47 protein-coding genes are annotated in these 57671 nt (G+C 71.3%); 21 read left to right on the forward strand and 26 right to left on the reverse strand.

What is annotated here, in order from left to right; genetic code table 11:
* Window positions 1-304 precede the first annotated feature (304 nt).
* From ACZ43N_RS24895 to ACZ43N_RS24925, 7 genes are all read left to right on the forward strand, one after another.
* Window positions 305-964 carry a LuxR C-terminal-related transcriptional regulator gene (locus ACZ43N_RS24895; RefSeq protein WP_468100695.1) on the forward strand — a complete coding sequence of 220 codons (660 nt, stop codon included), beginning with the start codon at window positions 305-307 and terminating at the stop codon, window positions 962-964.
* A gap of 557 nt (window positions 965-1521) precedes the next feature.
* Window positions 1522-3459 carry a 2-oxoacid:acceptor oxidoreductase subunit alpha gene (locus ACZ43N_RS24900; RefSeq protein WP_468100458.1) on the forward strand — a complete coding sequence of 646 codons (1938 nt, stop codon included), beginning with the start codon at window positions 1522-1524 and terminating at the stop codon, window positions 3457-3459.
* Entirely contained in the window at window positions 3452-4552 is a 1101-nt protein-coding gene (locus ACZ43N_RS24905) for a 2-oxoacid:ferredoxin oxidoreductase subunit beta (RefSeq protein WP_468100459.1), read from the forward strand. The genes ACZ43N_RS24900 and ACZ43N_RS24905 overlap by 8 nt, the downstream gene beginning before the upstream one ends.
* Before the next feature lie 154 nt (window positions 4553-4706).
* Complete coding sequence (locus ACZ43N_RS24910) at window positions 4707-5561, forward strand: NAD(P)H-binding protein (protein WP_468100460.1); 855 nt, start codon at window positions 4707-4709, stop codon at window positions 5559-5561.
* A 128-nt stretch (window positions 5562-5689) separates the two neighbouring features.
* The gene (rarD, locus tag ACZ43N_RS24915; RefSeq protein WP_468100461.1) at window positions 5690-6700 is read left to right on the forward strand and encodes an EamA family transporter RarD; all 1011 of its coding nucleotides are present in this window, start codon (window positions 5690-5692) and stop codon (window positions 6698-6700) included.
* Window positions 6701-6882: 182 nt separating this feature from the next.
* Window positions 6883-7050, forward strand: a complete 168-nt coding sequence (locus ACZ43N_RS24920; RefSeq protein ID WP_468100462.1) for a hypothetical protein — start codon at window positions 6883-6885, stop codon at window positions 7048-7050.
* A gap of 408 nt (window positions 7051-7458) precedes the next feature.
* On the forward strand, window positions 7459-8412 hold the full coding sequence (locus ACZ43N_RS24925) for a M28 family metallopeptidase (protein ID WP_468100464.1): 954 nt from the start codon (window positions 7459-7461) through the stop codon (window positions 8410-8412).
* A 51-nt stretch (window positions 8413-8463) separates the two neighbouring features.
* Here ACZ43N_RS24925 and ACZ43N_RS24930 read toward each other — a convergent pair whose 3' ends face one another.
* Genes ACZ43N_RS24930 through ACZ43N_RS24945 form a run of 4 tightly spaced genes read right to left on the reverse strand, consistent with a single transcriptional unit; the run spans window position 8464 to window position 13663 of the window.
* On the reverse strand, window positions 8464-9237 hold the full coding sequence (locus ACZ43N_RS24930) for a hypothetical protein (protein WP_468100466.1): 774 nt from the start codon (window positions 9235-9237) through the stop codon (window positions 8464-8466).
* Entirely contained in the window at window positions 9227-11743 is a 2517-nt protein-coding gene (locus tag ACZ43N_RS24935) for a hypothetical protein (RefSeq protein ID WP_468100468.1), read from the reverse strand. Before ACZ43N_RS24935 ends, ACZ43N_RS24930 begins: the two co-directional genes overlap by 11 nt.
* Window positions 11744-11750: 7 nt before the next feature.
* Entirely contained in the window at window positions 11751-12572 is an 822-nt protein-coding gene (locus tag ACZ43N_RS24940; RefSeq protein WP_468100470.1) for a hypothetical protein, read from the reverse strand.
* A 53-nt stretch (window positions 12573-12625) separates the two neighbouring features.
* Entirely contained in the window at window positions 12626-13663 is a 1038-nt protein-coding gene (locus ACZ43N_RS24945; protein ID WP_468100471.1) for a peptidoglycan DD-metalloendopeptidase family protein, read from the reverse strand.
* Window positions 13664-14255: 592 nt separating this feature from the next.
* Here ACZ43N_RS24945 and ACZ43N_RS24950 point away from each other — a divergent pair.
* The 12 genes from ACZ43N_RS24950 to ACZ43N_RS25005 all read left to right on the forward strand — a co-directional run bounded on the left by ACZ43N_RS24950 (window position 14256) and on the right by ACZ43N_RS25005 (window position 26986).
* Window positions 14256-14780: a DUF6668 family protein gene (locus tag ACZ43N_RS24950; RefSeq protein WP_468100473.1), complete on the forward strand. Its 525-nt coding sequence runs from the start codon at window positions 14256-14258 to the stop codon at window positions 14778-14780.
* Window positions 14777-15037 carry a hypothetical protein gene (locus tag ACZ43N_RS24955; RefSeq protein ID WP_468100474.1) on the forward strand — a complete coding sequence of 87 codons (261 nt, stop codon included), beginning with the start codon at window positions 14777-14779 and terminating at the stop codon, window positions 15035-15037. Before ACZ43N_RS24950 ends, ACZ43N_RS24955 begins: the two co-directional genes overlap by 4 nt.
* A gap of 440 nt (window positions 15038-15477) precedes the next feature.
* Window positions 15478-15777, forward strand: a complete 300-nt coding sequence (locus ACZ43N_RS24960; protein ID WP_055521280.1) for a hypothetical protein — start codon at window positions 15478-15480, stop codon at window positions 15775-15777.
* Window positions 15778-15811: 34 nt separating this feature from the next.
* Window positions 15812-16594 carry a DUF8175 domain-containg protein gene (locus ACZ43N_RS24965; RefSeq protein WP_468100476.1) on the forward strand — a complete coding sequence of 261 codons (783 nt, stop codon included), beginning with the start codon at window positions 15812-15814 and terminating at the stop codon, window positions 16592-16594.
* Window position 16595: 1 nt separating this feature from the next.
* Entirely contained in the window at window positions 16596-17774 is a 1179-nt protein-coding gene (locus ACZ43N_RS24970; protein ID WP_468100477.1) for a hypothetical protein, read from the forward strand.
* Between the two features lie 156 nt (window positions 17775-17930).
* The gene (locus ACZ43N_RS24975; RefSeq protein WP_468100478.1) at window positions 17931-19424 is read left to right on the forward strand and encodes an SCO6880 family protein; all 1494 of its coding nucleotides are present in this window, start codon (window positions 17931-17933) and stop codon (window positions 19422-19424) included.
* Complete coding sequence (locus tag ACZ43N_RS24980) at window positions 19421-20914, forward strand: ATP/GTP-binding protein (RefSeq protein WP_468100479.1); 1494 nt, start codon at window positions 19421-19423, stop codon at window positions 20912-20914. The genes ACZ43N_RS24975 and ACZ43N_RS24980 overlap by 4 nt, the downstream gene beginning before the upstream one ends.
* 290 nt (window positions 20915-21204) lie before the next feature.
* A complete protein-coding gene (locus ACZ43N_RS24985) occupies window positions 21205-22956 on the forward strand; it encodes a type IV secretory system conjugative DNA transfer family protein (RefSeq protein WP_468100480.1) in 1752 nt (583 codons plus the stop codon).
* A gap of 221 nt (window positions 22957-23177) precedes the next feature.
* On the forward strand, window positions 23178-23495 hold the full coding sequence (locus ACZ43N_RS24990; protein ID WP_468100697.1) for a DUF4913 domain-containing protein: 318 nt from the start codon (window positions 23178-23180) through the stop codon (window positions 23493-23495).
* Between the two features lie 145 nt (window positions 23496-23640).
* Complete coding sequence (locus tag ACZ43N_RS24995; RefSeq protein ID WP_468100482.1) at window positions 23641-24135, forward strand: hypothetical protein; 495 nt, start codon at window positions 23641-23643, stop codon at window positions 24133-24135.
* 7 nt (window positions 24136-24142) lie between these two features.
* The gene (locus ACZ43N_RS25000) at window positions 24143-25447 is read left to right on the forward strand and encodes a tetrahydrofolate dehydrogenase/cyclohydrolase catalytic domain-containing protein (protein WP_468100483.1); all 1305 of its coding nucleotides are present in this window, start codon (window positions 24143-24145) and stop codon (window positions 25445-25447) included.
* Between the two features lie 156 nt (window positions 25448-25603).
* The gene (locus tag ACZ43N_RS25005) at window positions 25604-26986 is read left to right on the forward strand and encodes an amidase (RefSeq protein WP_468100484.1); all 1383 of its coding nucleotides are present in this window, start codon (window positions 25604-25606) and stop codon (window positions 26984-26986) included.
* 54 nt (window positions 26987-27040) lie between these two features.
* On the opposite strand, the gene ACZ43N_RS25010 is transcribed toward ACZ43N_RS25005, so the two are convergent.
* The 4 genes from ACZ43N_RS25010 to ACZ43N_RS25025 all read right to left on the reverse strand — a co-directional run bounded on the left by ACZ43N_RS25010 (window position 27041) and on the right by ACZ43N_RS25025 (window position 31856).
* Entirely contained in the window at window positions 27041-27988 is a 948-nt protein-coding gene (locus ACZ43N_RS25010) for an ABC transporter permease (RefSeq protein ID WP_468100485.1), read from the reverse strand.
* Window positions 27975-28976, reverse strand: coding sequence for an ABC transporter ATP-binding protein (locus tag ACZ43N_RS25015; RefSeq protein ID WP_468100487.1), 1002 nt, complete (start codon window positions 28974-28976; stop codon window positions 27975-27977). Before ACZ43N_RS25015 ends, ACZ43N_RS25010 begins: the two co-directional genes overlap by 14 nt.
* Before the next feature lie 39 nt (window positions 28977-29015).
* On the reverse strand, window positions 29016-30323 hold the full coding sequence (locus tag ACZ43N_RS25020; RefSeq protein WP_468100488.1) for a LolA family protein: 1308 nt from the start codon (window positions 30321-30323) through the stop codon (window positions 29016-29018).
* A 522-nt stretch (window positions 30324-30845) separates the two neighbouring features.
* Entirely contained in the window at window positions 30846-31856 is a 1011-nt protein-coding gene (locus tag ACZ43N_RS25025; RefSeq protein WP_468100489.1) for a polyprenyl synthetase family protein, read from the reverse strand.
* Between the two features lie 1035 nt (window positions 31857-32891).
* Here ACZ43N_RS25025 and ACZ43N_RS25030 point away from each other — a divergent pair.
* Entirely contained in the window at window positions 32892-33677 is a 786-nt protein-coding gene (locus tag ACZ43N_RS25030) for a transglycosylase SLT domain-containing protein (protein WP_468100491.1), read from the forward strand.
* 64 nt (window positions 33678-33741) lie between these two features.
* Here the strand turns inward: ACZ43N_RS25030 and ACZ43N_RS25035 are convergent, their stop codons facing one another.
* The 3 genes from ACZ43N_RS25035 to ACZ43N_RS25045 form a co-directional block, all read right to left on the reverse strand.
* Entirely contained in the window at window positions 33742-34548 is an 807-nt protein-coding gene (locus ACZ43N_RS25035; RefSeq protein WP_468100493.1) for an HAD family hydrolase, read from the reverse strand.
* 227 nt (window positions 34549-34775) lie between these two features.
* A complete protein-coding gene (locus tag ACZ43N_RS25040) occupies window positions 34776-35978 on the reverse strand; it encodes an NAD(P)-binding domain-containing protein (protein WP_468100494.1) in 1203 nt (400 codons plus the stop codon).
* Window positions 35979-36021: 43 nt separating this feature from the next.
* A complete protein-coding gene (locus tag ACZ43N_RS25045) occupies window positions 36022-37386 on the reverse strand; it encodes a carboxylate--amine ligase (protein WP_468100496.1) in 1365 nt (454 codons plus the stop codon).
* 192 nt (window positions 37387-37578) lie between these two features.
* On the opposite strand from ACZ43N_RS25045, the gene fahA reads away from it, so the two are divergent.
* Window positions 37579-38799, forward strand: a complete 1221-nt coding sequence (gene fahA, locus ACZ43N_RS25050) for a fumarylacetoacetase (protein WP_468100498.1) — start codon at window positions 37579-37581, stop codon at window positions 38797-38799.
* 93 nt (window positions 38800-38892) lie between these two features.
* Here the strand turns inward: fahA and recQ are convergent, their stop codons facing one another.
* The 15 genes from recQ to ACZ43N_RS25125 form a co-directional block, all read right to left on the reverse strand.
* Entirely contained in the window at window positions 38893-41031 is a 2139-nt protein-coding gene (gene recQ / locus ACZ43N_RS25055; protein ID WP_468100499.1) for a DNA helicase RecQ, read from the reverse strand.
* Window positions 41032-41266: 235 nt separating this feature from the next.
* Entirely contained in the window at window positions 41267-42916 is a 1650-nt protein-coding gene (nuoN, locus tag ACZ43N_RS25060; RefSeq protein ID WP_468100501.1) for an NADH-quinone oxidoreductase subunit NuoN, read from the reverse strand.
* Window positions 42913-44484, reverse strand: coding sequence for an NADH-quinone oxidoreductase subunit M (locus ACZ43N_RS25065; RefSeq protein ID WP_468100503.1), 1572 nt, complete (start codon window positions 44482-44484; stop codon window positions 42913-42915). Before ACZ43N_RS25065 ends, nuoN begins: the two co-directional genes overlap by 4 nt.
* A gap of 5 nt (window positions 44485-44489) precedes the next feature.
* Window positions 44490-46436, reverse strand: coding sequence for an NADH-quinone oxidoreductase subunit L (gene nuoL, locus ACZ43N_RS25070; protein WP_468100504.1), 1947 nt, complete (start codon window positions 46434-46436; stop codon window positions 44490-44492).
* Window positions 46437-46451: 15 nt separating this feature from the next.
* Window positions 46452-46751 (reverse strand): NADH-quinone oxidoreductase subunit NuoK, encoded by a 300-nt coding sequence (gene nuoK, locus ACZ43N_RS25075; RefSeq protein ID WP_009310327.1) that lies wholly within the window; start codon window positions 46749-46751, stop codon window positions 46452-46454.
* The gene (locus ACZ43N_RS25080; protein ID WP_468100506.1) at window positions 46748-47590 is read right to left on the reverse strand and encodes an NADH-quinone oxidoreductase subunit J; all 843 of its coding nucleotides are present in this window, start codon (window positions 47588-47590) and stop codon (window positions 46748-46750) included. Before ACZ43N_RS25080 ends, nuoK begins: the two co-directional genes overlap by 4 nt.
* Window positions 47587-48228: an NADH-quinone oxidoreductase subunit NuoI gene (gene nuoI / locus ACZ43N_RS25085; RefSeq protein ID WP_468100507.1), complete on the reverse strand. Its 642-nt coding sequence runs from the start codon at window positions 48226-48228 to the stop codon at window positions 47587-47589. The genes ACZ43N_RS25080 and nuoI overlap by 4 nt, the downstream gene beginning before the upstream one ends.
* A complete protein-coding gene (gene nuoH / locus ACZ43N_RS25090; RefSeq protein ID WP_468100509.1) occupies window positions 48221-49585 on the reverse strand; it encodes an NADH-quinone oxidoreductase subunit NuoH in 1365 nt (454 codons plus the stop codon). Before nuoH ends, nuoI begins: the two co-directional genes overlap by 8 nt.
* Complete coding sequence (locus ACZ43N_RS25095; protein ID WP_468100510.1) at window positions 49582-52110, reverse strand: NADH-quinone oxidoreductase subunit G; 2529 nt, start codon at window positions 52108-52110, stop codon at window positions 49582-49584. Before ACZ43N_RS25095 ends, nuoH begins: the two co-directional genes overlap by 4 nt.
* Window positions 52107-53462 (reverse strand): NADH-quinone oxidoreductase subunit NuoF, encoded by a 1356-nt coding sequence (nuoF, locus tag ACZ43N_RS25100; protein ID WP_468100511.1) that lies wholly within the window; start codon window positions 53460-53462, stop codon window positions 52107-52109. Before nuoF ends, ACZ43N_RS25095 begins: the two co-directional genes overlap by 4 nt.
* Window positions 53462-54292 carry an NADH-quinone oxidoreductase subunit NuoE gene (nuoE, locus tag ACZ43N_RS25105; RefSeq protein WP_468100698.1) on the reverse strand — a complete coding sequence of 277 codons (831 nt, stop codon included), beginning with the start codon at window positions 54290-54292 and terminating at the stop codon, window positions 53462-53464. The genes nuoF and nuoE overlap by 1 nt, the downstream gene beginning before the upstream one ends.
* Before the next feature lie 29 nt (window positions 54293-54321).
* On the reverse strand, window positions 54322-55662 hold the full coding sequence (locus ACZ43N_RS25110) for an NADH-quinone oxidoreductase subunit D (RefSeq protein WP_468100512.1): 1341 nt from the start codon (window positions 55660-55662) through the stop codon (window positions 54322-54324).
* The gene (locus ACZ43N_RS25115) at window positions 55659-56402 is read right to left on the reverse strand and encodes an NADH-quinone oxidoreductase subunit C (protein WP_468100513.1); all 744 of its coding nucleotides are present in this window, start codon (window positions 56400-56402) and stop codon (window positions 55659-55661) included. Before ACZ43N_RS25115 ends, ACZ43N_RS25110 begins: the two co-directional genes overlap by 4 nt.
* The gene (locus ACZ43N_RS25120; protein ID WP_003998928.1) at window positions 56399-56953 is read right to left on the reverse strand and encodes a NuoB/complex I 20 kDa subunit family protein; all 555 of its coding nucleotides are present in this window, start codon (window positions 56951-56953) and stop codon (window positions 56399-56401) included. Before ACZ43N_RS25120 ends, ACZ43N_RS25115 begins: the two co-directional genes overlap by 4 nt.
* Window positions 56954-56968: 15 nt before the next feature.
* Window positions 56969-57328 carry an NADH-quinone oxidoreductase subunit A gene (locus ACZ43N_RS25125; RefSeq protein WP_009310323.1) on the reverse strand — a complete coding sequence of 120 codons (360 nt, stop codon included), beginning with the start codon at window positions 57326-57328 and terminating at the stop codon, window positions 56969-56971.
* Between the last annotated feature and the right edge of the window lie 343 nt (window positions 57329-57671).

A 57671-nucleotide genomic window follows, 5' to 3' on the forward strand; every position in this document is an offset into this window, starting at 1 on the left:
CAACCGGGGAAACCGGGGCGCCACCTGGGTGGGGGTGCCCCCGGGGGCCCGGGCGGGGGGGGGGGGATGTTGGGGGGGGGGGGGGGAACAACAGAGGGCGCGCCAGGAGCGAGAACCCCCGACCCCGCTTCTTCGTGCCGCAGCGGCGGTAACCGGCCAAGAGTCGGCGGGGTTCGCACGCATCAGGGTGTCGGGGTGGCGTGGGGGGACGGGGATGCTGGGATGCTGGGGCGGTCGGGTGGTGGGTGGGCCAGGATGAGGGCCGGCTCCGGTGCTGTGGGGGGACGGGATCGTGGAGGACAAGGTGCGGGTGGTCATCGCCGAGGATTCGGTGCTGTTGCGGGAGGGGCTCACCCGGCTGTTGACCGACCGGGGGCACGACGTCGTCGCCGGGGTCGGGGACGGCAACGCTTTGATCAAGACGATCGGTGAGTTCGCGGCGCAGGGGGAGCTGCCCGATGTCGTCGTCGCCGATGTGCGGATGCCGCCGACCCATACCGACGAGGGCGTCCGGGCCGCCGTACAGCTGCGCAAGGAGCACCCGCAGCTGGGGGTGCTCGTGCTCTCGCAGTACGTGGAGGAGCGGTACGCCACCGAGCTGCTCGCCGGGTCCAGCCGGGGTGTCGGGTATCTGCTGAAGGACCGGGTGGCGGACGTGCGGGAGTTCGTCGACGCGGTGGTGCGGGTGGCGGGCGGAGGTACCGCGCTCGACCCCGAGGTGGTGGCCCAGTTGCTCGGGCGCAGCCGCAAGCAGGATGTGCTCGCGGGGCTCACGCCGAGGGAGCGCGAGGTGCTGGGGCTGATGGCGGAGGGGCGGACCAACTCCGCGATCGCCCGGCAGCTGGTGGTGAGTGACGGTGCCGTCGAGAAGCACGTCAGCAACATTTTCCTGAAGCTCGGGCTGTCGCCGAGCGACGGGGATCACCGGCGTGTGCTGGCCGTTCTCACCTATCTGAACTCCTGACCGGTCACCCGCATCACGCCTGACCGGTCACAGCCACCACGCCCGACCGGTCACAGCCACCACGCCCGACCAGTCACGAGCACCACGCGACCGGTCACAGACACCACGCAAACCGGTCACAGCCATCACGCCCGACAGTCACGAGCACCACACCCGACACGTCACAGCCATCACGCCCGACCGGTCACCCGGTTCCTCACCGATCCGGCCCATCGGCGAAGGGCCCCGTCCTCCACTCCGTCTCTACTCGCCGCCCTTACACTCGCCGCTCATCCCCTACCACCGCCGGTCACCCCCGGAACAGCAGCCGTCCGCCCCCTTCACCTCCGAAGCGCCCGTGCCGTCAGTACTAGAACCGTCACTTCCGGGGGAGCGTCTTCTGTGGCAGTTCAGCGGGTGTGCGGGGTGGGACGGGGCACGACCGGCGGTGACCGAAAAATGCGCGTCGAACAATCGAACGGTCGAGGGAAGGTCCGCAGCACCGACGTAGGGTTGGTCTCGGGAGGGCCGCTGGGGCGGTCGCTCCCGGACAGCCGCCTCAAGGGAGGTCAAGTTCAGTGACCAGCCAGGTCAGCAGCCCAGCGGAGCAGGCCGACGAGGCCGTTCTGGGAGAACTGGGGGAACAGCGCAAACCGACGGGGACCAAGGACGTCCGCCGCCTCGATCGGGTGATCATTCGGTTCGCGGGGGACTCCGGTGACGGTATGCAGCTCACGGGTGACCGTTTCACCTCCGAGACGGCCTCGTTCGGCAACGACCTGTCCACCCTGCCGAACTTCCCCGCCGAGATCCGCGCCCCCGCCGGAACCCTGCCCGGCGTGTCCAGCTTCCAGCTGCACTTCGCCGACCACGACATCCTCACCCCCGGCGACGCACCCAACGTCCTGGTCGCCATGAACCCCGCCGCCCTGAAAGCCAACATCGGCGACGTACCCCGCGGCGCGGAGATCATCGTCAACACCGACGAGTTCACCAAACGCGCGATGCAGAAGGTCGGCTACACCACCAGCCCCCTGGACGACGGCTCCCTGGACGGCTACAGCGTCCACCCCGTCCCGCTGACCACCCTCACCGTCGAGGCGCTCAAGGACTTCGACCTCACCCGCAAAGAGGCCGAACGCAGCAAGAACATGTTCGCCCTCGGCCTGCTGTCCTGGATGTACCACCGGCCCACCGAGGGCACCGAGAAGTTCCTCAAGACCAAGTTCGCCAAGAAACCCGACATCGCCGCGGCGAACATCGCCGCCTTCCGCGCGGGCTGGAACTTCGGCGAGACCACCGAGGACTTCGCCGTCTCCTACGAGGTCGCCCCCGCCGCCACCGCCTTCCCGCCCGGCGTCTACCGCAACATCTCCGGCAACCTCGCCCTGTCCTACGGGCTGATCGCCGCCTCCCGACAGGCCGACCTGCCCCTCTACCTCGGCTCCTACCCGATCACCCCGGCCTCCGACATCCTGCACGAGCTGAGCCGGCACAAGAACTTCGGCGTGCGCACCTTCCAGGCGGAAGACGAGATCGCCGGAATCGGCGCCGCCCTGGGCGCCGCCTTCGGCGGCTCCCTCGCCGTCACCACCACCTCCGGGCCCGGTGTGGCACTTAAATCCGAGACGATCGGGCTGGCGGTCTCCCTGGAGCTGCCGCTGCTCATCGTCGACATCCAGCGCGGCGGCCCCTCCACCGGCCTGCCCACCAAGACCGAACAGGCCGACCTGCTGCAGGCCATGTACGGCCGCAACGGCGAAGCCCCCGTCCCCGTCGTCGCCCCGCGCACCCCCGCCGACTGCTTCGACGCCGCCATCGACGCCGCCCGCATCGCGCTGACCTACCGCACCCCGGTGTTCCTGCTCTCCGACGGCTACCTCGCCAACGGCTCCGAACCCTGGCGCATCCCCGAACCCGACGAGCTGCCCGACCTGACCGTCCAGTTCGCCCAGGGCCCCAACCACACCCTCGACGACGGCACCGACGTCTTCTGGCCCTACAAACGCGACCCCCACACCCTCGCCCGGCCCTGGGCCGTCCCGGGCACACCGGGCCTGGAACACCGCATCGGCGGCATCGAGAAACAGGACGGCACCGGCAACATCTCCTACGACCCCGCCAACCACGACTTCATGGTCCGCACCCGGCAGGCCAAGGTCGACGGCATCGACGTCCCCGACCTCGAAGTCGACGACCCCGGCCAGGCCGACACGCTCGTCCTCGGCTGGGGATCCACCTACGGACCCATCACCGCCGCCGTCCGGCGTCTGCGGACAGCCGGCGAGTCCATCGCGCAGGCACACCTGCGGCACCTCAACCCCTTCCCGAGGAATCTGGGCGAGGTGCTGGAGCGTTACAACAAGGTGGTGATCCCCGAGATGAACCTCGGGCAGCTCGCCACGCTCATCCGGGCGAAGTACCTGGTCGACGCCCGCTCGTACAACCAGGTGAACGGCATGCCGTTCAAGGCGGAGCAGCTCGCCACGGCTCTCAAGGAGGCCATCGATGGCTGAGACGACGACCGGTGCGACCGGCTCGTCCGGGGAAGGCACGGGCACGATCGAGGCGCTCTCGCTCGTCCCCAAGGCCGAGGCAAAGCAGTCCATGAAGGACTTCAAGTCCGATCAGGAAGTGCGCTGGTGCCCCGGCTGCGGTGACTACGCGATCCTGGCAGCCGTCCAGGGCTTCATGCCCGAACTGGGCCTGGCCAAGGAGAACATCGTCTTCGTCTCCGGCATCGGCTGCTCCTCCCGCTTCCCGTACTACATGAACACCTACGGGATGCACTCGATCCACGGCCGCGCCCCCGCCATCGCCACCGGACTCGCCACCTCACGACGGGACCTGTCCGTCTGGGTCGTCACCGGCGACGGCGACGCCCTCTCCATCGGCGGCAACCACCTCATCCACGCCCTCCGCCGCAACGTCAACCTCAAGATCCTGCTCTTCAACAACCGGATCTACGGCCTCACCAAGGGCCAGTACTCCCCCACCAGCGAAGTCGGCAAGATCACCAAGTCGACGCCGATGGGGTCGCTGGACGCACCCTTCAACCCGGTCTCCCTGGCCATCGGCGCCGAGGCCTCCTTCGTCGCCCGCACCGTCGACTCCGACCGCAAACACCTCACCGACGTCCTGCGCCAGGCCGCCGCCCACCCCGGCACCGCCCTCGTCGAGATCTACCAGAACTGCAACATCTTCAACGACGGCGCCTTCGACGCCCTCAAGGACCGCCAACAGGCCCAGGAAGCCGTCATCCGCCTCGAACACGGCCGGCCCATCCGCTTCGGCACCGACGACACGCGGGGCGTCGTACGGGACGAGACGACCGGCGACCTCAAGGTCGTCACCGTCACCCCGGACAACGAGTCCCGCGTCCTCGTGCACGACGCGCACTCCCCCTCCCCCACCACCGCCTTCGCCCTCTCCCGGCTGGCCGACCCCGACACCCTCCACCACACCCCCATCGGCGTCTTCCGCTCCGTCGACCGGCCCGTCTACGACACCCAGATGGCCGACCAGCTCGACAACGCGATCGAGCAGTTCGGCAAGGGCGACCTGTCGGCGCTGCTCGCGGGCGGGGACACCTGGACGGTCGTCGGCTGAGCACCCGCACAGACCCCGCCGAGGCCCGGGCCGCACGCATGCCGTGCGGCCCGGGCCTCTTCGCTGGGGTACTTACTTGAAAGTGGGTACTTTCGAAGAGTTAGCGCACCCCCTAGGGTTAGTGGCGCACTCGCCCCCCTGGAGGAGTTTCATCATGAGCATCGTCGTCACCGGAGCGACCGGGAACCTCGGCAAGTTCGTCGTCGAGGGTCTGCTGGAGAAGGTTCCGGCCGAGCAGATCACGGCCGTCGTACGCAGCGAGGAGAAGGCCGCGGCGTTCGCGGCGCGCGGCGTGCGGATCGCCGTGGCCGACTACAACACCCCGGAGACCTTCGACGGCGTCATCTCCGCCGGTGACAAGGTCCTGCTGATCTCCGGCAGCGAGATCGGCAACGACCGCGTCGGGCAGCACACGATCGTCATCGACGCCGCCAAGGCCGCCGGTGCAGCGCTCCTCGCCTACACCAGCGGGCCGGGCACCCTGACGGCGGCGCTCGCGGACGACCACCGGGGCACCGAGGAGGTGCTGCTGGCCTCCGGTCTGCCGTACGTGCTGCTGCGCAACGGCTGGTACAACGAGAACTACACCGAGCAGCTCGGCCCCGTGCTGGAGTACAACGCCGTCACGCACGCCGCCGGTGAGGGCCGGGTCTCCTCCGCCGCCCGCGCGGACTACGCGGCCGCCGCGGTCGCCGTGCTGACCGGCGAGGGTCACGAGAACAAGACGTACGAGCTCGGCGGCGACGTCGCATGGAGCTTCGCCGAGTACGCGGCCGAGCTGAGCCGGCAGACCGGCAAGGAGATAGCCGACAACGCCGTCTCCGTCGACGTGTTCGCCGGCATCCTCACCGGCGCCGGTGTCCCCGAGCCGTTCGCCGCGATCCTCGCGGGCGTCGACGCGTCCATCGAGAAGGGCGAGCTGGTCGTCTCCTCCGGCGACCTCTCCCGTCTGATCGGCCGCCCGACCACGCCGATCGCGGACTCGATCGCGGCGGCGCTCAAGGGCTAAGCCCTCCGGGCGACACTCGCCCCGGCTGTCATGACCGTATGGCGATACGGGCATGACAGTCGAGGGCCGTCGGCGTTACCTTCGTGGGACGTGGGCCGCGGGGCGCGGCCGGTCGAGAAGGAGGGGCCGTGGCGGCGCAGTCGAAGGGCGAACACCGGATAGGTCTGCTGAACGGCTTCGCCGCGTATGGGATGTGGGGGCTCGTCCCGCTCTTCTGGCCCCTGCTCAAGCCCGCCGGGGCGGTGGAGGTGCTCGCCCACCGCATGGTGTGGTCCCTCGGCTTCGTGGGGATCGCCCTGCTGGTGCTGCGGCGCTGGGTCTGGGCCGGTGAGCTGCTGCGGCAGCCGCGCAAGCTCGCCCTGATCACGGTCGCGGCAGCGGTGATCGCCGTGAACTGGGGCGTCTACATCTGGGCCGTGAACAACGGCCAGGTCGTCGAGGCGTCCCTCGGGTACTTCATCAACCCGCTGGTCACCATCGCCATGGGCGTCCTGCTCCTGAAGGAACGGCTGCGGCCCGTGCAGTGGGCGGCGGTCGGCATCGGCGCCGCCGCCGTCCTCGTCCTGACCATCGGCTACGGACGGCCGCCGTGGATCTCGCTCTGCCTCGCCTTCTCCTTCGCCACGTACGGGCTGGTGAAGAAGAAGGTCAACCTGGGCGGCACGGAGTCGCTCGCCGCGGAGACCGTGATCCTCTTCCTGCCCGCGCTGGGCTATCTGCTGTGGCTGGGCTCACGGGGCGATTCCACCTTCGCCACGGAGGGCGTCGGACACGCCCTGCTGCTGGCCTCGACCGGCCTGGTCACCGCACTGCCGCTGGTCTGCTTCGGAGCGGCGGCGATCCGGGTGCCGCTGTCCACGCTGGGGCTGCTGCAGTACCTGGCGCCGGTGTTCCAGTTCCTGCTCGGAGTGCTGTACTTCGGCGAGGCCATGCCGCCCGAGCGGTGGGCGGGCTTCGCCCTGGTGTGGCTGGCGCTCTCCCTGTTGACCTGGGACGCGTTGCGGACCGCCCGCCGCTGGGGCGGGGCGCGCGCGGCTCAGGCGCGGCCGGAGCCGGAGCCCGCGCCGGGGCCCGTACCGGGGCCCGTACCGGGGCCCGTGCCGGAGGTCGAACCGGTCGCCCCGAAGCCCGCGATCTGAGGCGCGCACACGCTTTTCCACACCCCGCTCACGCCAACCGGTGATCTTTCAGAGCCCCGACGTTCCGCGCTCCCGGCGGCCGGTCTTCGGCGCTCGCTCTCGGCGTCGTCGCGGTTCCGGCGCAGGCTGACGCACCCGGGAACCGGGTCAGGCACATCTTGCAGGTGCACCTTCCCGGCGACGTGAGGTCGATCGGCGTCCTGGGCGGCGGCGTCCCGCGGTGCTTCGAGACCGACCGGCCGGGCGACCGGAACAACACCGGCGCGCCGGTCGACAACGACCAGACCGCCGAGGTCTGGGACTACACGGTGCCGTGCAGCCAGCGGGACGCCCGAGTGAACCAGAAGTAATACGAGCGGGGCGGCATCGGCTCCGACTCCGACACGTGCTTCCGGTACCCCCTGGATGGCCTGCGCGCCTGACCGCCTCTCCCACACGACGGCGGGCCGTTTCCCCAACGGCCCGCCGTCGCCATGCCCCGCCATTCCCGGCCGTGCCGACGACACGGCCGAGTCGGCCACCACAGTCGCACCAGTCGCACCGGCCGCAGCAGTCGCACCGGCCTCACTCCAGGGCGGCGGCATGGCCGTGACCAAAGTTTCGCCCGACGAGTCCGACATGCGAACACCACTGGCCGAATAGCGCTCTTGACGGAAAGTCAGCCACGCCCGCACCATCCTGGCACCTCATTCACCCAGATTCGCCATGGACACGCCAACAGCGGTTCGTGCGGATCCCTTGGAATCCGGAGCCCCCACATGAAGCTCTCCGTTCCAGTCACCGGGCGTACCGCTGCCGCCGTCGCCGTCGCGGCGGCCACGCTCTTCACCAGCGGATCCGTGGCCGGGGCGGCTCCCGCCCCCGAGGCGGTGGCCGCCGCGCCCGATCTGCCCGTGGCCAACGTCAAGGCCCACCTGACCCAGTTCCAGTCGATCGCCGCCGCCAACGGCGGCAACAGAGCCCACGGCCGGGCCGGCTACACGGCCTCCCTGAACTATGTGAAGGGCAAGCTGGACGCCGCCGGCTTCACCACGACCGTGCAGTCCTTCACGTCCGGCGGCCGCACCGGGTACAACCTGATCGCCGACTGGCCCGGCGGCGACACCGACCAGGTGCTCATGGCCGGTTCGCACCTCGACAGCGTCTCCTCCGGCGCCGGCATCAACGACAACGGCTCCGGTTCCGCCGCCGTGCTGGAGGCCGCGCTGACCGTGGCCCGCACCGGCTACCAGCCCACCAAGCACCTCCGTTTCGCCTGGTGGGGCGCGGAGGAGCTGGGCCTGGTCGGCTCGCGCCACTACGTCAACAACCTGTCCTCGGCGAACCGCGCCCGGATCAGCGGCTACCTCAACTTCGACATGATCGGGTCGCCGAACCCCGGGTACTTCGTCTACGACGACGACCCCGCCATCGAGAAGACCTTCAAGGACTACTTCGCGGGCATCGGCGTCCCCACGGAGATCGAGACCGAGGGCGACGGCCGCTCCGACCACGCGCCGTTCAAGAGCGCGGGCGTGCCGGTGGGCGGCCTCTTCACGGGCGCGAGCCGCGCCAAGACCGCGGCACAGGTCGCCAAGTGGGGCGGCACGTCCGGCCAGGCGTTCGACCGCTGCTACCACTCGTCGTGCGACACGACGTCCAACATCAACGACACGGCGCTCGACCGGAACGCCGACGCGTTGGCGTACGCGGTGTGGGAACTGTCGGAGTAGGAGACCAGGACGTACGCCCTGCGCACGGCTGATGGTTCGTTCCGGGGTCGGTCAGCGGCGGTGGGTCGCTGCCGGCCCCGGTCGTGTCACGGGGACCTGCGGGCGGGCGGCCGCCGCGGAGGCCGTGCGCGTCGTGGCGGTGCGCGTCGTGGCGGTGCGTTCGGCTCCGAGGGCGCGGGCCGAGGTGGCCGTCGTCGAGCGGAGGCGGGAGGCGACCGCCGCGGGCATGCGGGTGCCGTGGGCCACGTCGGCGGCGACGGTGGAGCGGAGGGCGCCGATCCGGGCCAGGTGGAGCCGGAGTTGTTCCGGACCGAGCGACGCGACGTCGACGCTCAGCGCTGCCCGTACGGCCGCCGGGTGCGTCGGGATCGGCGCGGCGCCCTTGGCGGGGGCGCGGGCCGGGTCGAGTCCGGCGGAACGCAACGCCGCGGCACGGACGCTCCAGGGAGCCTCGACGGGGTGGCGGGAGGTTGGCGTACTGGCGTGAAGGGGGCGGCGGTTGCCAGGGCCGCCATGAAGGGCGTCGTACACCACCGGGTTGCCTGCGGATCGGGCGGACCGATCACCGAGCGTGCGCCAACTCATGGTGCCGGTGAGCTCGTTGACGTGCACCTCGACTCGGGGTCGAGGGGCACGTGGAGACGGCCGCGGGGTGCTGCGGTGGCGGGCGACTCCGGGGAGGGGTGTGGGGGTGGAGGCGGCGTGGGGGGCGCCGTCGCTGCCGGGAGCGGTGGTGTTCCGGTCCGTTCCCGGTGCGGGGGCGCGGCCGACCGTCCGCGGGATGTCGTGGCGGCGGGGGCCGCCGCGTCCGCTGTCACTGGCCATTGGCGTGCGGGCTCCCGGCGTAGGGGGCGGCGTCCAGGGCCCGGGCCCGTTCGGTGAGACGGCCCATGCGGGTGCGTGCCTTCTCGAGCTGCTCCACGTCGTCGGCGGCGGGACCGGCGTCCGCGGCGAGCTCGGCCCACACGGCGATCAGGTCGCGGCCCAGGTGCAGGCCCTGGAGCGGGTCGCGGACCGCGCGCCAGGCCGCCGCCGCGCTCTGGATGTTGCCGTACGCGGCGCGAGGGTCGCGCAGACGGTGCCGGAGGGCGGCCAGGTCGAGGGACAGATGGAAGGACCTGAGCGCGTCACCGGCCAAGTAGGCGATGTAGGCGGTCAGTTCACGCAGCCGGAGGACCTCGGCGTGCTGGGGGCCGAGGGTCGCCGTCGCCTGGGCCACGGTGTGCTCGGCCATCTCCGCGGCCTCCTGGATACGGCCCATCTTCACGGCCTCGTTGATGCGCGAGACGGGCTCCGCGAAGGGTGCGGGGGCCGCCCCGTCGGACTCCTCCGGGTCCAGCACGGCCTCGGCGACGGCGTCGAACTCGCGCACCGGCGCGGGCTTGGGGCCGTCGTCGTCCACCACCTTCCACTCGGGGGCGGAGTAGGGGTCGGCCGCGGACTCCTCCAACGGGGCCGGCGCGGGGTCGGGTGCCGGGGCGCTCACCTGGACGGGCGTCGGCACCGGGGTGGGCGGCGCCGCCGGCGGCCAGGGCTGCGGCTCCAGCGTGACGGGCGTCGGTTCCGGGACCGCGTCGCAGAGGTGGGCGGAGACGGGTTCGGGCGCGGCGACGGCCGCGTGCCCGGTCTCCCCGCCGGGCGCGTGGGCCGGGACCTGATGCTCCGGGGCCTGATGCGGCGGCCACGGCTGCGGCTCCAGGGCGGCCGGGCTCAGCTCGGGGCCAGGTACGGCGTCGGCGACCTCCCCGGGGGCGACTGGCGCCGCCGCCGAGTGCCGGCCCGGCGGCCAGGGCTGCGGCTCCAGGGCGCTCGGGTCCAGCTCCGGGGCCGGTGCGTCGTCCGACGCGTGGGTGGGCTCCTGGGCGGCGGGCGGGGTGGTGGCCGACGGCTGCCAGGGCTGGGTCGCGGACGCGGGCCGGTCGGCGCCCGGAGTGGGGTCGCCGGCCGGGCCGTACTCCCCGTCCGTGGGCGCGGCGACACCGGCGGACCCTGCCCGCTCCCCCGTGCGTGCCGGCTGGCCGTATTCGCCTGCCACGGGCGCAGCCGCATGGCCGGAACCCGCCGCTGCCCGCCCGTACTCGTCCACCCCCGGCGCGGCCGTACCGGCGGACTCCGCCGTCGCCCCGCCGTACTCGCCGGCCGCGGGCGCCGTCGTACCGGTGGACCGGTCGGGGCCGGTGCCGTGGCCGTACTCGCCCGCTGCGCGGGCGGCCGTGGCGGCGGGCCGGGACGCCTCGCCGTGGGGGTGGGGCGCGTTGTCGGAAGCGGGGGAGACGCCGGGGAGGGTGAGAGGGAGGTCGGGGGTGCGAGGGGGCTGGGCGAGGGGGCCGTCTTTGGGCTCCGGGACGGCGCGCAGCACGAAGGTCGACGGGGCGACACCGCCCGCCGCCGGCTTCGCCGCGGTGAGCGGCATGGTCCGGGGCTCCCGCTTCGGCTCTGCGGCCGCAGCCGGGGGCTCCGCCGGGGAACCGCCGGGCTCCTGGCCGGAGGCCGGGGCCTTCGCGGCCGTCAGCGGAAGGGTGTTCGGCTCCCGCTTCGGCTGCTCGGAAACCGCCGGGTGACGGACCGGTTCCTCCGTTGACGACGCCGGCCTGGCCGTCGACAGACGCAGGGTGCTGGGCTCCCTCCTCGGCTGCTGCGGCTGGGCGTGCGGTGCTTCCGGGACTGCCTCCTCCTGCTGGGGCATCGCCCGTGCTGCCGACTCCGGTACCGCGCGCAGGACGTGCGTCGACTTGTCACGGCGCGGCCCCGGCGCGCCGACCGGCTCGCCCGCGGGCGGCGCGGGCGCACCGGCGGGCGGAGCCACGGGCGCGGACCGGGCCGGCGGCCGTGCGGACTCTTCCACCGGCCGCACGGTCTCCTCCACGGCCCGCGCCGGCTCGCCCACCGGACGTGCGGGCGCAGCCGCCGGTGGCTGGTGTGCCGGGTGCGGGACCGGACCCGGCGCAGCCGTGCGCGGAGCGGGCGCCGGTGTCGTGCCCGGTGTGGGGGCAGTTGTCGCGATGTCGCCCCTCGGCTCGCTCACCCGCACCGGCTCGCCCGCGAAGCTGCTGGAGCCGTCCACATGGACCTGCAGCGGTACGACGTAGCCGATGCGTTCGTCGTGGACCGTGGCGAGGACGGGGTGACCGGTGGCGAGGGCGAGTCGGTGGAGGTAGTCGAGCGCGGCGCTCTGCAGGGACTCCCCCGCGGCCGACGGTACCGGCATGCCGCCGACCGTCGCGCCGGCCTCGGTGGAGACCCGTACGTCGATCGGGGTCAGCCCGGCCGGTGCCGGCGCGCGCCCCGCACGCTTGAGTTCCCGCTTCTGTTCGCGGCTGAGTCGAGTCATCGTTCCCTCACTCGGGTCGGTCAGAAGGAGAAACGGCGGACGGAAGGGCGAAGGACACGGGCGACGCGAGAGACACCGGTTTCCCGCCGACTCCCGTGTACGACGCCGTGGATGGCGACGCGGTCGGTGACGTCGGTGGTTGCGCCGCGGCCTCCACCGTACGCACATCATCGACCCGCCATGGCTCGCCCTTCCCGGAACGCACCAGCTTCAGGTACACCGTGGCCTGCGGACCGGTCCCCGTCCAGCCGTCCCGGCCGTGCGCCTCGCCGTCGACGAACACGGCGCGGTACGCCTCGGTCGCGGTGTCGGAGGGCGCGTCGCCGTCGTCGTCGAACTCCACCTCCACCGTCGTCCACGCCTTGTGCGCCGCCCAGGAGTTCCAGCGTTCGCCGGCACCGCTGGCGGGGCGGTACGAGCGCTCCGCCTTGTGCTTGTCCGGGGTGAGCCAGCGGGCGGTGCGCAGGACGGCGTCGTGCGGGCCGGAGTCGTACTTCGTGTCGTAGCCGTACGCGACCTCGATCCAGGCCCTGGAGACGGAGGTCGCGTCCAGGTCGTCCACACCGGAAGGGCTCGGCACGTGCGCGTCGTCGCCCAGCGGTTTGCCGGACGGCAGGGGGGCCTTGGGGGGGATCGACGGTTCGGCCGAGGCCTCGGGGCCGCCGGCCGTCTCGCGGTGGTCCTCCAGCCCGCACGCGGTGAGGACCGCCACGCCGGTCACGGTCGCGAGTACGACGGCGCCGGCCCGGCGGAGCCCGCCGGACTCGCCGCGTCCGCCCGATCCCGTACGGGCGCCGGGCACATGGCGCCCGCCGCTCCTCCTGCTCATCGTCATCGCCCTCCTCACCTCGGTGTCCTTCCCCGTCGTCATCGTCCGTGCCGTCACTTCAGGCCCAACCAGGGCGCCGGATCCACGTACTTGCCGTTCTGCATCACCTCGAAGTGGAGGTGGGCACCGGTCGAGTAGCCGGTGGAGCCCACCGGGCCCACGCGCTGGCCGACCTTGACGTGGTCGCCGGCCTTGACGTTGAGCCCTTCGAGCATGTGGTTGTACGTGGTGGAGATCTGGTCGCCGTTGATGGTCCCGTGGGAGATGACGACGCGGTTGCCGTATCCGTTGGTCCAGCCGGCGAAGGTGACCACGCCGTCGCGCGCGGCCAGCACCGGGGTGCCCGCCGCCGCGCCGAAGTCGGTACCGGTGTGCAGCTTGCGGACGCCGAGCGTGGGGTGCATGCGCCAACCGTACGGCGAGGTCACGGGCGGGTTGCCGGCCAGCGGCATCGCCATCTGCTTGCCCGGCGGGAGCTTGCCCGGCGGGTCGTCCACCGATTCGTACTTGGCGATCAGGGACTTGATGCGGGCGACGTAGTTCTGGGTCTCGGTGTAAGGGGGGATGCCGCCGTACTCCTGGACGGCGCCGGGGCCCGCGTTGTACGCGGCGAGCGCCAGGTCGAGGGTTTCGCCGCTGGCCTGGCCGCGGTCCTTGTAGCCCTGCACCTGCTTGGCCAGCGCGCAGTCGTAACGGCCCTGCGCCATGATCGCGTCGCCGGGGTCGTACGGGGACGCCCGGCCGTTGCCGTCGTCGTCCTTGCCCCAGCTCACCCAGGTGCCGGGCATGAACTGGCTCAACCCCTCCGCTCCGACCGGCGACTTGGCGTTCGGGTTCCAGCCCGACTCGGCCTCGATCTGCGCGGCGATCACGGCCGGCTTGATGACGTCGCACATCGAGCCCGCCTTGAGCACCCACGGCACGTACTCCGCCGGTACCTGGCCCGTCTTGAGGCCGCCGCCGACACCCTGTTCCTCGGCATCGGCCTCGCCTCCCCCGCTCACCGCGACCATCATGACCACGGGCAGCATCACAGCCGCCACGCAACCGCCGACCACCCAGCTCGTGGTGGACCCACCCCCGTTGGACATCTGCTCCCCTCAGCGTCGAAGTCCAGTCATGTTCCTGCCAGTCGAGGCCGGCCAGTCGAGTCTCTCCGCTCACCCGCGCTCCCCGCGTCACCAGCGCGTCACAGGCTCGTAGCAGGAACTCACGTTCCAATTCCCAAGCGCCCGCGCCACCGTGAAGATCGGAGGAGAGCGCTACGACGGGTCGCCGACGGGGCCGGATCACCGGGCTCGGAAGGGGCCGGTACGTCGGCCGCCGTACGACGCCGAAGGGCTCCACGGCACCGGCCGGCCACACGGGCACAGGCCTACTCCACGGGCGCAGGCCGGATCCACGGGTTCGGCCGGGCCCAGCGGCTTCGGCCGGCCTTCACGGGTTCGGCCCGGCGTCGCCGAGTCGGCCCGGCGAGAGGGCCGATCGGCCCAACGAGCCGAATGATGCGGGCACTTGGGTGGCCAGGCGCACGGGCCACACGGCAACGGCACCTCAGCGGCCCGACACACCGGCCGGCGGCAGCACGTCGGAGGTCCGGCAGGGTGGGCGGCGGGTGTGGCGGTCGGTTCGGGGAGACTGCGATGGACAGCAGCGGAAGCGGGGGAGAGTGGTGATGCGGTGATGCAGGGCAATGCAGGGCATTCGGCGGCCGGACCGGAGATCTGGGTGCGGGGGCCCGTCGTGGAGGCGGAGGCGCGGCCGCAGGAGCCGGAGCCCCTGCCGGTCGCCGGCGCGCGGCGGTTCTCCTGGGTCGCCACCCACGGCGGCGCCGGGTCCACCACCCTCGCCACGGTCTTCGGCGGTCACGACGCGGGCCGCAACTGGCCCCGGCCGGACCACGGTGAGCCCGGTTCGGTGCTCCTGGTGGGCCGTACACACGCCGCCGGACTCGACGCGGTCTCACACACCCTCGACATCTTCCGGCGGGGCGACGCGCCGCCGGGACTCGACCTCGACGCGATCGTGCTGGTCGCGGACGCGCCCGGGCGGCTGCCGCGGCAGCTCGTGCAGCGCGTCAAGGTGATCGGATCGGTCATCGACGTCTACCGCGTGCCCTGGGTGCCCGCCTGGCGCACCGGCGATCTCACCGGCCCGCCGCCGCGGGAGAGCGCGGCGCTGGCCCGTCTCACCGGGAGGACCCCATGAGCCACAGCCTGTACGCCGCGGCCACCACCTTGGCCGGACCTCCTGGGACGGTCACCTACGAGCTCAACTACGTACTGAACATCCTCGCCTGGCTGGTCACGGCGGCCGGGGTGTGCGGGGTGCTGCTCGTCGGCTCCCGAATGGCCATCTCACTGCGGTCGGGAGAGGGCGACGAGCACCTCACGCAGTTCGCGATGGTGATGGGCGCCTGCATCATCGGCGCGACGGCGGGGCCGATCGTGGATTTCGTGATGTAACGGGGCGGGCGAGCGGGAGGGAGACGGCCCGTCGGTTCCAGGGGGACCGGCGGGCCGTCGCCGTACGCGAACCACCACGACCGCCACCCCCACTCCCCACTCCCCACAGCCACGGCCACGACCACCGCCACCGCGAGCCGCGACCTCCCTGTTTCGCACACCGGTACGACAAACTCCGCTTCGCCGCAGGTCCGGGGCTTGCTGACGGTACGTCACTGTCTCGGACATGACGAACAGTTCCGGTCTGTCACGACCGCGTCACCGGCCAGTGCTGGATCACTACATCGCTTGGCTCAGGGTCACAGGAGTCGCCAAGCTCACAGGGTGACCGGGAACCCGAGCACCTCACGCCGGTCCCGAGAGCATTCCAAGCACCCATCCGCTCGAGTGAGTTGACGTCGGCCGCTGCGCTGCGGCCGATCGAGACGGGGAGAAACCACATGCTGAACGCGATAGCCACCAAGGCGCAGCAGGCCGTCTACCTGGCCGACGGGACGGTCCCGAACCCGAACCGCGACGCACCCGGCGCGCTCACCGGCAAGGTCGACACCGTGCTCGGCATCGTCGCCTGGGCCGGTACCGCGGCGGGCGTCGCGGGCGTGCTGATCACCGGCGCGATGATGGCGATCTCGATGCGCCGCGGTGAGGGCTCGGAGCACATGGGCCGTCTCGGCATGGTCCTCGGCGGCTGTGTCCTCGTCGCCGCAGCCGGCCCGCTCGTGAACTTCGTCTTCGCGTAGTCCGTCACCCAGCGAGTCGAAAGGGGGAGCGACGATGCTGAACTCCGGCCGGTCCCGAGGGGGCAGCGGGGAGTGGGAGCAGCCGTTCTGGCAGCAGCGGGGCTGGATCCTGTCGGCCGGGTTCCTGGGGGTGCTTCTGGTCCTCGCGGCTCTCTTCGCGGTCACGGGCAACGGCGCCGAGGGGTCGTCGGCCGCGTCCGGCGACCCGAGCCAGGCACCGACGTCGTCATCGGACTCCGGCTCCGGGTCCGGTGACGGCGGTTCCGAGGACCGTCCCGCCGGATGCCGTACCGACGACAGCGTCCAGGCCAGGCCCACCAAGGCGCCGCGCGACTTCCACTGGAAGGCCAACGGCACCGGCCTGGTCCCCGTGTCGAAGACGGCGGGCCCGCTGAAGTACGACGGCCCGGTCTGGTCCTGCTTCGCACGCACCCCGATGGGCGCCGTCATGGCCGTCCACTCCATCACCGACCACCTCAGCTACGACGGGTGGCGCGAGGTCGTCGACCGTCAGGTCGTGCCGGGCGCCGGTCGTGACGCGCTGATCAAGACCCGTACGCAGTCCGGCGACAAGTCCACGACGGGTTCGCCGGACGCCGGTGGCTACGCCGGCTTCACGGTCCTGACGTACAACCGCTCGCAGGCGACCGTGATGGTCCTGGTCAGCGGCATGGGCGGCGGTGGCTACGGCGCCGCCTCGGTGACCGTGCGCTGGCAGGACGGCGACTGGAAGCTCGTCCCCGAGGCCGACGGCACGATCTACGGCGGCGTGTCGCAGGTGAGCGGCACCGACGGCTTCGTCACCTGGGAGGCGTGACATGGGCTGCTCCTGGAAGATCTACGACTGCGTCATCGAAGAGGGCGGCAAGCAGTTCACGGAAGGCGCCGTCGTCGTCTTCGCGAAGGCGATCGGTGACGGCGCGGCGGAGGTCCTCAAGGCACTCAACGGTGTCTGGCTGGGCATCGACGTCGACCAGCCGGCGGGCAATGTCACCCACAGCAACCCCACGATGGATCCGGGCAGTCCCATCGGCCTGATCACCGCGGAGGTCAACTGGATCGTCGCGTACGTGGCGGTGACGTCCCTGCTCATCGCGTCGATCCGGATGGCACTCGACCGAAGAGGCCAGTCGATGAAACAGGCCTTCATGGGGATGTGGAAGGTCATCCTCGTGGGCGCGGCGGCCGTACCGGTGGTCACCGCGCTGATGAAGGCGTCGGACGCGTACGCGGCGGACGTGTACGAGAAGTCCAATCTCGGGGACAACGCCTCCACGATGCTGGGCGTGCTGACGCTCAGTCAGCCCGGTCTGGTGCTGATCTTCGGTCTGCTGGTGATGCTGTCGAGCTTCGTGCAGATCGTGCTGATGTACATCCGCATCGGCGTGCTGATCATGCTGGTCGGCACGCTGCCGCTGGCCGCCGCCTCCTCGATGACCGGGTGGGGCGAGGGCTGGTGGAAGAAGCACATCGGCTGGCTCGCGGCCTGGCTGCTGTACAAGCCGGCGGCGGCCCTGATCATCTACTCGGCCACGGCGATGACCCAGGGCAAGCAGGAACTGGACGCGGTCATCGCGGGCATGGGCATGCTGATCATGGCGGTGTTCGCGCTGCCCGCCCTGCTCAAGCTGATCGTGCCGGCCACGGCCGCCCTCGGCGGCACCTCGGGCGGCACGGTCACCCTCAACGCCGCCAACAACATCGCCTCCGGCGCGGTCAGCATCGCGGGCGGCGCCGCCGGTGCCGCCGGCCAGGTCGGCGGCGGTGGCGGGGGCGGCGGTTCCGCCCCCCAGGGGTCGCCCTCCTCGGGCGGGGGCTCCCCCGCGGGAGCCGGCGCGGGCGCGGCGGCCGGTACCGCGGCCGCAGGCGCGGCCACGGCGGGCGCGGCCGTAGCGGTCCAGGCAGCCGCGGTCGTCGTACAGACCGGTATGCAGGCGGCGACCGAGATCACCAACTCGCTCGACGACAACGACGGAATGAAGGGCCACAACCAGTAGCCCCGCCCCGCGCCCCGGAGAGGGCGAAGCCCTCAAAGGGGCGCGGGGAACCGCGCGACGAGCCACGACGGACCCCCAGCCGCCCGATTCACCATCACCACCCGAGCTCGTAGGCACTCGAAAACCCAGCGAACTCCGCCGGAAGAAGGATTCCCCATGTCCACCGACGCCCTCACGCGTCCCACCTACGGAAACTGGCGCCGGCCCCGCCGCCCCGGCCTCGGCCCGTTGGGCCTCCTCGGCACCGTGGTCGCCTTCGGCGGACTCCTCGTCGCGCTGCTCGCCTCACTCGTCTCGCTGACGGCGGCGATCGCCGTCCTCATCCCCGTCGGCCTCTTCCTCGCACCGCTCGCGCTGCGCACGGTCGACGGCCGCAACGTCTATCAGGTGGTCGCGGTGCGTATCGGTTGGTTCAGGCGCAAGGCGAACGGCTCGCACACGTACGTCTCCGGTCCGCTCTCCCGCCGTACGGGCGGCCGCTACCACCCGCCCGGCCTGCTCGCCCGGACAAGGATGCACGAGGGCCGGGACGCCTACAACCGCTCCTTCGGCGTGCTCCACCACCCCGGCCGCAACCTCTACACCGTGGTGCTGGCGTGCGAGCCGGACGGCGGTTCGCTGGTCGACCCCGAGCAGGTCGACATCTGGGTGGCGTCCTGGGGCGACTGGTTGTCCCGGCTGTCGCACGAGCCGGGTCTGCGCGGCGCCCAGGTCGTCGTCGAGACGGCGCCCGACACCGGGACGCGGCTGGCCGCCGAGGTCCTGCCGCGGATCTCGCCGGACGCGCCGGCCGCCGCCCGCGCGGTGATGGAGGAGGTCGTCGCCCGCTATCCGTCCGCGTCCTCCGAGATGCACACGTACATCGCCCTGACCTACGGCCCCTCCGGCGGGCCCAAGCGGAGCGTCGAGGACGTCATCACCGATCTGTCCATGCGGCTGCCCGGCCTGCTGTCGGGCCTGGTCGCGGCCGGCGGCGGCTCCGCGTACCCGCTGTCCGCGGAGCGGCTCTCGGAGGTCGTCCGGGTGGCGTACGACCCGGCCGTCGCCCCCGATGTGCTCAGCGCCCGCGCCGAGCAGTCCACCACCGGGCTGGAGTGGGAGGACGCGGGTCCGGCGGCGGCGGTGGAGTCGGTGCAGTCGTACAAGCACGACTCGGGTGTCTCGCGCACCTGGATGCTGACGCTGGCGCCGCGCGGCACCGTCCGCTCCAGCGTGCTGCGGGGGCTGCTCGAACCCGCGGCGGGGACGCGCCGCAAGCGGGTGTCGCTGATCTACCGCCCGATCGACCCGGCGACCTCGGCACGGATCGTGGAGTCCGACCGTCGTGCCGCGCACTTCATGGCGGGCTCCAAGCGCGGTCTCGTCCAGGCGCGGGCCAGCTCCGAGATGCAGGCGGCCGAGCAGACCGCGGCCGAGGAGGCGGCGGGCGCCGGGCTCGTGGAGTTCTCGCTGATGGTGACGGTCACCGTCGACGACGAGGCGCAGCTCCCGGACGCGGCGATCACCGTCCGCAACCTCCAGGCGTCCTCGCGCATCCTGATGCGTCCCGCCGACCGTATGCAGGCCTCGGCGTTCACCTGCACGCTCCCCGTCGGCCTGCTGCCGTGGGAGCACACCCTCGTTCCGTACCAGATCCGGGAGGCGCTGTGACCAGGTCCAGCACGTCCGCCACTCGTCCCGCACGACCCCAGACGGCGCCCCCGCGCGGCTGGCCCGGCCCCGGCGGCGGGCAGGTCGGGCATGTCGACCCGCCCGCGCTGTGGCGGGCGACCACGGTCCAGGCGTGCGGCCTGTGGCCCTTCGCGGCGGGCTCCGGCGCGCCCATGACGGGGGTGCCGCTCGGGCAGCACCTCCAGACGGGCGCCACGGTGTGCGGGGACCCCATCTCCTGGTTCACCCGCGCCCGGTACATCTCCAACCCGTCGCTGTTCATGCTCGGCATGCCGGGCCTCGGCAAGTCCACGCTGGTCAACCGCATGCTGATCGGCATGTCGGCCACCGGGGTGACGCCGCTGGTGCTGGGCGACCTCAAGCCGGACTACGCCGACACGGTGCGGGCGCTCGGCGGCCAGGTGATCTCCATCGGGCGCGGCGTCGGCGGCATCAACGTCCTCGACCCCGGCGCGATGGGCGAGGCGGCGGCCCGCATCGGCGGCGAACGCGGCCGGATCCTCGCGGCCGAGGCGCACGGCCGGGTGCTGAACATGGTCGCGGCGCTCATCACGATCGTGCGGGGCCGCCCGATGGACGACCACGAGCAGTCGGTGCTGTCGGCGTGCCTGCACCATCTGACGGAGCGGACCAAGAAGGGGCGGGCGCCGCTGCTGCCCGATCTGCTGAAGGTCCTCGACGAGGGCCCGGACCGGGTCCGCGCGGTGACCCTGGACCGGGGCAACGAGGCGCGCTACCAGGAGGCCGTCGACCCGCTGCACCGTTCGCTGCTGGGCGTGCTGGACGGGCCGCTCGGCGACACGTTCGCCTCCGAGACGTCGACCCGTATCGACCCGGCGTCGCCCGCCGTCTGCGTGGACATCTCCCGGATCGGTGAGGCGGACACGCAGCTCACGGCGGCGGCGATGCTGGCGGCCTGGTCGGACGGGCTCGGCACGGTGGCGGCGGCCCACGCCCTCGCCGACGCGGGCCTCGCCCCCCAGCGCTGGTTCTTCACGGTCCTCGACGAGCTGTGGCGCCCCCTGCGGGCCGCCTCCGGCATCGTCGAACGCATCGACGCGCTGACCCGTCTGAACCGTTCCCTCGGTCTGGGCGACGCCAAGATCACCCACACGCTGAAGGACGCGGAGGCGCTCGGCAGCGAGGCCGACCGGGCAAAGGCGCGCGGCTTCGTCGAGCGGGCCGGGATGGTGGTCTGCGCGGGACTCCCGCGTACGGAGATGAGGGAACTCGGCGAGATCGTCGGCCTTTCCGAACGCGAGATCGAACTTGTCTCGTCCTGGTCCTCCCCGCCGGGCTGGGCCAGCACCGGCGGCAACGAGGAACCACCGGGACGCGGCCGCTTCCTCATCAAGGTGGGCGGGCGCCCGGGCATCCCGATCAAGGTGTCGATCACGGACACGGAGCGGGAGCTGCACAACACGAACACGCGGTGGAACCGGCCGACGTTGTCCAAGGGCGCCTCATAGCTCGGGGGTTCGGGTTCGTCGGCGGGTGCGGGTGCGTCGTGGTTTCTCGCGCAGTTCCCCGCGCCCCTGAAAGGCGACCGGGGCTGCGCCCCGTGCTTTTCAACGGCGCCACGGGGATGAAGGCCGGGCCGCAGGCCCAAGCCTTCAGGGGCGCGGGGAACTGCGCGAGAAACCACGAACCACCCGCCCACGCACCCCACGGCCCCACCCCCCTGCCGCGCCCGACCGGGGTCGAAGGCGCGGCGGGGGCGAGGAAAGCCACATCAACCGACTGACGGGGGAACCAGGACATGAGTACACGCAAGAAGCCGCACAGCACCGCCGACGACCTCATCCCATGGGTCGTCCCCGGCGTCGCCCTCCTCGCCGGCACCCTCTTCTTCGCCGCCTGGCTCGGCGGCACCCTGGGCGCCGCTCTCACCGGCAACGGCTGGGACCCGCCCCCCTTCACCCTGGACACGATGTCCACCCTCGTGAAGGAGGGCTCGGCCACCGTCTGGCCGACGGCGTCCACCGGCGCGATCACCGCCGGCATCGGCACCGTGTTCGGCGCGGCCGTCGCCCTCCTCGTCACCCCCGTCGTGCTGATCCGCCGCCGGGGAGCGAAGCCCTCCGGTCTGGCCGGCCGCAGGGAGCTCGCCGGTCTCCTGCCGAAGGGTGCCGCCGCCCGAGCCCGCCAGCTCCGCCCGTCCCTGCCGAAGTCGGGCCGCCTCGACCCGGACGACACGGGCAACCTCCTCGGCAACCTGGAACCCGGCGGCCCCGAGCTGCGCAGCAGCTACGAGGACGTGGAACTGGACCTGATGGCACCGCGGGCGGGCAAGTCCACCGGCATCGCCGTCCCGCGCGTGCTGCGCGCCCGCGGCAGTGTCCTGCTGACCTCCAACAAGGCGGACGTCTACAGCGTCACCCGCGCCGAACGCGAACGCGTCGGCACGGTGTGGACCTTCGACCCGCAGGGCATCGCCCACACCCCGCGCGGCCTGTGGTGGGACATGCTCGCCGACGCCGCGACGATCGAGGGCGCCCGCCGGCTGGCCGGGCACTTCGTCGGCGCGGTCAACGACGACGCCTCCAAGCGGGACTTCTGGATCTCGGCGGCCCAGAACACCCTCACGGCCCTGTTCCACGCGGCGAACCGCGGCGGGCGCCAGGTCGGGGAGGTGCTGGCCTGGCTGGCGGACCCGGCCGACCGTACGCCGGTCGACCTGCTCCGGGACGCGGGCATGGCGGCCCTCGCCGACCAGCTCCAGGGCACCGTCCAGGGCGCGGTGGAGACCCGGGACGGCATCTACGAGACGGCCCGCCAGTGCGTGGCCTGCCTGCTCGATCCGGCGATCGCGGCCTGGGTGAGCCCGGACCCGGAACTGCCGCAGTTCCTGCCCGAACGGCACGTCCTGTCCTCGGACACGCTCTACCTGCTCTCCAAGGACGGCGGCGGCTCGGCGGCCGGTGTGATCGCCGCGTGCGCGGACTCCGTGCTGCGCGCGGGTGTCGTCGCCGCCGAGCGGATGGGCGGCCGCCTCGACCCGCCGATGACGGCCGTGCTGGACGAGGCCGCGAACGTCTGCCGCATCTCCGACCTGCCGGACCTGTACTCGCACTTCGGCTCGCGCGGCATCAACGTCGTGACACTGCTGCAGAGTTACCGGCAGGGCACCCGCGTGTGGGGCGACGCGGGGATGGACGCGCTGTGGGGCGCCGCCACCATCAAGCTGCTCGGTGCGGGCCTCGACGACGCGGACTTCGTGGAGAAGGTCTCCCGACTGGTCGGCGAGCACGACGTGTCGACGGTGAGCTACTCCCGCAGCAAGGACGGCAGGTCCCGCTCCACGTCGTATCGCCTGGAACGCATTCTGCCCGCCGACCGCATCCGCGCCCTCCCCAAGGGCACCGCCCTGCTTCTCGCCACCGGTGTGAAGCCCGCCCTCGTCCGGCTGCGCCCCTGGTACGCCGAGCCGGGCGCCGACCGTATCGCCCTGGCCGCCCAGGCCGAGGTCAAGGCCATCACGGCCCGCGCGACGGAGAGCGTCGTGCGATGAGCGCAGGCGAAGACCCCACCGAAGGGAGCACCCCAATGACCACCGCACTGGACCAGTCCGGCACGGAGCCACCCGGCGGCGAACCGTACGGCGTCGAGCCGCCCGGCACGGCACAGTACGGCACCGAGCCGCACGACCTCGACCAGCGGGGTTTCGAGCAACCGCACGCCGCCGCACCGCCGTTCATCCTCTACCTCGACGGTGCCGCGTACGCGGAGGAGATGCGGAGCCTGGCCGTCTGGGTCAGTGATCTGCTGCTCCCCGTGTACGGCCGTGAGGTCAGCTCGCAGCAGCCCTGGTGTCCGCGCTGGTGGGAGCATCTGGAGGCGGTGGCCCGGCTGCACGGCCTGTGGCTGGCCTGGCAGGAGCTCACCGACCCGTCGGCGGGCCTGTCCGGCCCGGCCGTTTGGCACCGGGACCACCTGGGCCCCGTGCTCGCCGAACTCCGCTCCCCCGCGGGCCCGTTCGCGGGCTGCAAGGCGGGCAGTCACCGGGCGAAGCAGCCGCCGGCCGCCGAACCGTACGGGACGGGCCCCTGAACGGCACCACCGGCCTCAATACCCTGGACCGGTGCGCGGTGGATCATCGCGCGACCGGCAGCGGGAACGCGGTCCCGGCCACTGCCGTACGCGGGTTCCCGGACACACCGACGGCCGCCGTCGCGCGGCCGACAGGAGAAACACCATGAGCACTCCCACCCACCCGACCGACCCCAGCAAGCCCACCAACCCGACCCTCCGGTACTTCGAGGACGTCGTCGACTGGCGCCACCGGCGGGCCGGGCGGGCGCACACGCTGGTGCGTGCCGTCCACTCCACCGCCACGGGGCGGGTCGTCGCGGTCGTGTCCGAGCTGGCGAGCAACCCCGACGACCGGGGCATCACCGACGACTTCGGCAGCGTCGCGGACGCCGTGCTGCCCGCGCTGCGGCGGGAGTTCGGCACCGAGCCGGTCGAGGTCTTCTGGATCGCCCACTTCGGCGCGTTCTCCTACCACGACCCGACCGGGCCGGAGTCCTTCACCCAGATCCTGCTGACGGCGGGCCCGACCGGCCACGTCGACGACCTGGCGGGCGACCGGACGTTCACCGTCCGGGACGTCGAGGAGCTCCTCGGCCGTGAACTCGAACCGGTCGACCGGGTGCTCGCCCGTATCGACCACGAAGCGACCCGGGGGTGAGCCTGCGATGACCGAGCACGTGTCGGGGCGGGACGTCCTGCGCCAGGCGAAGGAGTTGTACGCGCCCTACCGGGACGCCGTGGCCCCGACAGGGCAGCGGGTGGCGATCATCCGGTTCCAGCCGGCGGAGAACGATCCGCCGGACTGGAAGATCAAGCTGGAGGCGTCGAAGGTCTCCGCCGAGCAGAAGGTGAAGAGCTTCGAGCACCTCGGCTTCCAGGCGGACCATGTGGTGATGCCGCCGGGCACCACGCGTGCGCAGTTCGCGGAGGTGCTGGAGCGGGCCAACCAGGATCCGCAGACCCGCGCGATCATCGTGCAGTTCCCGCCGCCGGCCCATCTTCAGCCGCTGGTGCAGCGGATGGACCCGGCGAAGGACATCGACGCGCTCACCAAGGGCCGCTCGCCCTACAACGCGTGTGCCACGGCCGAGGGCATCTGCCGGGTGGTGGAGCCGTTCGCCAAGGACGACCCGGTGATCGCGGTGGTCGGCAGCAAGGGGTTCGTCGGGCAGGGCGTCGTCACCACGCTGCGCGAGCAGGGGCACCGGCTGATGGAACTCGACGCCGGTGACGACCTGCGGCGGGTGCGCGACGCCGACATCGTCGTCTCCGTCACCGGCAACCCCGGCATCCTCGGCCCCGACCACCTCCGCCCCCACCACCGGCTCGTCGTCGACTCCGGGTTCGTACCTCAGGCGGACGGCAGCGTGAAGGGTGACGTCCAGCGGGCGGCGTACGACATCCCGCAGCACCTCACGCCGGTGCCTGGTGGCATCGGTCCGGTCGAGATGGCCACGCTCATGGAACGCGTCGTCCGCCGCGAGGTCGACCCCGAGGCGCCCACCTGGAAGGTGGAGCCCCGCCCGTACCTCACGAAGGAGCAGCTCACTCAGGGTCCTCAGGAAGCACCGCGCGCCACGGTGACGGCGGCCCAGCCCGCGCCGAGCCTGCAGGGGGGCGAGCGGGCGGTGGGCGAGCGGGCGGTGGGCGAGCCGACGTCGGGGCAGCAGACGCCTGGCCGGTCCACGCCCGGTGGGCCGGTGGCAGGGCAGCAGACGCCTGGCCGGCAAGGATCCGGCCCTCAGGTGTCGGGGCAGCAGACATCCGGGGGGCAAGCGGCGGGGCCGCAGGTTTCCGGACCCCAGGCGTCCGCCAATCCGATCGCGCAGGCCGCCAGACTCCGTACCGGGGCCGGGCACGGGGGTGTCGGCCCCGGTACGGTCAATCCGACCGCCGGGCCGTCCGGACCGGCCCGCGCCCAACTGCCCGTCCCACCGAAGCCACCGGCGCCCGGAGGTCCGGGCCGCTGACCGCCGAGCGGCGAGCGGCCGGCCTCGACCACCGAGCGCAGGCCGCTCGCTCGCTGAGCAGCGCACCAGCCCGCATCACGCGCGCCCCGCGGGGCGCGGCCCCGCCGCCCCCGCACCACACCGTGCACCCCGCCGCCGTAGGAGCCCGAGCACGTCATGCAGCCGCACACCTCCCCGCCCCGTGACTCGACGCCCTCCCCCTCCTCCCGGCCCCCTGTCCCGTCGCCGGACTCAGCGCCCCGCGACGCGACGCCCCCGCACTCCTCGCCCCGCCACGCCCTGTCCTGCGATGCCCCACCCTTCGGCCCGCTCCCGCCCGGCGGCTTCCCGCTCCCCTCGGCCGGGCGGATCGCCGCCGCCGTGCGGGCGGGTGAGGCGCGGGCCGTCGATGTCGTCGGGGAGTGTCTCGCCCGGATCGAGGCGGCGGAGCCCACGCTGCACGCCTTCGTGGAGGTGTGGGCCGAGGACGCGCTGCGGCGGGCGGCCGAGGTGGACGAGCGGGTGGCGGCCGGTGAACCGCTGCCGCTGGCCGGCGTGCCGATCGGGGTGAAGGGCCGGTCGGGGCTGCGCGCGGCACCGGCGCGGGCGCTGGTCGCGGCGGGCTGCGTCCCCGTCGGGGCGACCTCCGTGCCCGGTCGCGGCACCCCGTGGCAGACGTGGGGCCTCGGCGCCGGCGGCCGGACCGTCAACCCCTGGCGGCCCGACCGGACACCGGGCGGCTCCTCGGCCGGTTCCGCGGCGGCGGTGGCCGCCGGCCTGGTGCCGATGGCCACCGGGACCGACGGCGCCGGGTCCGTGCGCATCCCGGCCGCGTGGTGCGGTGTCGTCGGCCTGAAGACCACGAACGGGCATCTGCCGTCCGCCGACCGCACGGGGCTGGCGGCGCCCGGCGTCCTCACCCGGTACGCGGCGGACGCGGCGGCGTACTGGCGCTGTGTGCGGGGTGCGGAGGTCGGGCCAGCCGAGCCGGTGGAAGGGCCGCGGTCCCGCGCCGGTGGCCGTGGCGACGGCCCGCTCGGCGCTGACGCCCCGTTCCCGGTCACCGCCGTCTGGTCGGCCGACCTCGGCTTCGCCGACACCGACCCCGGCCCCGCCGCGATCGCCCACGCCGCCGCGCTCCGCCTCGCGGACGCCGGCCGCCTCCACCTCGTACGGCCCGACCAGCCCGTACACCTGGAGGACCCGGCCCCGGCCTGGCTGGCCCTGCGCGGCACGTCCACCCCGGACACCCCGGCCGAGCGCACCGCCGCCCGAGCGCTCCGCGCCGAGAACGACCGCCGGCTCGCCGCGCTCTTCACCGGCGCCGATCTGCTCCTGACCCCGGCCACCCCCAACGTCCCGCACGGCCACGAAGGCCCCGGTGACCGTTACTCCACGGCCCTCACCTGGGCGTTCAACCTCAGCGGTCACCCTGCCCTGAGCCTTCCGGCGGGCTTCGCCTCCGACGGCTGCCCGGTCGGCCTGCAGCTGGTGGCCCGGCACGGTGAGGAGGAGCTGCTGCTGCGCGTGGCGGGTGCCGCCGAAGCCGTCCGCGCCTGACCGGGCCCCCTGGGCCGTCCCGCCCACACCTCACCCGGCGCCCCGGCGCAGCCGCTACGTCGTGATGTCCCGGGTCGTGAACCTCGCCCAGGCCGCCGAGCCGAACACCGCCGCGTACAAGGCCTGGAGGCCGAGGTTGCGTTGGAGTTCGTCCCAGTAGACCGGCTCGCGCATGAGGTCGGCGAAGGACAGCCAGTAGTGGGAGAACAGGTACGGGTGGAGGACGTCGAGCTGCGGGATCTGGTCGAGGATCTGGACGGTGATGAGCAGCCCGACCGTGGTCGCCATCGCGGCGATGCCGCTGTTGGTGAGGGTCGAGACGAAGAGCCCCAGCGCGGCGATCCCGATCAACGACGCGGCCACCGCCAGCGCGATCAGCAGCGCCCGGAAGAGCCCCTCGCCGAAGCTGATGCGGGTCCCGGAGATCGTCGTCACCTCGCCGAGCGGGAACAACAGCGCCCCCACGGCCAGCGCGGAGGCCGCCACGACCAGGGTCGCGACCAGGCAGAACGTCATCGTCGTGGCGTACTTGGTGAGCAGCAGCCGGGTGCGGCCGGCCGGCACGACGAGCAGATAGCGCAGGGTGCCCGCCCCCGCCTCGCCGGCGATCGCGTCCCCCGCGACGACGCCGACCGCCATCGGCAGGAAGAAGGGGAGCGTCGCGGCCAGCGCCGTGAACACCAGGAACAGCCCGTTGTTGGTGATCTGCGCGATGAACGCCGGGCCCTCGCCGCCGCCCCCGCCACCACCGCCCGGACCGCCGCCGATCGACGACCCGTCGCCGGTCTCGATCCTCACGGCGATCCCGACGAGAACCGGAACGGCCGCGAGTACGGCGAGCAGCGCGAGTGTCCGCCACCGCCGGAAAGTGGTGGTCAGCTCACTGCGGTACAGCCCGAACGTCCACAGGGGGCTCGGTGCCCTGCCCGCCGCCGCAGCAGCTGCTGCTGCTGCCGAGGGGGCCGCGGCGGGAGTGGTGACCGTGTTCTCAGCCCGCGACATCGAAGCCCTCCCCTGTCAGCGCCACGAACGCGTCCTCCAGGGAGGCGCGTTCGAGGCCGAAGCCACGTACGCGGACGCCTGCGGTGACCAGCGCCGCGTTCAGCTCGGCGAGGTCGCGGTCCGGTGGTTCCCCGGTCACCCGGTCCTCCGTCGTCACGACGTCACCGACCCCCTGCTCCTTGAGCACCCGGGCGGCGTCCGCCGCGTCGGGCGTGGTGACGACGAGCCGTCCCCGTGCCCCCGCGGCCAGTTCGGCGACCGGGCCCTGGGTGATCAGCCGTCCCTGGGCCATGACGGCGGCATGGGTGCACACCTGCTCGATCTCGTCGAGCAGGTGTGAGGAGAGGAAGACGGTGGTGCCGTCGGACGCCAACTCGCGTACCAGGGCGCGGATCTCCCGCATGCCCTGCGGGTCGAGCCCGTTGGTCGGCTCGTCGAGGACGAGGAGGCGGCGCGGTCTCAGCAGCGCCGCGGCGAGGCCCAGCCGCTGTTTCATGCCCAGCGAGTAGGCCTTGGACTTCTTGCCGGCGGCGGCCGTGAGTCCGACCCGGTCCAGTGCGGCCCCGACGCGGGCGCGCCGGGTGCGGGGGTCGGCGGTCGGGTCGGCGGCGTCGTACCGGAGCAGGTTGTCGCGGCCGGAGAGGAACCCGTACAGCGCGGGCCCCTCGATGAGGGCGCCGACCTGCGGCAGGACGGTCCGGGCGGCACGCGGCATGGGCCTGCCGAGGACCTCGGCGGTGCCCGAGGTCGGCTCGATCAGGCCCATGAGCATGCGGATCGTGGTGGTCTTGCCCGAGCCGTTGGGGCCGAGGAAGCCGAAGACGCTGCCCGCCGGGACGGTCAGGTCGAGGCCGTCCACGGCGAGCTGCCCGCCGCGGTAGCGCTTGGTGAGCGCGCGGGTGGCGATCACCGCCGTACCGGCGTCCGTGCTGCCGCCCATGGCCGAGTCCGGGTGCGGGGCCGGGTCCGCGGCGGGCAGTTCCTGCATGGGCTCCCTCATTCGCGCACGGGCGTACGGCGTACGGGCCTACTTGGCCGCGTCGGCCGCCTTCACCAGCGCGTCCTTGGTGACGGCGCCCGCGTACACCTTGCCGTCGTCGGTGAACAGGACGTTGATCAGGCGGGTCTTGAAGACCGTACCGGAGCCGAAGTCGCCCTTGACCTGGTCACCGAGGGAGTTCAGGAATCCGTCGACGCGGCTGTCACCGGACGACTCGGAGCCGCCGGTGGGCATGCCGCCCTCGGCCCCGCTGTCGAACTCGGCGATGGTGCTCCAGCCCTTGCCGATGGTCTTCAGTCCGTCGAGTCCGCTCGCGAACTCCTCCTCGGCCGCGCCGGCCTCCTCGCGGGCCGTGCCCCTGCCGAACCCGTCGACCTCGTTGCCGTGGTGGTCGGACTCCTCCATCTCGTCGGCGTCGGTGACCTTCGCGCCCTTCGGCGGGGTGAAGTCGAAGGTGGAGGCGCTCGGCTTGCCGAAGTCGACCTGAGTGAAGCCGGCGTCCACGACGGCGGAGCCGCCGCTCGCCGGGGTCAGCGTGAACTTCAGGGGCAGCCCCGTCTTAGCGTCGACGGCGATCGAGATCGCGCCGATCGTCGAACCGGACTGCTTGGGCGCGATCACCAGCTTGTACGCGTCCCGCCCGGCGACCTGAGCCGTCCCGTCGACGGTCACGGACGTGGTGTCGTCGACGGCCTTCAGGGCCTCCTCGGCCAGCTTCTGAGGCGTGGCGGGCACATCCTCGGGAACGTCCTCGCGGCCCTTGTCGTGCTTGCCGCCCTTGCCCTCCTCGCCGGCGCCGGTCGCGTGGTACACCTCGTTCGAGGCGCTGTCGTACGCCCACACGTCGTCGCCGTTGTGGATGAGGCTGTACTCCGCGGCATCGTCCAGCAGGGACAGCTTCTGCTTGTCGGGGCCGTCGGCGGCGATCCGCAACGTGTGGGTGCCGGAGGCGAGTTCGAGCAGTTTCGAGGACGGGTCGGCGGAGGAGCCGCCGCTGCCGGAGTCGCCCTGGGCCCCCAGGCTGTCGGCGAGACCGCCCAGGTCGGGCAGTCCCAGATCCGTGGTGATCTTCACCGTGCCGGACACCCGCTGTACGTCCGAGGCGGCGATCTTCTCGATGAGTTCCTGCGCGCTGATCTTCGGCAGATCGGGGTCGCCGGAGCCGGCGAAGGCCGGGACGAGCCCGATGGTCGCGGCCGCCACGCCCAGCACGGTGACCGGAACGACGTACCGCGCGGCCTTGCGGCGTCGCGCCGAACGCGTCTCCTCGGCCTCGGCCGCGAGCACGGCCGCGTCACCGGCGCGGGCGCTGTCGTCGGATTCGTACGGTGCCATGTGTGCCTTACCTCCGTCGTCGGCGGCGGCATCCACTTAGAGCCGCCATTCTCACCCGAATCGGTGAGGAGTGGTGATACCCATCTGACCAAATCGGCCGAGGGGAATCGTCAGACTCGGGGCGCAACTCCGCGTACTGCTACGGGATGACATGGCGGAGTGCTTCGGGATGACATGGGCTGACGGTGCCCGGGGGAACCCGTAGGGGTCGGGGTCCGGCCCGTCCGGCGTCCGGGGCCGGAGGGCGAAGTCCGGAGGCTGAACGCCGGAGGGCGAAGTCCGAAGGCTGAACGCCGGAGGGCGGCGAGGAGGGTCTGGGGGCTCAGCCCCCAGAAGGGTCACACCGGCGGCGGGCGCCCAGGGGGTGTGGTGAAAGTCCAGTGCGGTGCCCGCGGTGTCCGGTGCGTGGCCTCGGCGTGCCGGACGAAGGCCCTCGTAGCGGCGCTACGTGGGTCTTTGGCCGGTGCGGCGAGGGTGCGTGCCGGGCGCCGCGGGTGCTGTGCGGGACTTTCACAACACCCCCTAGCCGGCCCGGTGCACCACCGCGTCGCACAGCTCGACCAGCGCCTCCTTGGCGCCGCACTGCGGCAGGGGTGCCAGTACCGCACGCGCCTCCTCCGCGTACCGCACGGTGTCCCGGCGAGCCTGTTCCAGCGCGGGGTGCACCCGGAGCCGGGCCAGTGCCTCGGCGTGGCGCGCGTCGTCGGTGAGGTCGGAGTCGAGCAGCTCGCAGAGGGCGATGTCGTCGGGCTCGCCGAGCCGTCCCGCCCGCTCGCGGAGCCGCAGCACCGGCATGGTGGGCACGCCCTCGCGGAGATCGGTACCGGGGGTCTTGCCGGACTCGTGCGAGTCGGAGGCGATGTCGAGGACGTCGTCGGCGAGCTGGAAGGCGACCCCGAGGCGCTCCCCGTACTGGGTGAGGATGTCGACCACGGTCTCGTCGGCGCCGGCCATCAGCGCGCCGAGCCGTCCGGCGACGGCGACCAGCGACCCGGTCTTGCCGCCCAGCACGTCGAGGTAGTGATCGATGGGGTCCCGGCCGTCGCGCGGCCCCGCGGTCTCCAGGATCTGCCCGGTGACGAGCCGCTCGAAGGCCTCGGCCTGGATGCGGACGGCGTCGGGGCCGAGGTCGGCGAGGACGTGGGAGGCCCGGGCGAAGAGGAAGTCGCCGGTCAGGACGGCCAGGGAGTTCCCCCAGCGCGCGTTGGCGCTGGGCACGCCCCGGCGGACCTCGGCCTCGTCCATGACGTCGTCGTGGTACAGCGTGGCGAGATGCGTCAGCTCGACGACCACGGCCGACGGGACGACCCCGGGCGCGTACGGGTCGCCGAACTGGGCCGCGAGCATCACGAGCAGCGGACGGAACCGCTTCCCGCCCGCGCGCAGCAGATGCTGGGCGGCCTCCTGGATGAAGGGGACCTCGCTCTTGGTTGCCTCGAGCAAACCCTCTTCGACGGCAGCCAATCCGGCCTGGACATCGGCTTCGAGAGCCTGGTCCCGCGCGCTCAGCCCGAACGGCTCGACGACGGTCACGAGGGTTCTCCTGTCTGCTGACGTCTGCTGACGATCACACGGTCGGTCTAGGTCGGTCTCACGGTCGATGACACAGTTTGTCGATCTGTCGCTGCCATCACCCGAGTCAGCGTATCCGGTCACCTTTCGATCACCACGAGCGCCCACGGGTTCGACCCGGACAACACGGATCGACGTCCGAAATATTCCTGATCAGCGGATATGCCCGTATATCCCATGGTGCCCGTACGGCATACGGGACGCACCCTGCCCAGACACGGACCCCGCCCCCGCCCGGACATCCGCGCGACCGAGAGGACCACTCGAGCCGCCCAGGCCGCCCAAACCCTCCGAGCCGCCCAGGCCACCCAAACCCTCCGAGTCACCCAAGCCCTTCAAGCCACCCAAGCCCTTCAAGCCACCCAAGCCCTTCAAGCTGCCCAAGCCGTCCAAGCCCTCCGAGCCGCCCGAGCCACCCGAGGGGTCCACGATTGACCGAAATCCACCCCTGTGCACCACTCTCGGACCACTTCCGCACATCACCCCAAACCACCCTTTCAGGCAACCCGAGTTGACCGTTTTGCGCGTTACTCCCACTTCACCCGACTTCTCCCGTGAGTTGAGTCACGCACACCGAATACGACACCCCCTCACGCCTGACCCGGTTTCCCTTTGCAGTAGGCAAGTTGAATCCCGCACAGCACACAAACCGGGCGCGCATTTCGGGCAAACTCAAGGTCAACTACACCCATATGCGGATTCGGGGCTTGTTCCCGTCGTGTGCTCTCGCATACGTTCACACCCCGTCCGGACGGACCGCCGAATCCTGCCGCCGCCCGGACTCCCCACCCGACCACTCGACCACGCACGGCAGGAGCGGGGGACCCAGGTAAGCCGCCGGTCCGGCCTTCCCCACCGGACCGGCTCGGGGTGAAGCCACGCACGGAACACCGGCGCGCGCCGCACGCACAGCGCACGCCGGGCGGCCGAGCATGGCCGGGCACCTCCCGCCCGAACCCGACAGCTCACCTCGCAGGCGACGGAGAGGAATCCGCCATGCCCGGACGAGGCAAGCATCGCCGTCCCAGAACCAACCCCCTTACTCGCGGCATCGTCGCCGCCGGCACGGGCGGGGCCGCCCTCGTGCTGCCGCTCACCGCGGTCGGCACCGCGAGCGCCGCCCAGCCGACCCAGGCCGCCGCCTCCGTGCAGTCGGCCCCGCGGTCCGCGCCGACCGTCGTCCTGCCCAGGTCCGTCACCTACACCGTGGCCTCGGGTGACACGCTCTCCTCGATCGCACGGAAGTGCGGTGTGCGCGGCGGCTGGCAGCGGCTCTACAAGGACAACCGCAGGGCCGTCGGCGACAACCCCGGGCTGATCCACCCGGGCCTGAAGCTGAAGATGCGGGCGACGAAGAAGACCGGCGCCGCGAAGACGACCGGTACGACGAAGAAGCCGGCGTCCACGAGCAAGACGGCCGGCACGGTGGCCCAGGCCACACCGGTGTCCGCCACGACGTACCCGAACAACCTCGACGGCTGGATCCGGGAGGCGCTGGACATCATGGCGCGCAACGGGATCCCCGGCTCGTACGACGGCATCTACCGCAACATCATGCGGGAGTCCTCGGGCAACCCCCAGGCCATCAACAACTGGGACTCCAACGCCGCCGCGGGCACTCCGTCGAAGGGTCTGCTCCAGGTCATCGACCCGACCTTCGCGGCGTACCACGTCCCCGGCACCGCGAACGACCCGTTCGACCCGGTCGCGAACATCGTGGCGGCGTGCAACTACGCCGCCGCGCGGTACGGCTCGATCGACAACGTCTTCGGCGCGTACTGAGCCCGCCGGGGCCCTCGCCCCTTGCCTGTTCCCCCCGGGTCACCGACCCGGGGGGAACAGGCGCTCAGGCGAACAGCCTCTCCAGCACCACCGCGATCCCGTCGTCCTCGTTCGAGAGGGTCACCTCGTCGGCCACGGCCTTGAGTTCGGGGTGGGCGTTGGCCATGGCGACCCCGTGCGCGGCCCAGTCGAACATGGGGATGTCGTTGGGCATGTCACCGAAGGCGATGGTCTCGCCCGGGGTGAGGCCGAGATGCTCGGCGGCCAGGGCGAGACCGGTGGCCTTGGTGATGCCGCACGGCTGGAGTTCCACGGTGCCGGGCCCCGACATGGTGACCGTCGCCAGCGAACCGATCGCCATGCGCGCCGCCGAGGCCAACTCGTCGTCGGACAGATACGGGTGGCGCAGCAGCACCTTGCTGATGGGCTCGCACCACAGGTCGTCCCGGCGCGGTACGCGCAGGGCGGGCAGCGTGGGGTGCGGCATGAGGTAGCCGGGCTCGATCAGGGTGAGGCCGTCGACCCCGTCCTGGTCCACGGCCGCGTACACCTGCCCCACCTCGGCTTCGATCTTGCCGAGCGCCGTCTCGGCGAGCTCCCGGTCGAGGGTGACGGACCACAGCAACCGGTCCGCGCCGGGGTCGTACAACTGCGCGCCCTGCCCGCACACCGCGAGCCCCCTGCTGCCGAGGTCGTCGAAGAGGGGGCGCACTCTGGGCGCCGGCCGTCCCGTCACCACGAGGTGCTGAGCACCGGCCTCCGTGGCCTGCGCCAATGCGGCGAAGGACCGGTCGGAGAGCGTGTCGTCACTGCGCAGGAGCGTTCCGTCCAGGTCAGTGGCGATGAGTGAATATGCGGTGGGAGCGGCCATGATCAGAGAATACGGATGCCCAACCCCATCGGTTCGCCCCGAACCAGCCGAGGTCAACTCCCTTTTCCCGAAACACTGTTCACCGAAGTGCCGCCGACGACACCTTCGGGGACGCCGGGAACCGGGGTCCGCGGACGCGCGGACCCGCGGACGCGCGGACGCGCGGACCCGCAGCACCGCAGCCCCCGGCCCCCGGCGGCCCCCGGCCCCCGGCCCCCAGGCCCCTTCTACCCGTGCGCCCCCGCCAGGTGCCGAGCCAGCCGGGGCGAGGCGAACTCCGTCCCGCACACGAACCGCATCACCGGCCCGTACGAGGCCGCCGCGGGCAACCCCGTGAAGTACAACCCGGGGATCGACGACCGGAACCCCGCCCCCAGCACCGGCGTCCCCCGGCTCACCTCCAGCTCCGTTCGCAGCTCGTGCCCGAGGAAGCCCATCGCCCCGACGTCCACCCGGTACCCGGTCGCCGCGATGACATGATCGGCCGCCATCTCCTCCGGACGCCCGTCGTGCCCCCGCACCACCAGCCGCGGCCCCCCGTCGATGATCCCGCCGCGCACCACCCGGTCGACCTCCCGCACCTCGACCTGCCCCTCGAACCGCTCCCGCAGCCACCACGCCCCGAGCGGCCCGAGCACCCGACGGACCAGGTAGTGCCGCGCCTCGGCGGGCAGATACCGGTACGGATGCGGGTAGTAGCTGAGCGCCCAGAGCGACCAGGCCCGCCCGAACGGCGACTCCGGCCGCAGCCGTGGCTGCTTCCACGGCGGCGCCCCGAACGCCACAGCGCCCCGGCCGCGCGCGACCACCCGTACCCGGGCCCCCGCCTCGGCCGCCAGTACGGCCGTCTCCAGTGCGGACTGCCCCGCCCCCACGACGATCAGTTCCTTGCCGGCGAACCTCCCGAGGTCGTGGTGCTGGGAGCTGTGGGAGACCGGCCCGCCGGGTGTGGGCCCGTCGCCGGCCGCACCCGCCAGCTCGGGCGGCACATGCGCGAGCCCGAACAGTCCGCTGGCCACCACGACGGCCCGCGCGGTGAACGACTCCCCCGAGTCCAGCTTCAGTTCGAAGCCGCCGTCCTTGCCGCGGTCCACGGAGACGACGCGCACCCGCTCCAACTCGGGCACGAGCCGCTGCTGGAACCACTCGCCGTAGGAGATGAAGGTCTCCACGGGGATGATGTCCTCGTCCGTCACCAGCCGCCGGATGCCCGCCGCGTCGCAGTAGTCGCGCAGGGTGTTGCCGCGCTGCGGCGCGTCGATGCTGGACGCGGCCGGCGTCGACTTCAGGAGCATCCCGGCGGGCATGCCGTCGCGCCAGCTGACCATGGGTTCGCCGAAGACGCGGACGGGAATGCCGCGTGCCCGCAGATGGGCGGCGGTGGACAGACCGAACGGTCCGGCGCCGATGACTGCTACCGGTTGAATCACGAAGTCCCTCCCCAGGACGCGATGTGCCTACTTCGTGTGCTGCCTAGTGCCGGCCGAAGCGGCTGCCCCGACCTGTCCGAGCGCCCCGACCCCCCAGTCGGACCCGGCTGAACCAGTTGGACCGACTGGACCCATGGGACCGATGGGACCGATGGGACCGATGGGACCGCCACAGTTGATAGAGATGCTTTGCGCCCGGCCGCACAAAGCGCGCGAGCATCGTGAGGAACGGCAGCGGGTCGTCACCCGCGAGCCAGGCCAGCTCCGTACCGTTCGCTCGCGCGGGCGCGTGCGGAGTGGTGTACCCGCTGCGCCGGTAGGCGAGCAGGGCCGGCAGGTCGATGTTCTCCACGATGTACCGCCGCCCGGCGAGTTGTTCCCCCTCCGGCACCGGACGTCCGGTCAGATCCAGATGCATGGCGCGCACGACATCGATCCCGGCCTCGTTCTCGAAGATCCGGAACTGCGCGCCCATCCGGGGATTGAAGTCGAGCAGCTTGTACCGCCCGTCCCTCCGGTCGAAGCGCAGATCGAGGTCGATGACACCGCTGAAGCCGATCTGCTTGATGAAACGTGCCGCGATGTCCGCCAGTTCCGGGTTGTCGACTATGTACGCGTTCGCCGTCATCCCGGCGTGCGGCGGCCACGAGCGCACCTTCACCCCGGTGAACATCGCGAGCGGCGTGGACTCCGCGTCGAAGTACGCGTGCACGATCCAGTCCTCGGCGTCCTCCCTGGGCAGATACTCCTGGAGGATCACCCCCGGCCGCTCGCCCCACCCGCGGGCCAGCCGCAGCAGCGCCTCCGCGCTCCCGATCCGGGTCGTCCCGTTGACCGCGGGCTGCCGGCGCCGCTCGAACGCCTCCCGGTTCTTCGCCACCACCGGAAAGCGCGCCCGTCGCGCGAACCGCTCGACCTCCTCGTACGACTGCGGAAAGGCGGCGGCGGGACTGGCGACCCCGTGCTCGACGCACAGCTCGTGCAGCCCCTGCTTGCTGGCGAGCCGACGGGGCAGCTTGGCGTCGACACGCGGAAACAGGAACACCGCCCCCAACACGTCCTGGTGTTCGGCGATGAGCACCGCGGCCTCTTCGTCGGTCGGCACGAGAACGCTCGGCCGCCCGATCCTCCGCCCGATCCTGAGCAGCCCGTCCACCAGCAGTTGGGGCTCTTCGGTCCCGGTGGTGGGCCACACGAACGCCCGCCGCAGATACCGCGAGAGGGCGGCCGGCGTGTAACGGTCCTCGGTGATCGCATACATGGGCACGCCGAGCCGCCCGAGGCTGCGGATCGCCCCGACACCGCCGTGGTGCAGCGGATAGTCACCGAACTTGACGATGAGCCCCGGGACGTTCCGATCCACCTGGATCGGCGCACGCCCGGCACCCCTGGCCACGGGTCCCCCCACGTGTCCCCCTTACCGGACCCGGACCCACCCCGTCCGTGCCCCCACAGGACGCTAAGCCGGAATCATCTACTCCGACCCTCCCCTATCAGGACATTGCGAACTCTTTAGACACTCCCCGTTCCCGTCATCGCCCCGTAACGTGTGCCGCGACCAGACGGAACGACGGCACGCACGAGAGCGAGGCAGCACCCCATGCCCCCCTTCGACGTCCCCGAAGGCCACCCCTTCGGGCCGCACAACCTCCCCTATGGCGTCTTCTCCCTCTCGGACTCCGACACCCGCACCGTCGGCGTCCGCCTGGGCGACCACGTCCTCGACGCGGCGGCGGCCGCCCACGCCCTGGGCTCCCCGTACGCCGCCCTGCTCGCCCACCCCACCCTCAACCCCCTCCTCGCCGCGGGCCGCACCGCCTGGTCGGACGTCCGCCGAGCCCTCACGGCCTGGGTGACGGTCCCCTCCCACCGCGAGACGATCAGCCCCTTCTTCCACCCCCTCGACTCCGTCACCCTTCACCTCCCCTTCGAGGTCGCCGACTACGTCGACTTCTACGCCTCGGAGAACCACGCCCGGAACGTCGGCCAGATCTTCCGCCCCGACTCTCCGGACCCTCTGACCCCCAACTGGAAGCACCTGCCCATCGGCTACCACGGCCGGTCCGGCACCGTTGTCGTCTCCGGTACCGACGTGGTACGCCCCTGCGGCCAGCGCAAAGCCCCCGCCGACCCGGCCCCCGTCTTCGGCCCCTCGATCCGCCTCGACATCGAAGCGGAAGTCGGCTTCGTCGTGGGGACCCCCTCACGCATGGGCCACCCGGTCGGTCTCTCCGGTTTCCGGGACCACGTCTTCGGCCTCACCCTCCTCAACGACTGGTCCGCCCGCGACCTGCAGGCCTGGGAGTACGTCCCCCTGGGCCCCTTCCTCGGCAAGTCCTTCGCCACGTCCGTCTCGCCCTGGATCACGCCCCTCGACGCCCTCGACGAGGCCCGGGTGAGTCCACCGCCCCGCACCCACGACCTCCTCCCCTACCTGGACGACTCCACCGAGGACCCCGGGGGCTACGACCTCCACATCTCCGTGGCCGTCAACGGCCACGTGGTCTCGGAGCCCCCCTTCTCCACCATGTACTGGTCCGCCGCCCAGCAGTTGGCCCACATGACCGTCAACGGCGCCTCGCTGCGCACCGGCGACCTCTACGGCTCCGGCACGGTCAGCGGCCCCGAGGCACACCAACGCGGCTCCCTCCTGGAACTCACCTGGAACGGGCGAGACCCCCTGGACCTCCCCACGGGCAAGCGCACGTTCCTGGAGGACGGCGACGAGGTGACCCTCACGGCCTGGGCCCCCGGCCCGAACGGCACGCGGGTCGCGTTGGGCGAGGTGACGGGCAGGATCGTCCCGTCGACCACCCCGTAGGAGCCGCAGCCCGAGGAGACGGCCGGAGCCACGACGGTCCGGCCGCCCTCGGACGAGGGCCGTCCCCCGTCCGCCGACGTCTCTCCCGTCCCCCTACGCCCAGTCGTCGTGCTCCGGTCCCGGCTCGTCGTCCGGCCAGTCGAAGGAGCTGTTCGCGTCCCCGGCGCCCGCGTCATGCTCCGGGCCGGCCGCCGCTGCGGAGGCAGCAGGCGTGCCCCCGGACGAGTCGCCGGAGGCGCCGCCGCTGAGGGAGGCGAGCACTCCGAGGACACCCTCGCCGTACGTCGCCAGCTTCTTCTCGCCGATGCCACTGATGGTGCCGAGTTCGGCCACGGACGCCGGGCCGACCGAGGCGATCTCCCGGAGGGTGGCGTCGTGGAAGATCACATATGCCGGGACGCCCTGTTCGCGAGCCTGCTCGGCCCGCCACGCCCGCAACGCCTCGAAGACGGGCAGCAGTTCCTCCGGCAGTTCGGCGACGGCGGCCTTGGCCTTCCGCTCGCCCCGCCCGGAGCCCGACGAACCCGCGCCGGAACCCGAGCCCGCCCCCGACGCCGACCGCGAGGTCACCGGCTTCTTCGGCTCCTTGCGCAGCGCGACCTCCCGCTCCCGCCGCAGCACCGCCCCGCTCGCCTCGGTGAGCACCAGCGTGCCGTACTCGCCCTCGACCGCGAGCAGCCCCTGGGCGAGCAACTGCCGTACGACACCGCGCCATTCGCCCTCCGACAGCTCCGCACCGATGCCGAAGACGGACAGCTGGTCGTGGTCGAACTGGATGACCTTGGCGGTCCGCTTCCCCAGCAGGATGTCGACGATCTGCACGGCCCCGAACTTCTGCCCTCGCTCCCGCTGCAGCCGCACCACCGTGGAGAGCACCTTCTGCGCCGCGACGGTGCCGTCCCAGGTCTCCGGTGGTACGAGGCAGGTGTCGCAGTTGCCGCAACCGCCGGGGGCCGGTTCCTGGCCGAAGTAGCGCAGGAGCTGCCCTCGCCGGCACTGGGCGGTCTCGCAGAGCGCCAGCATGGCGTCGAGGTGGGCGGCGGCCCGGCGGCGGAACGCCTCGTCGCCCTCTGAGCCCTGGATGAGCTTGCGCTGCTGTATGACGTCGTTCAGCCCGTACGCCATCCATGCCGTGGAGGGCAGCCCGTCGCGTCCGGCACGACCGGTCTCCTGGTAGTAGCCCTCGACCGACTTCGGCAGGTCCAGGTGGGCGACGAACCGTACGTCGGGCTTGTCGATGCCCATCCCGAAGGCGATCGTGGCGACGACCACGAGCCCTTCCTCACGCAGGAACCGCGCCTGGTGTGCCGCGCGGATGCCCGCGTCGAGCCCGGCGTGGTACGGCACCGCCGTGATGCCGTTGCCGTTCAGGAACTCGGCCGTCCGCTCGACGGAGTTGCGGGACAGGCAGTAGACGATGCCGGCGTCACCCGGGTGCTCCTGCCGCAGGAAGGCCAGCAACTGCTTCTTCGGGTCGGCCTTGGGCACGATCCGGTACTGGATGTTGGGCCGGTCGAAGCTGGCCTCGAAGTGCCGGGCCTGCGGCATGGCGAGCCGCTCGGTGATCTCCCGGTGGGTGGCGCGGGTGGCGGTGGCGGTGAGCGCGATGCGCGGTACGTCGGGCCAGCGCTGCCCCAGCAGGGACAGGGTCAGATAGTCGGGCCGGAAGTCGTGCCCCCACTGGGAGACGCAGTGCGCCTCGTCGATCGCGAAGACGGAGATCTTGCCGCGGGCGAGCAGATCGAGGGTGGCGTCGAGGCGCAGCCGCTCCGGGGCGAGGTACAGCAGGTCGAGTTCGCCCGCGAGGAACTGTGCCTCGACGACGCGCCGCTCGTCGAAGTCCTGCGTGGAGTTGATGAACCCGGCTTGCACACCCAGGGCCCGCAGTGCGTCCACCTGGTCCTGCATCAGGGCGATCAGGGGGGAGACCACGATGCCCGTTCCCGGGCGGACCAGGGCCGGGATCTGGTAGCAGAGCGATTTGCCGCCGCCGGTCGGCATGAGGACGACGGCGTCACCGCCCGCCACCACATGGTCGATGATCGCTTTCTGCTCACCCCGGAAGGCGTCGTACCCGAAGACCCGGTGGAGCACGGCCAGCGCTTCGCTGTCCGTCGGCCGCCCCTCGCTCGCGTCCGGCCATGGGGTCGTCGGGGCGGCCTCGCCGTCGTCCGGCGCTGCCGTCGTCATGCCCTCGTCCGCCATCACACTCGTCCCGCCCGTCCCGATCATCGTCCGTCCCCCGTGCCTGCGTGCCCCGCGCCTCGTGCCCCGCGTCGTTCGTGGTTCCTCCAGCCCCTGCCACGATAGGCGCCCGCACCGACAGCCTCAGAGTTATCCACAGGCTCCCTCCTTCGGAGTCCGCCACGTCCCGTCTCCCGAGCCCGCGGAGTCCGCGCCACACACACGGCGGGACCCGACCCCCCGAGGGCCGGGTCCCGTCGTCGTCTCGCCGCCGAGCCGGGCGTCAGCGCACGAACACTCCCGCCTGGCTCGCCAGGTCCAGGAAGTACTGCGGCGCCACGCCCAGGACGAGCGTGACGGCCACACCGACCCCGATCGCGGTCATGGTCAGCGGTGACGGCACGGCGACCGTCGGTCCCTCGGGGCGCGGCTCGCTGAAGAACATCAGCACGATGACGCGGATGTAGAAGAACGCGGCGATCGCCGACGAGATCACACCGACCACGACGATCGCGCCCGCGCCGCCCTCCGCGGCCGCCTTGAACACGGCGAACTTGCCCGCGAACCCGGAGGTCAGCGGAATGCCCGCGAAGGCCAGCAGGAACACCGCGAACACGGCCGCGACCAGCGGTGACCTGCGTCCGAGGCCGGCCCACTTGGAGAGGTGGGTCGCCTCGCCGCCCGCGTCCCGCACCAGCGTCACCACGGCGAACGCGCCGATCGTGACGAACGAGTAGGCGCCCAGGTAGAACAGCACCGAGGAGACGCCGTCCGGCGAGGTCGCGATGACACCGGCGAGGATGAAGCCCGCGTGCGCGATCGACGAGTACGCGAGCAGTCGCTTGATGTCGGTCTGGGTGATGGCGACGATCGCGCCGCCCAGCATGGTGACGATGGCGACGGCCCACATGACCGGCCGCCAGTCCCAGCGCAGGCCGGGCAGGACGACGTACAGCAGCCTGAGGAGCGCGCCGAACGCCGCCACCTTCGTGGCCGCGGCCATGAAGCCGGTGACCGGGGTGGGCGCGCCCTGGTAGACGTCGGGCGTCCACATGTGGAACGGCACCGCGCCGACCTTGAACAGCAGGCCCATGACGACCATGGCGGCGCCGATGAGAAGCAGCGCGTCGTTGCCCATGGTGCCGGCGAGTGCCGGGGTGACCTCCCCGATGGTGCCGTCGACGACCCGGGCGATCGTGCCGTACTTCACCGAGCCCGCGTAGCCGTACAGCAGGGCGATGCCGAAGAGGGTGAAGGCGGAGGCGAAGGCGCCGAGGAGGAAGTACTTGACGGCGGCTTCCTGTGACATGAGCCGCTTGCGGCGGGCCACGGCGCACAGCAGGTACAGCGGGAGCGAGAAGACTTCCAGGGCGATGAACAGGGTCAGCAGGTCGTTCGCCGCGGGGAAGATCAGCATGCCGCCGATGGCGAAGAGCAGCAGCGGGAACACCTCTGTGGTGGTGAAGCCCGCCTTGACGGCGGCCTTCTCGCTGTCGCTGCCGGGTACGGACGCGGCCTGCGCGGCGAAGGAGTCGACCTTTTTGCCGTGCGCGGCGGGGTCGAGGCGCCGTTCGGCGAAGGTGAAGACGCCGAGGATGCCGGCGAGGAGGATCGTGCCCTGGAGGAACAAGGCCGGTCCGTCGACGGCGACGGCGCCCATCGCGACGATGCCCGACTTGGTCGTGGCGTATCCGCCCGCCGCGAGCGCGATCACCGCGGCGAAGGCGGCGGCGAGCGCGACGACGGACAGGAAGACCTGAGCGTGGTAGCGGATCTTGCGGGGGACGAAGGCCTCGATCAGTACCCCGAGGATCGCCGCCCCGATGACGATCAAGGTGGGCGACAGTTGCCCGTATTCGATGTCCGGCGCGCCGATCTTGTCGATCGGGTCGGCCGCCGTTGTCCACAGGCTGTGGACGGCTGATGCGCTCACTTGGCCGCCTCCACCTCGGGCTGGGGGTCCTTCTTCTCTACGTCGGACAAGGTCTGCTTGACCGCCGGGTTGACGATGTCGGTGACCGGTTTCGGGTAGACGCCCAGGAAGATCAGCAGAACGATCAGCGGGGCGACCACGACGAGTTCCCGCACCCTCAGATCGGGCATGCCCTCGACCTCGGCCTTCACCGGGCCCGTCATCGTCCGCTGGTAGAGGACGAGGGTGTAGAGCGCGGCGAGGACGATGCCGACGGTGGCGATGATCCCGATGACCGGGTAGCGCGCGAAGGTGCCGACCAGGACGAGGAACTCACTGACGAAGGGGGCGAGCCCCGGCAGCGACAGGGTGGCGAGACCCCCGATCAGGAAGGTGCCGGCGAGCACCGGGGCGACCTTCTGCACCCCGCCGTAGTCGGCGATGAGCCGCGATCCGCGCCGGGAGATCAGGAAGCCGGCGACCAGCATCAGGGCCGCGGTGGAGATGCCGTGGTTGACCATGTAGAGCGTCGCGCCCGACTGGCCCTGGCTGGTCATCGCGAAGATGCCCATGATGATGAACCCGAAGTGCGAGATCGACGCGTAGGCGACCAGTCGCTTGATGTCGCGCTGGCCGACCGCGAGCAGCGCCCCGTAGATGATGCTGATGAGGGCGAGGACGAGAATCGCGGGCGTCGCCCACGTGCTGGCCTCCGGGAACAGCTGGAGACAGAAGCGGAGCATCGCGAAGGTGCCGACCTTGTCGACGACCGCCGTGATCAGTACGGCGACCGGGGTCGTGGACTCCTGCATGGCGTTGGGCAGCCAGGTGTGCAGCGGCCACAGCGGCGCCTTCACCGCGAAGGCGAAGAAGAACCCGAGGAACAGCCACCGCTCGGTGCTGGTCGCCATGGACAGGGAGCCGTTGGCGCGGGCCTCGGCGATCTCCGTGAGGGAGAAGGTCCCCGCGACGACGTACAGGCCGATGACCGCGGCCAGCATGATCAGGCCGCCGACCAGGTTGTAGAGGAGGAACTTGACGGCCGCGTACGACCGCTGGGTGGCCGCCGCCTTCTCGCCGTGCTCGTGGGCACGGTCTCCGAAGCCGCCGATGAGGAAGTACATCGGGATGAGCATGGCTTCGAAGAAGATGTAGAAGACGAAGACGTCGGTGGCCTCGAACGAGATGATCACCATCGCCTCGACGAGCAGGATCAGCGCGAAGAAGCCCTGGGTGGGCCGCCACCGCTTGCTGCCTGTCTCCAGGGGGTCGGCGTCGTGCCAGCCCGCGAGGATGATGAACGGGATCAGCAGCGCGGTGAGCGCGATCATCGCGACCGCGATGCCGTCCACGCCCAGGTCGTACCGGACCCCGAAGTCCTTGATCCAGGCGTGGGATTCGGTGAGCTGGTAGCGGTCGCCGTCGGGGTCGAAGCGGACGAGGACGACCGCGGCGAGTACGAGTGTGGCCAGCGAGACGATCAGCGCCAGCCATTTCGCTGCGGTCCGCCGGGCGGCCGGTACGGCGGCCGTGGCGATCGCCCCCAGGGCCGGGAGCACCGCCGTCGCTGTCAGCAGAGGAAAGGACATCGGTATCAGACCGCCCTCATCAGCAGGGTCGCGGCGATGAGGATCGCAGCGCCGCCGAACATGGAGACCGCGTACGACCGGGCATAGCCGTTCTGGATGCGGCGCAGCCGCCCGGAGAGGCCGCCCATGCCGGCCGCGGTGCCGTTGACGACACCGTCGACCAGGGTGTGGTCGACGTAGACCAGGGATCGCGTCAGGTGCTCTCCGCCGCGGACGAGGACCACGTGGTTGAAGTCGTCCTGGAGGAGGTCGCGGCGGGCGGCACGGGTGAGCAGCGATCCGCGCGGGGCGACGACCGGGACGGGGCGGCGCCCGTACTGGAGCCAGGCGAGGCCGACGCCGAGGACCATCACGGCGACCGTGGAGGCGGTGACCGCCGCCGCGCCGATCGGCGGGTGCCCGTGCGCGTGGCCGGTGACGGGCTCCAGCCAGTGGATGAACCGGTCACCGATGCTGAAGAACGCGCCCGCGAAGACCGATCCGACGGCCAGCACGATCATCGGGATCGTCATGACCCTGGGCGACTCGTGCGGGTGCGGTTCCGCGTGAGCGCCGTGGTGTTCGGCGGCGGGCTCCACGTCCGGCTCCGCCGGGGAGGCGGTCGGCCGGTTGCGCCAGCGTTCCTCGCCGAAGAACGTCAGCAGCATCACGCGGGTCATGTAGAACGCGGTGATGGCCGCGCCCAGCAGGGCCACGCCGCCGAGGATCCAGCCCTCGGTGCCGCCCTTGGCGAACGCCGCCTCGATGATCTTGTCCTTGGAGAAGAAGCCGGACAGGCCGGGGAAGCCGATGATGGCGAGGTAGCCGAGGCCGAACGTGATGAAGGTGATCGGCATGTACTTCCGGAGGCCGCCGTACTTGCGCATGTCGACCTCGTCGTTCATGCCGTGCATGACCGAACCGGCGCCGAGGAACAGCCCGGCCTTGAAGAAGCCGTGCGTCACCAGGTGCATGATCGCGAAGACGTAGCCGATGGGTCCGAGGCCCGCGGCGAGCACCATGTAGCCGATCTGCGACATGGTCGAGCCGGCGAGGGCCTTCTTGATGTCGTCCTTCGCGCAACCGACAATCGCACCGAACATCAGCGTGACCGCGCCGACCACGGTGGTCACCAGCTGGGCGTCCGGGGCGGCGTTGAAGATGTCGGCGGAGCGGACGATCAGGTAGACGCCGGCGGTGACCATGGTCGCGGCGTGGATGAGGGCCGAGACCGGGGTCGGGCCCTCCATCGCGTCCCCGAGCCAGGACTGCAGCGGTACCTGGGCGGACTTGCCGCACGCGGCGAGCAGCAGCATCAGGGCGATGGCGGTGAGCTTGCCCTCGCCGGTCTCCCCCGCGGACTCCAGGACCGGCCCGAAGGCGAAGGTCCCGAAGGTGGTGAACATCAGCATGATGGCGATGGACAGGCCCACGTCGCCGACGCGGTTGACCAGGAAGGCCTTCTTCGCGGCGGTGGCGGCGCTGGGCTTGTGCTGCCAGAAGCCGATGAGGAGGTAGGAGGCGAGACCGACGCCCTCCCAGCCGACGTACAGCAGCAGGTAGTTGTCGGCGAGGACGAGCAGCAGCATCGCCGCGAGGAACAGGTTCAGATAGCCGAAGAAGCGGCGGCGGCGCTCGTCGTGCTCCATGTATCCGATGGAGTACACGTGGATGAGCGAGCCGACCCCGGTGATCAGCAGCACGAACGTCATCGACAGCTGGTCGAGCTGGAAGGCGACGTCCGCCTGGAAACCCTCGACGGGGATCCAGCTGAACAGGTACTGGCTCATGGCACGGTGTTCGGGGTCCTTGCCGAGCATGTCGGCGAAGAGGACGACACCGACGACGAACGAGGCGGCGGCGAGGACGGTGCCGATCCAGTGGCCGACGGCGTCGAGGCGCCGGCCGCCGCACAGCAGGACGGCGGCTCCGAGCAGGGGCGCCGCGATCAGCAGCGCAATCAGGTTCTCCACGATTCTTCCGACCCCTTACAGCTTCATCAGGCTGGCGTCGTCGACCGAGGCCGAGTGGCGGGAACGGAACAGCGACACGATGATCGCGAGTCCGACCACGACCTCCGCGGCGGCGACGACCATCGTGAAGAAGGCGATGATCTGGCCGTCGAGATTGCCGTGCATTCGGGAGAACGCGACGAGGGCGAGGTTGCAGGCGTTGAGCATCAGCTCGACGCACATGAACACCACGATCGCGTTCCGCCTGATCAGGACGCCGGTGGCGCCGATCGTGAACAGCAGGGCGGCGAGATACAGGTAGTTGACGGGATTCACTTCGATGCCTCCCCGCTGTTGCCGCTGTTGGTGCGCTCCAGACGGTCCTCGGCGCGCTGCTCCAGGGCCTTCAGGTCGTTGAGCGCCTCGGTCGACACGTCGCGGATCTGGCCGCGGTCCCGCAGCGTCTTGCTGACGGTCAGTTCGGACGGGGTGCCGTCGGGCAGCAGGCCCGCGATGTCGACCGCGTTGTGCCGGGCGTAGACGCCGGGGGCCGGCAGCGGCGGGAGGTGCCTGCCCTCGCGGACGCGCTGCTCGGACAGTTCGCGCTGGGTCTTGGCGCGCTCCGTGCGCTCGCGGTGGGTGAGCACCATGGCGCCGACGGCGGCCGTGATCAGCAGGGCGCCGGTGAGCTCGAAGGCGAACACGTAGTCGGTGAAGATGAGGGCGGCGAGGCCCTCCACGTTGCCCCCGGAGTTCGCCTGGCCGAGGCCGTTGAACTCGGTCAGCGCCGCGTTGCCGATACCCGCGATGAGCAGGATGCCGAAGCCGAGGCCGCACAGCAGGGCCAGCCAGCGCTGCCCCTTGATGGTCTCCTTCAGGGAGTCCGCCGCGGTGACGCCGACGAGCATCACCACGAACAGGAACAGCATCATGATCGCGCCGGTGTAGACGACGATCTGCACGATGCCCAGGAAGTAGGCGCCGTTGGCGAGGTAGAACACCGCCAGGATGATCATGGTGCCGGCGAGGCAGAGCGCGCTGTGCACGGCCTTCTTCATGAACACGGTGCACAGGGCGCCGATCACGGCGATGGTGCCGAGCACCCAGAACTGGAAGGCCTCACCGGTGGAGGTGCCGGCGGAAAGGGTGGCCGCGGCGGCGAGTTGGTGTGTCATCGGCGGACCACCTTCTCCGACGCGGGCTCGTCCTCACCGAAGGTGGACGCGCCCTCCTGCGGCACCTCGCCCTTGGAGAGGGCGACCTGCCGCTCGGTGCCGGGCGCGGCCTCGGTGACCAGGCCCCGGTAGTAGTCCTGCTCGTCGGTGCCCGGGTAGATCGCGTGCGGCGTGTCGACCATGCCGTCCTCGAGCCCGGCGAGCAGCTGCTCCTTGGTGTAGATGAGGTTGGCGCGACTGGAGTCGGCCAGCTCGAACTCGTTGGTCATCGTGAGCGCGCGCGTGGGGCACGCCTCGATGCACAGACCGCACAGGATGCAGCGGGCGTAGTTGATCTGGTAGACGCGGCCGTACCGCTCGCCCGGCGAGTAGCGCTCCTCGTCCGTGTTGTCCGCGCCCTCCACGTAGATCGCGTCGGCAGGGCAGGCCCAGGCGCACAGTTCGCACCCGACGCACTTCTCCAGGCCGTCCGGATGGCGGTTGAGCTGGTGCCGGCCGTGGAACCGCGGGGCGGTGGTCTTCTCCTGTTCCGGGTACTGCTCGGTCAGCCGCTTCTTGAACATGGCCTTGAAGGTCACGCCGAAGCCGGCGACGGGGTTCTGGAAACCCGGCTTGGTCTCCTTGGGCTGATCAGCCATCGGACGCCTCCCTCCCATTCGAAGATCCGTCACTGTCAGTATCGGACCCACCACTGACAATCAGCTCCCGCTCACGGCGCGGATGCCTGCGCGGCACCGGCGGGAGGACCTGTCCGGGCAGGGGCGGTACGGGGAATCCGCCGGCCATCGGGTCGAAGGCGGCCGGTTCTTCGGGCTTGTCCTGGCTCGCGCGCTTCTCGCGGAAGATGTCCGCGACGAACGACAGCAGGAACAGCGCGACGACGGCACCGGCGACGTACAGCGCGATCTGGGCGAAGTCGTAGTTCTCGTTGCGCAGGGTCCGCACGGTCGCGACCAGCATCAGCCAGACCACGGAGACCGGGAGGAGGACCTTCCAGCCGAGCTTCATCAGCTGGTCGTAGCGGACGCGCGGGAGTGTGCCGCGCAGCCAGATGAAGAAGAACAGCAGCAGCTGCACCTTCACCACGAACCAGAGCATCGGCCACCAGCCGTGGTTGGCGCCCTCCCAGAAGGTGCTGACGGGCCACGGTGCCCGCCACCCGCCGAGGAAGAGGGTCACCGACACCGCCGAGACCGTCACCATGTTCACGTACTCGGCGAGCATGAACATCGCGAACTTGATCGACGAGTACTCGGTGTTGAAGCCGCCGACCAGGTCGCCCTCGGACTCCGGCATGTCGAAGGGGGCCCGGTTGGTCTCGCCGACCATGGTCACGATGTAGATCACGAACGAGACCGGCAGCAGCACGATGTACCAGCGGTCCTGCTGGGCCTCCACGATCGCCGACGTCGACATCGACCCGGAGTAGAGGAACACCGAGGCGAACGCGGCACCCATCGCGATCTCGTAGGAGATCATCTGCGCGCAGGACCGCAGGCCGCCCAGCAGCGGGTAGGTGGATCCGGAGCTCCAGCCCGCCAGCACGATGCCGTAGATGCCGACGGAGGCGACCGCGAGGATGTAGAGCATCGCGATCGGCAGGTCGGTGAGCTGCATCGTGGTGCGCTGGCCGAAGATCGAGATCTCGTTGCCCGCGGGACCGAACGGGATCACCGCGATCGCCATGAAGGCCGGAATGGCCGCGACGATCGGCGCGAGGACGTAGACCACCTTGTCCGCGCGTTTGACGATGACGTCTTCCTTGAGCATCAGCTTGATGCCGTCGGCGAGCGACTGGAGCATGCCCCAGGGGCCGTGCCGGTTGGGGCCGATGCGCAGCTGCATCCAGGCGACGACCTTGCGCTCCCACACGATGGAGAACAGCACGGTCACCATCAGGAACGCGAAGCAGAACACGGCCTTGATGACGACCAGCCACCAGGGGTCGCGGCCGAACATGGAGAGGTCTTCAGCGGCGAGGTAGTACGCGCTCATGCCTCCACCTCCTCGGGGGCCTCGGCGGCGAGCGTCGCGGGGCCGATGCGGACGAGTGCGCCGGGCAGCGCCCCGGTGTCGGAGGCGACGCCCGAGCCGGCCGAGTTCAGCGGCAGCCAGACGACGCGGTCGGGCATGTCGGTGATCTGCAGCGGGAGTTCGACGACGCCGGCGGGGCCGGTGACCGCCAGGACGTCACCGTTCTTGACGCCGGCCTCGGCGGCCGTGGCGGCGGACACACGCGCGCGTGCGGCGTGCCGGGTGCCGGCGAGGGCCTCGTCGCCGTCCTGGAGACGGCCCTGGTCGAGGAGCAGCCGGTGCCCGGCCAGTACGGCCTCGCCGACGGCGGGCCGGGGCAGGCCGGTGGCGATCTCCACGGGCTCGGTGGCCCTCGCGCCGTCCCACGCCCCGAGCCGGTCCAGCTCCGCGCGCGTCGTGCGCAGGTCGGGCAGCCCGAGGTGGACGTCCATGGCGTCGGCGAGCATCTGGAGCACCCGCCCGTCGGTGGGCGCCAGACGGCGGGTCATCTGGTCGGGTTTGAGCGCGGCCTCGAACGGCCGGACCCGGCCTTCCCAGTTGATGAAGCTGCCTGCCTTCTCGGCGACGGCGGCGACCGGGAGGACGACGTCGGCGTGGTCGGTGACCTCGCTGGGCCGCAGCTCCAGGGAGACCAGGAAGCCCACCGCCGAGAGGGCCTCACGCGCGCGTGCCGGATCGGGCAGATCGGCGACCTCGACACCGGCCACCACCAGGGCCCCGAGCTCTCCGGTGGCGGCGGCCTCGACGATCTGCCCGGTGTCGCGGCCGTAGCGCAGCGGGAGCTGGGCGACACCCCAGGCGGCGGCGATCTCCTCACGCGCGCGTGGATCGGTGGCCGGGCGTCCGCCCGGCAGCAGCGACGGCAGCGCACCGGCCTCGATCGCACCGCGCTCCCCGGCCCGGCGGGGGATCCACACCAGCCGGGCGCCGGTCAGGGCGGCGGCCCGTACGGCGGCGGTGAGACCGCCCGCCACACCGCCGAGCCGCTCGCCGACGACGATCACCGCGCCCTCGGTGCGCAGTGCCGCTGCGGCCTCGGTGCCGTCCCCTTCGAGTCCGGCCCCGCCGGCGAGGGCGTCCAGCCACTCGGTCTCGGTGCCGGGAGCGGCGGGCAGCAGCGTCCCGCCGGCCTTCTCCAGGCCCCGGGTGGCGTGCGTGGCCAGCGAGAACACCCTCATCTTGCGCTTGCGCCAGGCCTTGCGCAGCCGCAGGAAGACGCCGGGTGCCTCCTCCTCGGCCTCGAACCCGACGAGCAGCACGGCGGGCGCCTTCTCCAGGGAGGCGTAGGTGACGCCCTTGCCGTCGAGGTCGTGGCCGCGGCCTGCGACCCGGGCGGCCAGGAAGTCGGCCTCCTCGCCGCTGTGCACGCGGGCGCGGAAGTCGATGTCGTTGGTGTCGAGCGCCACGCGCGCGAACTTGCTGTACGCGTAGGCGTCCTCGACGGTGAGCCGGCCGCCGGTCAGGACACCGGCCCTGCCGCGCGCGGCGAGCAACCCCTGGGCGGCGGCCTCCAGGGCCTCCGGCCAGGACGCCGGTTCCAGGACGCCCTCCTCGTTGCGGACGAGGGGGGTGGTCAGCCGGTCGGGGCGCTGCGCGTAGCGGAACGCGAAGCGTCCCTTGTCGCAGATCCACTCCTCGTTGACCTCGGGGTCGTCGGCGGCGAGCCGCCGCATGACCTTGCCGCGCCGGTGGTCGGTGCGGGTGGCGCAGCCGCCGGAGCAGTGCTCGCACACGGACGGCGAGGAGACGAGGTCGAAGGGCCGGGAGCGGAACCGGTATGCCGCCGAGGTCAGCGCGCCCACCGGGCAGATCTGGATGGTGTTCCCGGAGAAGTACGACTCGAACGGGTCGCCCTCGCCGGTGCCGACCTGCTGGAGGGCCCCCCGCTCGACCAGTTCGATCATCGGGTCACCGGCGACCTGGTTGGAGAAGCGGGTGCAGCGGGCGCACAGGACGCACCGCTCGCGGTCGAGCAGCACCTGGGTGGAGATCGGTACGGGCTTCTCGTAGGTGCGCTTCCTGCCCTCGAAGCGGGACTCGGACTGGCCGTGCGACATGGCCTGGTTCTGCAGGGGGCACTCACCGCCCTTGTCGCAGACGGGGCAGTCCAGCGGGTGGTTGATGAGCAGGAGCTCCATCACCCCCTTCTGGGCCTTCTCGGCGACCGGGGAGGTGAGTTGAGTCCTGACGACCATCCCGTCCGTACAGGTGATCGTGCAGGACGCCATGGGCTTGCGCTGGCCCTCGACCTCGACGATGCACTGGCGGCAGGCGCCCGCCGGGTCGAGCAGGGGGTGGTCGCAGAAGCGGGGGATCTCGATGCCGAGCTGTTCGGCGGCCCGGATGACCAGGGTGCCCTTGGGCACGCTGATGTCGACGCCGTCGATGGTCAGCGAGACGAGGTCTTCCGGCGGGACCGCCGCCTCTCCCCCTCCGGAGGGACGCTGGCCCGCGGCGGAGCCGCTGGTGGATGGCAGTACAGTCATGCGTTCACCTCCGCGTGCTTGTCCTTGTCGGCCCAGGCGGTCGACTTGGCGGGGTCGAAGGGGCAGCCCCGGCCCTTGATGTGGTCCTCGTACTCCTCGCGGAAGTACTTCAGGGAGGAGAAGATCGGTGAGGCGGCGCCGTCGCCGAGGGCGCAGAACGATTTGCCGTTGATGTTGTCGGCGATGTCGTTCAGCTTGTCGAGGTCGCTCATGACGCCCTTGCCGGCCTCGATGTCACGCAGCAACTGCACGAGCCAGTACGTGCCTTCGCGGCAGGGGGTGCACTTGCCGCAGGACTCGTGGGCGTAGAACTCGGTCCAGCGGGTGACGGCCCGTACGACGCAGGTGGTCTCGTCGAAGCACTGGAGTGCCTTCGTGCCGAGCATGGAACCCGCGGCGCCCACTCCTTCGTAGTCGAGGGGGACGTCGAGGTGCTCGTCGGTGAACATCGGGGTCGAGGAGCCGCCCGGCGTCCAGAACTTGAGGCGGTGTCCGGGCCGCATGCCGCCGCTCATCTCCAGCAGCTGGCGCAGGGTGACGCCGAGGGGGGCCTCGTACTGGCCTGGGCTGGCGACATGGCCGCTGAGCGAGTAGAGCGTGAAGCCGGGGGACTTCTCGCTGCCCATCGACCGGAACCATTCCTTGCCCCGGTGCAGGATTGCGGGAACCGACGCGATCGACTCGACGTTGTTCACCACAGTGGGACAGGCGTAGAGGCCTTCCACGGCGGGGAAGGGGGGACGCAGTCGCGGTTGACCACGGCGGCCTTCGAGCGAGTCGAGCAGTGCGGTCTCCTCACCGCAGATGTACGCGCCCGCGCCCGCGTGCACGGTGATGTCGAGGTCGAGTCCGCTGCCCAGGATGTTCTCGCCGAGGAAGCCCGCCTCGTAGGCCTCACGGACGGCCTCGTGCAACCGCCGCAGGACGGGGACGACTTCACCCCGCAGATAGATGAAGGCGTGCGAGGACCGAATGGCGTAGCACGCGATGATCATGCCTTCGATGAGGCTGTGCGGGTTGGCGAACAGGAGCGGGATGTCCTTGCAGGTCCCCGGCTCCGACTCGTCGGCGTTGACCACCAGGTAGTGCGGCTTTCCGTCGCCCTGCGGAATGAACTGCCATTTCATTCCGGTGGGGAAGCCTGCGCCGCCGCGACCGCGCAGTCCGGATTCCTTGACGTACGCAATGAGGTCGTCCGGCGTCATGGCGAGCGCCTTGCGGAGTCCCTCGTAGCCGTCGTGACGTCGGTAGACGTCCAGCGTCCAGGACCTGTCCTCGTCCCAGAAGGCCGACAGCACGGGTGCGAGCAGCTTCTCGGGGCTGGTGCCCTTGATCTCGGGTGCCAACGTCATCACTCCCCCTCCTCGGCGGTAGGCCCTGCTGGGTGGGCCGGGTCGGAGGCCGATGTCTCCTGCGGCGCGTCGTGCGAGCTGAGGTGCTCGCCCGGTGACGGCTCGTGCACCTTGTCCTGCGGCTCGTCGTGCGGGCCGCCGTCCCGCGGGTGGACCACGCGCGCGGTTCCGGCCTCTCCCTTCGCCAGGCGGAGGCCCACCAGCGACGCGGGTCCGGCACCGCCGCTGGCCTCGACGGCCCCGGGCCGCTCGTCGGGGAAGCCGGCGAGGATGCGCGCCGTCTCCTTGAAGGTGCACAGCGGCGCCCCGCGCGTGGGCTCGACCTGCACGCCGGCCCGCAGGTCGTCCACGAGCCGCTTGGCGCTGTCGACGGTCTGGTTGTCGAAGAACTCCCAGTTGACCATCACGACCGGCGCGAAGTCGCAGGCCGCGTTGCACTCGATGTGCTCCAGGGTGACCTTGCCGTCGTCGGTGGTCTCGCCGTTGCCGACGCTCAGGTGCTCCTGGAGCGCCTCGAAGATCGCGTCGCCGCCCATCACCGCGCACAGGGTGTTGGTGCAGACGCCCACCTGGTAGTCGCCGCTCGGCTTGCGGCGGTACATGGTGTAGAAGGTGGCGACGGCGGTGACCTCGGCCGTGGTCAGGCCCAGCACGTCGGCGCAGAACCGCATGCCGGTGCGGGTGACGTGGCCCTCCTCGGCCTGCACGAGGTGCAGCAGCGGCAGCAGGGCGGACCGGGAGTCGGGGTAGCGGGCGATGACGTCGGCCGCGTCCCGCTCCAGCCGGGCTCGAACGTCGTCCGGGTAGTCGGGCGCGGGCAGCTGGGGCATGCCCAGGCTGACGCCGTCGGGGGTGGTGGTCACCGGTCGACGCCTCCCATCACGGGGTCGATGGACGCGACGGCGACGATGACGTCGGCGACCTGGCCGCCCTCGCACATCGCCGCCATGGTCTGCAGGTTGGTGAAGGACGGGTCGCGGAAGTGGACCCGGAAGGGGCGGGTGCCTCCGTCGGACACGGCGTGCACCCCGAGTTCGCCCTTGGGTGACTCGACCGCCGCGTACGCCTGTCCCGGCGGGACGCGGAAGCCCTCGGTCACCAGCTTGAAGTGGTGGATCAGGGCCTCCATGGAGGTGCCCATGATCTTCTTGATGTGGTCCAGGGAGTTGCCGAGCCCGTCCGGTCCGAGGGCGAGCTGGGCGGGCCAGGCGATCTTCTTGTCGCCGACCATGACCGGGCCCGGCTGCAGCCGGTCCAGGCACTGCTCGACGATCCTGAGGGACTGGCGCATCTCTTCGAGCCGGATCAGGAAGCGGCCGTAGGAGTCGCAGGTGTCGGCGGTCGGGACGTCGAAGTCGTACGTCTCGTAGCCGCAGTACGGCTGTGCCTTGCGCAGGTCGTGCGGGAGGCCGGCGGAGCGGAGGATCGGGCCGGTGGCGCCGAGGGCCATGCAGCCGGCCAGGTCGAGGTAGCCGACGTCCTGCATTCGGGCCTTGAAGATGGGGTTCCCGGTGGCGAGCTTGTCGTATTCGGGGAGGTTCTTCTTCATCTTCTTCACGAACTCGCGGATCTGGTCCACCGCGCCGGGCGGCAGGTCCTGGGCGAGTCCGCCGGGCCGGATGTACGCGTGGTTCATGCGCAGGCCGGTGATGAGCTCGTAGATGTCGAGAATGAGTTCACGATCACGAAAGCCGTAGATCATGATCGTGGTGGCGCCCAGCTCCATGCCGCCGGTGGCGATGCACACCAGGTGGGAGGAGAGCCGGTTCAGCTCCATCAGGAGCACCCGGATGATCGAGGCGCGGTCGGGGATCTGGTCCTCGATGCCGAGGAGCTTCTCGACCGCGAGGCAGTACGCCGTCTCGTTGAAGAACGGCGTCAGGTAGTCCATGCGCGTCACGAACGTGGTGCCCTGCGTCCACGTCCGGTATTCGAGGTTCTTCTCGATGCCGGTGTGGAGGTAGCCGATGCCGCAGCGGGCCTCGGTGACGGTCTCGCCGTCGATCTCCAGGATGAGCCGGAGCACGCCGTGGGTGGACGGGTGCTGGGGGCCCATGTTGACGATGATGCGCTCGTCGTCGGACCTCGTCGCGGTCTCGGCGACCTCGTCCCAGTCGCCGCCGGTGACCGTGTAGACGGTGCCCTCGGTGGTCTCGCGTGCCGAGGCCGCGGACTCGGAGGATGCGTGCTGCGTGCTCATGAGTACGACCTCCGCTGGTCCGGAGCCGGGATCTGGGCGCCCTTGTACTCGACGGGGATGCCGCCGAGGGGATAGTCCTTGCGCTGCGGGAAGCCCTGCCAGTCGTCCGGCATCATGATCCGCGTAAGCGCGGGGTGGCCGTCGAAGACGATGCCGAAGAAGTCGTACGTCTCGCGCTCGTGCCAGTCGTTGGTCGGGTAGACGGGGACGAGCGACGGGATGTGCGGGTCGGCGTCGGGCGCCGAGACCTCCAGGCGGATCAGCCGGTTGTGGGTGATCGAGCGCAGGTGGTAGACGGCGTGCAGTTCGCGGCCCTTGTCGCCGGGGTAGTGGACGCCGCTCACGCCGGTGCACAGTTCGAAGCGGAGGGCCGGGTCGTCGCGGAGGGTCCGGGCGACGGTCGGCAGGTACTCGCGCTCGATGTGGAAGGTGAGCTCCCCGCGGTCGACGACGGTGCGGTCGATCACGTTCTCGGGGACGAGGCCCTGTTCCTCCAGGGCACCCTCCAGTTCGTCGGCGACCTCGTCGAACCAGCCGCCGTAGGGGCGGACGGCCGGGCCGGGGAGCCGGATGGAGCGGACCAGGCCGCCGTAGCCGGAGGTGTCACCGCCCTTGTCGGCGCCGAACATGCCGCGCTGAACGCGGATCTCCTCGCCGCCGTCGCCGCGCTGGCCGGGAAGGTTGGAGGCGGAGAGGTCCTTCTCGGGGTTGGGTCCGCCGTTGCCGTTCGCGGCGCTCATCGCAGCAGCCCCTTCATCTCGATGGTGGGGAGTGCCTTGAGCGCGGCTTCCTCGGCCTCGCGGGCCGCTTCCTCCGCGTTCACGCCGAGCTTGGACGTCTGGATCTTCTGGTGGAGCTTGAGGATCGCGTCCATCAGCATCTCGGGCCGGGGCGGGCAGCCGGGGAGATAGATGTCGACGGGGACGATGTGGTCGACGCCCTGGACGATCGCGTAGTTGTTGAACATGCCGCCGGACGACGCGCAGACCCCCATGGAGATCACCCACTTCGGGTTCGGCATCTGGTCGTAGACCTGCCGCAGCACCGGCGCCATCTTCTGGCTGACCCGGCCGGCCACGATCATCAGGTCCGCCTGGCGCGGCGAGCCGCGGAACACCTCCATGCCGAAGCGCGCCAGGTCGTAGCGGCCCGCGCCCGTGGTCATCATCTCGATGGCGCAACAGGCGAGGCCGAAGGTGGCGGGGAAGACGGACGCCTTGCGTACCCAGCCCGCGGCCTGCTCGACGGTGGTCAGCAGGAAGCCGCTCGGCAGTTTTTCTTCGAGTCCCATGGTCTTAAAGGCCCCTCAGTCCCATTCCAGGCCGCCGCGACGCCAGACGTACGCGTAGGCGACGAAGACGGTGAGCACGAAGAGCAGCATCTCCACGAGCCCGAAAACACCCAGGGCGTCGAAGGTGACGGCCCAGGGGTAGAGGAAGACGATCTCGATGTCGAAGACGATGAAGAGCATCGCCGTCAGGTAGTACTTGATGGGGAAACGCCCGCCGCCGGCCGGCGTGGGGGTGGGCTCGATTCCGCACTCGTAGGCCTCGAGCTTGGCCCGGTTGTAGCGCTTCGGGCCGATCAGCGTGGCCATGATCACGGAGAAGATCGCAAAGCCTGCCCCGAGGGCTCCCAGTACGAGGATGGGCGCATACGCGTTCACCGCTCCTCGCTCCTCTCAGTCGGCACTGACTGCTGGCGGTTGCATGGACCGGCGCTCCGTCCCACCTGTCACACGAACCCCGCCCGTCCCGACGAAGATCGCGAACATGTGAAGCAGGTCACAAGCCCAACTGCCCCGCATCTTATGCCTGCGGGTCTGTGATCTGCGACACGGGGTACGGCACCGAGTTTGTGATCTCCACCACCTGACGAAGGATCATGAAGTCGGATGAGCGGCGATCTTCATACACGAAGCGCCAGAGTGATCACCAGAAGTGACAATTTCGATCGTCATCGCAGGTGAGAGGGTGCGTCTCTATATCAAGAAAGTTCCTCTGCATGCA

Source organism: Streptomyces sp. NPDC030814 (genome assembly GCF_055572155.1).

Bases quoted from the DNA above. Each gene is read 5' to 3' on its own strand.
- ACZ43N_RS24905 (WP_468100459.1), top strand. From the start codon at position 3,452: ATGGCTGAGACGACGACCGGTGCGACCGGCTCGTCCGGGGAAGGCACG.
- ACZ43N_RS24910 (WP_468100460.1), top strand. From the start codon at position 4,707: ATGAGCATCGTCGTCACCGGAGCGACCGGGAACCTCGGCAAGTTCGTC.
- ACZ43N_RS24925 (WP_468100464.1), top strand. From the start codon at position 7,459: ATGAAGCTCTCCGTTCCAGTCACCGGGCGTACCGCTGCCGCCGTCGCC.
- ACZ43N_RS24930 (WP_468100466.1), bottom strand. From the start codon at position 9,237: ATGGCCAGTGACAGCGGACGCGGCGGCCCCCGCCGCCACGACATCCCG.
- ACZ43N_RS24935 (WP_468100468.1), bottom strand. From the start codon at position 11,743: ATGACTCGACTCAGCCGCGAACAGAAGCGGGAACTCAAGCGTGCGGGG.
- ACZ43N_RS24940 (WP_468100470.1), bottom strand. From the start codon at position 12,572: ATGAGCAGGAGGAGCGGCGGGCGCCATGTGCCCGGCGCCCGTACGGGA.
- ACZ43N_RS24945 (WP_468100471.1), bottom strand. From the start codon at position 13,663: ATGTCCAACGGGGGTGGGTCCACCACGAGCTGGGTGGTCGGCGGTTGC.
- ACZ43N_RS24950 (WP_468100473.1), top strand. From the start codon at position 14,256: ATGCAGGGCAATGCAGGGCATTCGGCGGCCGGACCGGAGATCTGGGTG.
- ACZ43N_RS24955 (WP_468100474.1), top strand. From the start codon at position 14,777: ATGAGCCACAGCCTGTACGCCGCGGCCACCACCTTGGCCGGACCTCCT.
- ACZ43N_RS24960 (WP_055521280.1), top strand. From the start codon at position 15,478: ATGCTGAACGCGATAGCCACCAAGGCGCAGCAGGCCGTCTACCTGGCC.
- ACZ43N_RS24965 (WP_468100476.1), top strand. From the start codon at position 15,812: ATGCTGAACTCCGGCCGGTCCCGAGGGGGCAGCGGGGAGTGGGAGCAG.
- ACZ43N_RS24970 (WP_468100477.1), top strand. From the start codon at position 16,596: ATGGGCTGCTCCTGGAAGATCTACGACTGCGTCATCGAAGAGGGCGGC.
- ACZ43N_RS24975 (WP_468100478.1), top strand. From the start codon at position 17,931: ATGTCCACCGACGCCCTCACGCGTCCCACCTACGGAAACTGGCGCCGG.
- ACZ43N_RS24985 (WP_468100480.1), top strand. From the start codon at position 21,205: ATGAGTACACGCAAGAAGCCGCACAGCACCGCCGACGACCTCATCCCA.
- ACZ43N_RS24990 (WP_468100697.1), top strand. From the start codon at position 23,178: ATGCGGAGCCTGGCCGTCTGGGTCAGTGATCTGCTGCTCCCCGTGTAC.
- ACZ43N_RS24995 (WP_468100482.1), top strand. From the start codon at position 23,641: ATGAGCACTCCCACCCACCCGACCGACCCCAGCAAGCCCACCAACCCG.
- ACZ43N_RS25000 (WP_468100483.1), top strand. From the start codon at position 24,143: ATGACCGAGCACGTGTCGGGGCGGGACGTCCTGCGCCAGGCGAAGGAG.
- ACZ43N_RS25005 (WP_468100484.1), top strand. From the start codon at position 25,604: ATGCAGCCGCACACCTCCCCGCCCCGTGACTCGACGCCCTCCCCCTCC.
- ACZ43N_RS25010 (WP_468100485.1), bottom strand. From the start codon at position 27,988: ATGTCGCGGGCTGAGAACACGGTCACCACTCCCGCCGCGGCCCCCTCG.
- ACZ43N_RS25015 (WP_468100487.1), bottom strand. From the start codon at position 28,976: ATGCAGGAACTGCCCGCCGCGGACCCGGCCCCGCACCCGGACTCGGCC.
- ACZ43N_RS25020 (WP_468100488.1), bottom strand. From the start codon at position 30,323: ATGGCACCGTACGAATCCGACGACAGCGCCCGCGCCGGTGACGCGGCC.
- ACZ43N_RS25030 (WP_468100491.1), top strand. From the start codon at position 32,892: ATGCCCGGACGAGGCAAGCATCGCCGTCCCAGAACCAACCCCCTTACT.
- ACZ43N_RS25035 (WP_468100493.1), bottom strand. From the start codon at position 34,548: ATGGCCGCTCCCACCGCATATTCACTCATCGCCACTGACCTGGACGGA.
- fahA (WP_468100498.1), top strand. From the start codon at position 37,579: ATGCCCCCCTTCGACGTCCCCGAAGGCCACCCCTTCGGGCCGCACAAC.
- recQ (WP_468100499.1), bottom strand. From the start codon at position 41,031: ATGATCGGGACGGGCGGGACGAGTGTGATGGCGGACGAGGGCATGACG.
- ACZ43N_RS25065 (WP_468100503.1), bottom strand. From the start codon at position 44,484: ATGTCCTTTCCTCTGCTGACAGCGACGGCGGTGCTCCCGGCCCTGGGG.
- ACZ43N_RS25080 (WP_468100506.1), bottom strand. From the start codon at position 47,590: ATGACACACCAACTCGCCGCCGCGGCCACCCTTTCCGCCGGCACCTCC.
- nuoI (WP_468100507.1), bottom strand. From the start codon at position 48,228: ATGGCTGATCAGCCCAAGGAGACCAAGCCGGGTTTCCAGAACCCCGTC.
- nuoH (WP_468100509.1), bottom strand. From the start codon at position 49,585: ATGAGCGCGTACTACCTCGCCGCTGAAGACCTCTCCATGTTCGGCCGC.
- ACZ43N_RS25095 (WP_468100510.1), bottom strand. From the start codon at position 52,110: ATGACTGTACTGCCATCCACCAGCGGCTCCGCCGCGGGCCAGCGTCCC.
- nuoF (WP_468100511.1), bottom strand. From the start codon at position 53,462: ATGACGTTGGCACCCGAGATCAAGGGCACCAGCCCCGAGAAGCTGCTC.
- nuoE (WP_468100698.1), bottom strand. From the start codon at position 54,292: ATGCCCCAGCTGCCCGCGCCCGACTACCCGGACGACGTTCGAGCCCGG.
- ACZ43N_RS25110 (WP_468100512.1), bottom strand. From the start codon at position 55,662: ATGAGCACGCAGCACGCATCCTCCGAGTCCGCGGCCTCGGCACGCGAG.
- ACZ43N_RS25115 (WP_468100513.1), bottom strand. From the start codon at position 56,402: ATGAGCGCCGCGAACGGCAACGGCGGACCCAACCCCGAGAAGGACCTC.
- ACZ43N_RS25120 (WP_003998928.1), bottom strand. From the start codon at position 56,953: ATGGGACTCGAAGAAAAACTGCCGAGCGGCTTCCTGCTGACCACCGTC.